At 64.4% G+C, this 56,583-nt stretch carries 54 protein-coding genes, 1 other RNA gene and 1 pseudogene (2 of these 56 only partly in view); 44 read left to right on the top strand and 12 right to left on the bottom strand.

The window, feature by feature from the left end:
• Nucleotides 1–500 carry the 3' portion of an aldo/keto reductase gene (locus EJ071_RS00795; protein ID WP_245460146.1) on the top strand. Its footprint begins 487 nt before the window's first position, so only the last 500 of its 987 coding nucleotides appear in the window; the start codon falls outside the window, past its left edge; it ends in the stop codon at nt 498–500.
• A 58-nt stretch (nt 501–558) separates the two neighbouring features.
• Here the strand turns inward: EJ071_RS00795 and EJ071_RS00790 are convergent, their stop codons facing one another.
• The 3 genes from EJ071_RS00790 to EJ071_RS00780 are packed head-to-tail and all read right to left on the bottom strand — an operon-like array spanning nt 559 to nt 2,282.
• Nucleotides 559–861 (bottom strand): Dabb family protein, encoded by a 303-nt coding sequence (locus EJ071_RS00790; RefSeq protein ID WP_126096368.1) that lies wholly within the window; start codon nt 859–861, stop codon nt 559–561.
• A 10-nt stretch (nt 862–871) separates the two neighbouring features.
• Nucleotides 872–1,813 (bottom strand): NAD(+) diphosphatase, encoded by a 942-nt coding sequence (nudC, locus tag EJ071_RS00785; protein ID WP_126096367.1) that lies wholly within the window; start codon nt 1,811–1,813, stop codon nt 872–874.
• Between the two features lie 49 nt (nt 1,814–1,862).
• Nucleotides 1,863–2,282 (bottom strand): HIT family protein, encoded by a 420-nt coding sequence (locus tag EJ071_RS00780; protein ID WP_126096366.1) that lies wholly within the window; start codon nt 2,280–2,282, stop codon nt 1,863–1,865.
• Nucleotides 2,283–2,463: 181 nt separating this feature from the next.
• Between EJ071_RS00780 and ffs the strand changes: the two genes are divergently transcribed.
• From ffs to EJ071_RS00720, 11 genes are all read left to right on the top strand, one after another.
• An RNA gene (gene ffs / locus EJ071_RS00775) (signal recognition particle sRNA small type) lies at nt 2,464–2,560 on the top strand.
• 100 nt (nt 2,561–2,660) lie between these two features.
• Nucleotides 2,661–4,472: a DNA polymerase III subunit gamma/tau gene (locus EJ071_RS00770; protein ID WP_126096365.1), complete on the top strand. Its 1,812-nt coding sequence runs from the start codon at nt 2,661–2,663 to the stop codon at nt 4,470–4,472.
• Between the two features lie 21 nt (nt 4,473–4,493).
• Nucleotides 4,494–4,817 carry a YbaB/EbfC family nucleoid-associated protein gene (locus EJ071_RS00765; protein ID WP_071101772.1) on the top strand — a complete coding sequence of 108 codons (324 nt, stop codon included), beginning with the start codon at nt 4,494–4,496 and terminating at the stop codon, nt 4,815–4,817.
• Between the two features lie 217 nt (nt 4,818–5,034).
• A complete protein-coding gene (locus EJ071_RS00760) occupies nt 5,035–6,024 on the top strand; it encodes a cell wall hydrolase (protein ID WP_126096364.1) in 990 nt (329 codons plus the stop codon).
• 101 nt (nt 6,025–6,125) lie between these two features.
• The gene (gene recR, locus EJ071_RS00755; protein ID WP_126096363.1) at nt 6,126–6,731 is read left to right on the top strand and encodes a recombination mediator RecR; all 606 of its coding nucleotides are present in this window, start codon (nt 6,126–6,128) and stop codon (nt 6,729–6,731) included.
• A 267-nt stretch (nt 6,732–6,998) separates the two neighbouring features.
• On the top strand, nt 6,999–8,198 hold the full coding sequence (locus EJ071_RS00745) for a lytic murein transglycosylase (protein WP_126102432.1): 1,200 nt from the start codon (nt 6,999–7,001) through the stop codon (nt 8,196–8,198).
• 269 nt (nt 8,199–8,467) lie between these two features.
• Nucleotides 8,468–10,099 carry an ABC transporter substrate-binding protein gene (locus tag EJ071_RS00740; RefSeq protein ID WP_126096361.1) on the top strand — a complete coding sequence of 544 codons (1,632 nt, stop codon included), beginning with the start codon at nt 8,468–8,470 and terminating at the stop codon, nt 10,097–10,099.
• Between the two features lie 18 nt (nt 10,100–10,117).
• On the top strand, nt 10,118–11,185 hold the full coding sequence (locus EJ071_RS00735) for an ABC transporter permease (RefSeq protein ID WP_126096360.1): 1,068 nt from the start codon (nt 10,118–10,120) through the stop codon (nt 11,183–11,185).
• Nucleotides 11,182–12,102 (top strand): nickel transporter permease, encoded by a 921-nt coding sequence (gene nikC / locus EJ071_RS00730; RefSeq protein ID WP_126096359.1) that lies wholly within the window; start codon nt 11,182–11,184, stop codon nt 12,100–12,102. Before EJ071_RS00735 ends, nikC begins: the two co-directional genes overlap by 4 nt.
• 10 nt (nt 12,103–12,112) lie before the next feature.
• Entirely contained in the window at nt 12,113–12,973 is an 861-nt protein-coding gene (locus EJ071_RS00725; protein WP_126096358.1) for an ABC transporter ATP-binding protein, read from the top strand.
• Nucleotides 12,970–13,716: an ABC transporter ATP-binding protein gene (locus tag EJ071_RS00720; protein WP_126096357.1), complete on the top strand. Its 747-nt coding sequence runs from the start codon at nt 12,970–12,972 to the stop codon at nt 13,714–13,716. The genes EJ071_RS00725 and EJ071_RS00720 overlap by 4 nt, the downstream gene beginning before the upstream one ends.
• A gap of 198 nt (nt 13,717–13,914) precedes the next feature.
• Here EJ071_RS00720 and EJ071_RS00710 read toward each other — a convergent pair whose 3' ends face one another.
• The 3 genes from EJ071_RS00710 to EJ071_RS00700 are packed head-to-tail and all read right to left on the bottom strand — an operon-like array spanning nt 13,915 to nt 19,066.
• Entirely contained in the window at nt 13,915–17,013 is a 3,099-nt protein-coding gene (locus EJ071_RS00710) for an efflux RND transporter permease subunit (RefSeq protein WP_126096356.1), read from the bottom strand.
• Entirely contained in the window at nt 17,013–18,086 is a 1,074-nt protein-coding gene (locus tag EJ071_RS00705) for an efflux RND transporter periplasmic adaptor subunit (RefSeq protein WP_126096355.1), read from the bottom strand. The genes EJ071_RS00710 and EJ071_RS00705 overlap by 1 nt, the downstream gene beginning before the upstream one ends.
• Complete coding sequence (locus EJ071_RS00700; RefSeq protein WP_245460398.1) at nt 18,083–19,066, bottom strand: efflux RND transporter periplasmic adaptor subunit; 984 nt, start codon at nt 19,064–19,066, stop codon at nt 18,083–18,085. The genes EJ071_RS00705 and EJ071_RS00700 overlap by 4 nt, the downstream gene beginning before the upstream one ends.
• Here EJ071_RS00700 and EJ071_RS39125 point away from each other — a divergent pair.
• Nucleotides 19,056–19,283, top strand: a complete 228-nt coding sequence (locus EJ071_RS39125) for a hypothetical protein (RefSeq protein WP_245460145.1) — start codon at nt 19,056–19,058, stop codon at nt 19,281–19,283. The genes EJ071_RS00700 and EJ071_RS39125 overlap by 11 nt on opposite strands.
• A gap of 240 nt (nt 19,284–19,523) precedes the next feature.
• The gene (locus tag EJ071_RS00695) at nt 19,524–20,801 is read left to right on the top strand and encodes a 4-aminobutyrate--2-oxoglutarate transaminase (protein WP_126096353.1); all 1,278 of its coding nucleotides are present in this window, start codon (nt 19,524–19,526) and stop codon (nt 20,799–20,801) included.
• Between the two features lie 18 nt (nt 20,802–20,819).
• Here the strand turns inward: EJ071_RS00695 and EJ071_RS00690 are convergent, their stop codons facing one another.
• Together EJ071_RS00690 and EJ071_RS00685 are read right to left on the bottom strand one after the other, a co-directional pair.
• The gene (locus tag EJ071_RS00690; RefSeq protein WP_126096352.1) at nt 20,820–22,067 is read right to left on the bottom strand and encodes an FAD/NAD(P)-binding oxidoreductase; all 1,248 of its coding nucleotides are present in this window, start codon (nt 22,065–22,067) and stop codon (nt 20,820–20,822) included.
• 165 nt (nt 22,068–22,232) lie between these two features.
• Nucleotides 22,233–22,424, bottom strand: coding sequence for a hypothetical protein (locus EJ071_RS00685; protein WP_126096351.1), 192 nt, complete (start codon nt 22,422–22,424; stop codon nt 22,233–22,235).
• A 72-nt stretch (nt 22,425–22,496) separates the two neighbouring features.
• On the opposite strand from EJ071_RS00685, the gene EJ071_RS00680 reads away from it, so the two are divergent.
• The 20 genes from EJ071_RS00680 to EJ071_RS00585 all read left to right on the top strand — a co-directional run bounded on the left by EJ071_RS00680 (nt 22,497) and on the right by EJ071_RS00585 (nt 41,070).
• Nucleotides 22,497–23,813 (top strand): imelysin family protein, encoded by a 1,317-nt coding sequence (locus EJ071_RS00680; protein WP_126096350.1) that lies wholly within the window; start codon nt 22,497–22,499, stop codon nt 23,811–23,813.
• Between the two features lie 127 nt (nt 23,814–23,940).
• On the top strand, nt 23,941–24,252 hold the full coding sequence (locus EJ071_RS00675; protein WP_126096349.1) for a (2Fe-2S)-binding protein: 312 nt from the start codon (nt 23,941–23,943) through the stop codon (nt 24,250–24,252).
• Entirely contained in the window at nt 24,218–24,703 is a 486-nt protein-coding gene (gene bfr, locus EJ071_RS00670) for a bacterioferritin (protein ID WP_059184973.1), read from the top strand. The genes EJ071_RS00675 and bfr overlap by 35 nt, the downstream gene beginning before the upstream one ends.
• Before the next feature lie 12 nt (nt 24,704–24,715).
• Nucleotides 24,716–26,317 (top strand): di-heme oxidoredictase family protein, encoded by a 1,602-nt coding sequence (locus EJ071_RS00665; RefSeq protein WP_126096348.1) that lies wholly within the window; start codon nt 24,716–24,718, stop codon nt 26,315–26,317.
• Nucleotides 26,317–27,396 (top strand): imelysin family protein, encoded by a 1,080-nt coding sequence (locus tag EJ071_RS00660; protein WP_126102431.1) that lies wholly within the window; start codon nt 26,317–26,319, stop codon nt 27,394–27,396. The genes EJ071_RS00665 and EJ071_RS00660 overlap by 1 nt, the downstream gene beginning before the upstream one ends.
• Nucleotides 27,397–27,400: 4 nt before the next feature.
• Nucleotides 27,401–28,519 carry a DUF1513 domain-containing protein gene (locus EJ071_RS00655; protein WP_126096347.1) on the top strand — a complete coding sequence of 373 codons (1,119 nt, stop codon included), beginning with the start codon at nt 27,401–27,403 and terminating at the stop codon, nt 28,517–28,519.
• A 109-nt stretch (nt 28,520–28,628) separates the two neighbouring features.
• Nucleotides 28,629–29,375 (top strand): tRNA (adenosine(37)-N6)-threonylcarbamoyltransferase complex dimerization subunit type 1 TsaB, encoded by a 747-nt coding sequence (gene tsaB, locus EJ071_RS00650; RefSeq protein WP_126096346.1) that lies wholly within the window; start codon nt 28,629–28,631, stop codon nt 29,373–29,375.
• Nucleotides 29,375–29,869 carry a ribosomal protein S18-alanine N-acetyltransferase gene (gene rimI, locus EJ071_RS00645; RefSeq protein WP_126096345.1) on the top strand — a complete coding sequence of 165 codons (495 nt, stop codon included), beginning with the start codon at nt 29,375–29,377 and terminating at the stop codon, nt 29,867–29,869. Before tsaB ends, rimI begins: the two co-directional genes overlap by 1 nt.
• A 121-nt stretch (nt 29,870–29,990) precedes the next feature.
• Nucleotides 29,991–30,791, top strand: a complete 801-nt coding sequence (locus EJ071_RS00640; RefSeq protein ID WP_126096344.1) for a 1-acyl-sn-glycerol-3-phosphate acyltransferase — start codon at nt 29,991–29,993, stop codon at nt 30,789–30,791.
• A gap of 295 nt (nt 30,792–31,086) precedes the next feature.
• Complete coding sequence (miaB, locus tag EJ071_RS00635) at nt 31,087–32,388, top strand: tRNA (N6-isopentenyl adenosine(37)-C2)-methylthiotransferase MiaB (protein ID WP_245460397.1); 1,302 nt, start codon at nt 31,087–31,089, stop codon at nt 32,386–32,388.
• A 135-nt stretch (nt 32,389–32,523) separates the two neighbouring features.
• A complete protein-coding gene (locus tag EJ071_RS00630) occupies nt 32,524–33,516 on the top strand; it encodes a PhoH family protein (protein ID WP_245460396.1) in 993 nt (330 codons plus the stop codon).
• Between the two features lie 9 nt (nt 33,517–33,525).
• Nucleotides 33,526–34,023 carry an rRNA maturation RNase YbeY gene (gene ybeY, locus EJ071_RS00625; RefSeq protein ID WP_126096341.1) on the top strand — a complete coding sequence of 166 codons (498 nt, stop codon included), beginning with the start codon at nt 33,526–33,528 and terminating at the stop codon, nt 34,021–34,023.
• 27 nt (nt 34,024–34,050) lie between these two features.
• On the top strand, nt 34,051–35,127 hold the full coding sequence (locus tag EJ071_RS00620) for a hemolysin family protein (RefSeq protein WP_126096340.1): 1,077 nt from the start codon (nt 34,051–34,053) through the stop codon (nt 35,125–35,127).
• A gap of 12 nt (nt 35,128–35,139) precedes the next feature.
• Nucleotides 35,140–35,610 carry a VOC family protein gene (locus tag EJ071_RS00615; protein WP_126096339.1) on the top strand — a complete coding sequence of 157 codons (471 nt, stop codon included), beginning with the start codon at nt 35,140–35,142 and terminating at the stop codon, nt 35,608–35,610.
• A 186-nt stretch (nt 35,611–35,796) separates the two neighbouring features.
• Nucleotides 35,797–37,386 carry an apolipoprotein N-acyltransferase gene (gene lnt / locus EJ071_RS00610; protein WP_126096338.1) on the top strand — a complete coding sequence of 530 codons (1,590 nt, stop codon included), beginning with the start codon at nt 35,797–35,799 and terminating at the stop codon, nt 37,384–37,386.
• A gap of 140 nt (nt 37,387–37,526) precedes the next feature.
• Nucleotides 37,527–37,949 carry a helix-turn-helix transcriptional regulator gene (locus EJ071_RS00605; RefSeq protein ID WP_126086026.1) on the top strand — a complete coding sequence of 141 codons (423 nt, stop codon included), beginning with the start codon at nt 37,527–37,529 and terminating at the stop codon, nt 37,947–37,949.
• Between the two features lie 169 nt (nt 37,950–38,118).
• On the top strand, nt 38,119–39,396 hold the full coding sequence (gene metK, locus EJ071_RS00600; RefSeq protein ID WP_126096337.1) for a methionine adenosyltransferase: 1,278 nt from the start codon (nt 38,119–38,121) through the stop codon (nt 39,394–39,396).
• A gap of 20 nt (nt 39,397–39,416) precedes the next feature.
• A complete protein-coding gene (locus EJ071_RS00595) occupies nt 39,417–40,118 on the top strand; it encodes a tRNA (guanosine(46)-N(7))-methyltransferase TrmB (protein WP_126096336.1) in 702 nt (233 codons plus the stop codon).
• A gap of 139 nt (nt 40,119–40,257) precedes the next feature.
• A complete protein-coding gene (locus EJ071_RS00590; RefSeq protein WP_126096335.1) occupies nt 40,258–40,557 on the top strand; it encodes a DUF1778 domain-containing protein in 300 nt (99 codons plus the stop codon).
• Between the two features lie 3 nt (nt 40,558–40,560).
• A complete protein-coding gene (locus tag EJ071_RS00585; protein ID WP_126096334.1) occupies nt 40,561–41,070 on the top strand; it encodes a GNAT family N-acetyltransferase in 510 nt (169 codons plus the stop codon).
• Nucleotides 41,071–41,141: 71 nt separating this feature from the next.
• Here EJ071_RS00585 and EJ071_RS38310 read toward each other — a convergent pair whose 3' ends face one another.
• Nucleotides 41,142–41,291, bottom strand: a complete 150-nt coding sequence (locus EJ071_RS38310; protein WP_189521391.1) for a hypothetical protein — start codon at nt 41,289–41,291, stop codon at nt 41,142–41,144.
• Between the two features lie 352 nt (nt 41,292–41,643).
• Between EJ071_RS38310 and rimP the strand changes: the two genes are divergently transcribed.
• The 10 genes from rimP (at nt 41,644) to EJ071_RS00535 (ending at nt 54,028) form a co-directional block, all read left to right on the top strand.
• Complete coding sequence (rimP, locus tag EJ071_RS00580) at nt 41,644–42,276, top strand: ribosome maturation factor RimP (RefSeq protein WP_126096333.1); 633 nt, start codon at nt 41,644–41,646, stop codon at nt 42,274–42,276.
• A 45-nt stretch (nt 42,277–42,321) separates the two neighbouring features.
• Nucleotides 42,322–43,917, top strand: a complete 1,596-nt coding sequence (gene nusA, locus EJ071_RS00575; RefSeq protein ID WP_126096332.1) for a transcription termination factor NusA — start codon at nt 42,322–42,324, stop codon at nt 43,915–43,917.
• A 32-nt stretch (nt 43,918–43,949) separates the two neighbouring features.
• Nucleotides 43,950–44,600 (top strand): RNA-binding protein, encoded by a 651-nt coding sequence (locus EJ071_RS00570; protein ID WP_126102430.1) that lies wholly within the window; start codon nt 43,950–43,952, stop codon nt 44,598–44,600.
• Nucleotides 44,597–47,161, top strand: a complete 2,565-nt coding sequence (infB, locus tag EJ071_RS00565) for a translation initiation factor IF-2 (RefSeq protein WP_126096331.1) — start codon at nt 44,597–44,599, stop codon at nt 47,159–47,161. The genes EJ071_RS00570 and infB overlap by 4 nt, the downstream gene beginning before the upstream one ends.
• 123 nt (nt 47,162–47,284) lie before the next feature.
• Nucleotides 47,285–47,707 (top strand): 30S ribosome-binding factor RbfA, encoded by a 423-nt coding sequence (gene rbfA / locus EJ071_RS00560; RefSeq protein ID WP_126096330.1) that lies wholly within the window; start codon nt 47,285–47,287, stop codon nt 47,705–47,707.
• The gene (truB, locus tag EJ071_RS00555; RefSeq protein ID WP_126096329.1) at nt 47,708–48,667 is read left to right on the top strand and encodes a tRNA pseudouridine(55) synthase TruB; all 960 of its coding nucleotides are present in this window, start codon (nt 47,708–47,710) and stop codon (nt 48,665–48,667) included.
• A 105-nt stretch (nt 48,668–48,772) separates the two neighbouring features.
• Nucleotides 48,773–49,867, top strand: a complete 1,095-nt coding sequence (gene corA, locus EJ071_RS00550; protein WP_126096328.1) for a magnesium/cobalt transporter CorA — start codon at nt 48,773–48,775, stop codon at nt 49,865–49,867.
• Between the two features lie 149 nt (nt 49,868–50,016).
• On the top strand, nt 50,017–50,328 hold the full coding sequence (gene rpsO, locus EJ071_RS00545; protein ID WP_277816125.1) for a 30S ribosomal protein S15: 312 nt from the start codon (nt 50,017–50,019) through the stop codon (nt 50,326–50,328).
• Nucleotides 50,329–50,697: 369 nt separating this feature from the next.
• A complete protein-coding gene (gene pnp / locus EJ071_RS00540) occupies nt 50,698–52,848 on the top strand; it encodes a polyribonucleotide nucleotidyltransferase (RefSeq protein ID WP_126096327.1) in 2,151 nt (716 codons plus the stop codon).
• Nucleotides 52,849–53,020: 172 nt separating this feature from the next.
• Nucleotides 53,021–54,028 (top strand): class I SAM-dependent methyltransferase, encoded by a 1,008-nt coding sequence (locus EJ071_RS00535; protein ID WP_126096326.1) that lies wholly within the window; start codon nt 53,021–53,023, stop codon nt 54,026–54,028.
• Between the two features lie 5 nt (nt 54,029–54,033).
• Here the strand turns inward: EJ071_RS00535 and EJ071_RS00530 are convergent, their stop codons facing one another.
• From EJ071_RS00530 to fabB, 3 genes and pseudogenes are all read right to left on the bottom strand, one after another.
• Nucleotides 54,034–55,587: a bifunctional diguanylate cyclase/phosphodiesterase gene (locus tag EJ071_RS00530; RefSeq protein ID WP_126096325.1), complete on the bottom strand. Its 1,554-nt coding sequence runs from the start codon at nt 55,585–55,587 to the stop codon at nt 54,034–54,036.
• 102 nt (nt 55,588–55,689) lie between these two features.
• A complete protein-coding gene (gene fabI, locus EJ071_RS00525) occupies nt 55,690–56,502 on the bottom strand; it encodes an enoyl-ACP reductase FabI (protein WP_126096324.1) in 813 nt (270 codons plus the stop codon).
• Nucleotides 56,503–56,514: 12 nt separating this feature from the next.
• Nucleotides 56,515–56,583: pseudogene (gene fabB, locus EJ071_RS00520) on the bottom strand (beta-ketoacyl-ACP synthase I); it runs 1,151 nt beyond the window's last position.

Genomic DNA, 56,583 nt, shown 5'->3' with positions numbered 1-56,583 from the left:
CATCAAGTGTCCAGGCATTCGCTGACCGGAGCGGCTTTTCAACGGTCCAGCATTCGATGAACGTCTTCTTCGATGCACCGTCGATGTGCGAAACCGCACATAACAACGGGTTGGCCCAGCTGATCCGGTCGCCGCTCGCCATGGGCGTGTTAACGGGGAAATTCTCGGACGGACGTGCGGTTCCACCGGACGATGTCAGGTCGGTTCCCGCGGATTGGCAGGTATACTTTGAAGCATCGCGCGCCCGTTCCGAACTGACCAGGCAGATCGATGCAATCCGCGATTTGCTCACCGCTGGCGGGCGGACGCTCGGTCAGGGAGCCTTGTGCTGGCTGCTGTCGAAAGGTTGCAACATTCACCCCATCCCGGGCGCGAAAACGCCCGCGCAGGCTGTTGAGAATGCTGCAGCCATGGAATTCGGGCCGCTGTCAGAGACCGTGATGGCCGAGATCGAAACCATTCTCCAAAGGCCGCCAGAAGGTGAGTTTCGCGCTCGATAGGTGCCGCCCCGTTGTGGCTTCGCAATGGCCACTTGGGCGATGCGGTTGTTTTGAGCGCCTAACCCCAACCCAAAGGCACGTAGTCGATCTCCATGAACGCCTCGACCTCCGGCACCCAGCGGTCCCGGACGAAGGCGACGTGGTCGGGGTGCTCGTTGTATCTCGTGTAGGCGGCCTGGTCGGCGAACTCCATCGAGAAGCCGAACTGGTAGTCGTTCTTGGGGCTGACCTGGCGCAGCTGCTCGAAATGCGTGACACCCTTGATCGCTGTCAGGATCTTCTTGGCATCGTGCAGGAACCGCTTCGCCTCCAGCGAATGCGGCGGATGCTTCAGCGTGAACACGACGGTATGGCGGATCATTTCCCTGCTCCTATTCGCTGTCGACCCAGGCGCGGATGAGGTGATGCGCGATCGCCCCCTTCGGCGGCGTGATCAAGCCGCTGGCATGCGTTCTGTCCAGCATCGAGCGCACCTCGTCGCGGAAAAACCAGCGGCAGTCCTCCAGCTCGTTGAGGTCGGCCTGGATGTCCTCGTTGAGCGGCTCGCCGAAGCAGCCGATCATCAGCGAGTAAGGAAACGGCCAGGGCTGGCTGGCGTGGTAGACGACGCGGCCGAGCTTTATGCCTGCCTCTTCCAGCGTCTCGCGGCGCACCGCCGCCTCGATCGTCTCGCCGGGCTCGATGAAGCCGGCAAGCGCCGAATACATGCCCGGCGCGAAATGCCGGCCGCGCCCGAGCAGGCATTTCTCGCGCGTCGCCGTCAGCATGATCGCCACCGGATCTGTGCGCGGGAAATGGTCGGTGCCGCAGGCCGGGCAATGTCGCCTGTAGCCGCCGGCGCGCATTTCCGAGCGGTTGCCGCACTTGCTGCAGAACGCATGGCTGGCGTGCCAGGCGAGCAGCGCAGCACCCTGCGCCAGCGCCCCGGCGGCCGCCTCGTCGATCAGGCCCTGCATGTAGACCGAACGGTAGTCGATCGCCTTCACCGCTTCCGGCAGATTTTCCGGCTCGATGCCGGCCGGCACCGCAAGCACCGGACCGCTGTCCGAAAGGCCGAGCAGCACGCCGTGGTCAAGCGAAGCCTCGAAGCCCTGGCTTTCCGCCGCCTCGAACCAGGGGTCGAACTGGCCGTCTTTAAGTTTGAGATAGAGCCTGCCGCCATGCATCAGCATCAGCCGTGCCGATTGTTCGGCAAGCGCCTTCTCGACGGCGTCGTCGGCGCGGTTTTCCGATTGCCGGTCGATCCGGTTTCCGGCGAAACCGACGAACTGGCTCGGCTCGCGCAATGGCGCGTCAAACAGGCGAAAGCTCATGGTGACTCGAGGTTGGGGGACTCAAGGTGCAGGATGGACACTGGTCGGCTTATAGCGCTGCCTTGATCGTTTCGGCAAACCGGCGGATCTCGGGGCGCTGATAGGGCTCGCGCATGCCGTGCCCCCAGACCGGCCCCGGCCAGCCGGGATCGCCCTCGCTACGGGCGATGACATGGACATGCAGCTGGCGCACGATGTTGCCCAAGGCACCGGTGTTGATCTTGGTGCAGCCGGTCACCCGCTTCAGCGCCTGCGCCACCATATTGGTCTCGAAGGTCAGCATCGTCTGGTCGAGCGGCGTCAGATCGTGGATTTCCTCAACGCCCGGCCGCTGCGGCACCAGGACCAGCCACGGCCAGCGGCGATCGTTCATCAGCCTGAGCTCGCACAGGCCGAGCCACATCAGCTGCTCACTGTCCGCCTCCAACCGGGCGTCCAGCGTGAATCCGGCCTTGAGGCCAGGCAGCATGGGCGTTTCCTTCGCTTTTGTAATATTTTCCAAACCGGGGAACGCTAGAGCGGCGGCAAGGTGGCTGCAAGCGAATCATTGGCCGCTATTGTCGATTTAAAGGCTTCCGCGCCTGCGTGGCCCGGCGGGTCATTCACCTCCACCCTTGCATTTCGCCGCCGAATTGCCGATATGGAGCGCGGGAGGTTGGTGGTGGACGATCCACTCGCCAACCGGGTCAGGTCCGGAAGGAAGCAGCCCTAACGAGCCCGGAACGGGTCATTGTTCCAGCCTCCCGCCTCTTCGCCTTTCTCCCGCGACATTGACGGCGCCGAGCCGTGCGGGCGAGACTATGCGCAGGAATCGGCCGCCTGCAGTCCTTGGAGCTTTTGACGGCGAATGAGCGAAGCCGGAAATTTGGGGCCAAAAAATCCGGAGACGGAAAAGGCCGGCGCCTATCGCGTGCTGGCGCGCAAATATCGCCCCTCGAATTTCTCCGAGCTGATCGGCCAGGAGCCGATGGTCCGCACGCTGACCAACGCCTTCGCCACCGGCCGCATCGCCCAGGCCTGGATGCTGACCGGCGTGCGCGGTGTCGGCAAGACGACGACCGCGCGCATTCTGGCACGGGCGCTCAACTACAAGACCGCGACCGTCGACCAGCCCTCGGTCGACCTGTCGGTCCCAGGCGAGCATTGCCAGGCGATCATGGAAGGCCGCCATGTCGACGTCATCGAGATGGACGCCGCCTCCCACACCGGCATCGATGACATCAGGGACATCATCGACCGCGTGCGCTATGCGCCGGTCTCGGCCCGCTACAAAGTCTACATCATCGACGAAGTGCACATGCTCTCCACCCAGGCCTTCAACGGCCTGTTGAAGACGCTGGAAGAGCCGCCGCCGCACGTCAAATTCATCTTCGCCACCACCGAGATCCGCAAGGTGCCGATCACGGTCCTGTCGCGTTGCCAGCGCTTCGATCTGAGGCGCATCGACGCCGGCGCGCTGGTCGCGCATCTTTCCTCGATTGCCGCCAAGGAGGGCATTTCCGTCGACGACGAGGCCCTGGCGATGATCGCTCGCGCGGCCGAAGGCTCGGCGCGCGATTCGCTCTCCATCCTCGACCAGGCGATCGCCCATGGCAGCGGCACGGTCAGTGCCGAGGCGGTGCGCGCCATGCTGGGGCTTGCCGACCGTGCCCGCATCATCGACCTGTTCGAGCATGTCATGAAGGGCGATGTCGCGGCGGCCTTGGCCGAGTTCCGCGCGCAATACGACACCGGCGCCGATCCAGCCGCCGTGCTCACCGATCTTGCCGAATTCAATCACCTCGTCACCCGGCTGCGTTTCGTGCCGGCCGCGGCAGACGACGCTTCGCTCTCCGAGGACGAACGCCGGCGCGGTGCCGAGTTCGCGAGCGCGCTGTCGGTGCGCGTGCTGTCGCGAACCTGGCAGATGCTGCTCAAGGGCATTCCCGAGGTGCAGTCCTCCAACCGTCCGGTCAGCGCCGGCGAGATGGTGCTGATCCGGCTGGCGCACGCCGCCGACCTGCCGACGCTGGACGAGGCGCTGAAATCGCTGGAAGGCGCGGCAACCGTGCCGAATGGCGCGCCGCGCGCCAACGGAGCGCCCGCCGGCAATGGCGGCGGCGCAAGTGCCGTGGCGCAGGCCCGGATGCCGACCTCCACCGGCGGCGCGCAGACGATGCGCCTGGTCGAGGCGCAGCCCGTGCCCGCGACCTTCGCTCCGGCGCCGGAGCCGGTCGTTGAAACTCCCGTCGTGCCGGTCAAATCGCTGGCCGACATTGTTGCACTTGCCGACGCCAATCGCGACATGGCCTTCAAGGTGCTCGTGAAACGTTGCGTAAGGCCCGTGCGTATCGAGCCTGGCCGCATCGACGTCACCCTGACCGACGATGCGCCGAAGATGCTGCTCAACGACCTGACCGCGAAGCTGCGCGCCTGGACCGGCCGCAACTGGCTGGTCTCGCTGTCGAAGGAGGAAGGCGGCCAGACGCTGGCCGAAATGGAGACGACGAAGCGCGAGAACGCCTTCTCCGATGCCAGGAGCGACCCGACGGTCGCCGCCATTCTCGCCCGCTTTCCCGGCGCCAAGATCATCGACGTGCGCATTCCGGATGTGCCGGACGTGGAAGAGACCGGGGCTAACCTGCCGGTCGAGCCGGCCGCCGACGACGACGAGATTTGAAGAAATAAGAGGACGTTTGCAATGAAAGATCTTCTCGGCCTGATGGGCAAGGCGAAGGAAATGCAGGCCAAGTTCCAGGCCATGCAGGACGAGATCGCCACGCTGGAAGCCACCGGACAGGCGGGTGGCGGACTGGTCAGCGTGACGCTGACCGGCAAGTTCGAAATGAAGGCGCTGAAGATCGATCCGTCGCTGCTCAAGGACGACGAGGTCGAGATCCTCGAGGACCTGCTTTTGGCCGCTCACAATGACGCCAAAAATAAGGTCGAGCAGGTTATGCAGGAAAAGACCAAGGCGCTGACGGCAGGTCTGCCTATACCACCCGGAATGAAATTGCCGTTCTGAGGCGGCTGCCGCCAGTTAATTGATTATGAACGAAAATCGAGCTCGGGCCGCTATATTAACCATTTTGCCGGCAATGCTCACAGGTTCATTTCGCGACATTCATAAAGTTTTACCCAAGTCCAGAGGTTGCTAACCATCTAGCCATCTTTTTGCCTGAAAGAGTCTCATTCTTGCCACATCTCGGGGCGGGCTGGCATCTGGAAATGAGGCTTTTTTGTTGATCGCGACGCGATGGAAGACGCCGCTGCTGCTTATCGGCATCGCCGCTTCCCCCTTGTTCCTGGCCGGCTGCAGCCAGACCGCTTCACATGGCATGTCGGTGGCGAGCCTGGCCGACGCCGTCACGCCGAGCTTCCTCAGTTCGCGTTCCTACAAATACACGATGAAGGACAAGGAGTGCCTGCAAAGGGCTATGTTCTTCGAGTCCAACCGATCGAGCCGCGACGGCATGATCGCCGTCGGCACGGTCGTGATGAACCGGCTGCGCTCGGGCCAGCACGGCAGCACCATCTGCGAGGTCGTCGGCGAGAGGGGTCAGTTCGCTCCCGGCGTGCTGACCCGGCCGATGAATTCGAGGGCGCTGCCCGACGTCGAGGAGGCCGCCGAGGCGGTGCTCAAGGGCGAGCGCAAGGCCAAGCTCAAGAACACGATGTATTTCCACACCGCCGGCCTGCGCTTCCCTTACAACAACATGCATTACACGATGGTTGCCGGCGGCAACGCCTTCTATGAGAAGCGCGGCCGCAACTGGCAGCCGCTGCCGGATGAGCCCGTGGTCGCCATGGCCTCCGGCAAGTCGCAGAAGACCGACCCTGCCGCTCCGGTGCTCGTCGCTTCCGCCGAGCCGGTGGTCAAGACGATTGTCCATGCCGATCCGGCCAAGCAGGCCGCTATGACCGCTGCTGCCGCACCGGCGCGGATGGGTGAGCCTGCAACCGCCCCCGCCGAGCAGACCTATATGACGGCTTCCGCCGCGCCGGCGCAGAAGTCCGGCCGAGTCACGGCGAAGCCGATCGTGGTGGCGATGCAGGAACCGATGGAGGAGCCGGACGCGTCGCGTTTCGGCGGCACGTTGAAGGGCCGGTACGTCACCTCCGTTCCAAGCGCGCCGCAGGAAGCGGCGATGGGTTTCCAGTCGACACCTGAGAACACCGACGCCATCGGCGCGCTGATCGTGAGCCAGAACCGGCCGCTCGAAGCCTACTGAGGCCAACGGCATCCGACACAAAGGCCCGCCATGGCAGCATGGGCGGGCCTTGTGTCATTGCGGCTGTTCCAAACCGCCCGGAAAAATCCTAGATCAAGGCGATGTCGAAACGAATCGCCGGTCCAGAGATCGAACGCCTGATCCAGCTCCTGGCCAAGGTGCCGGGGCTCGGGCCGCGTTCGGCCAGGCGCGCGGCCCTCCATCTCATCAAGAAGAAGGAGCAGTTGCTCGAACCTTTGGCCGCCGCCATGGGCGAGGCTGTCGACAAGGTGCGCATCTGCTCGACCTGCGGCAATGTCGACACCTCCGACCCTTGCATGATCTGCACCGACCCGCGCCGCGACGCCGGCACCCTGATCGTCGTCGAGGACGTCTCCGACCTCTGGGCGCTGGAGCGCGCCGCCGCCATGAACGTGCGCTACCACGTGCTCGGCGGCACGCTGTCGCCGCTCGACGGCATCGGCCCCGACCAGCTCAACATCCGCTCGCTGGTCGACCGTGTGGCCGGCGGCGAGGTGAAGGAAGTGATCCTCGCCGTCAACGCCACCGTCGAGGGCCAGACCACGGCGCACTACCTGACCGACCAGCTCTCGGGCCTCGACATCAAGGTGACCAGACTCGCGCATGGCGTGCCGGTCGGCGGCGAGCTCGACTATCTCGACGAAGGCACGCTGGCCGCCGCGCTGCGATCGAGGACGGCGTTTTGAGGGAGTGGGGAGGGGGCTTGTGATGGGTTCTTCTTCTGAAGCGATTGCACTCCGTCCCACCCCCCTCTGTCCTGCCGGACATCTCCCCCGCAAGGGGGGAGATTGGCTGTTTTGGCGCCCTGCGTCATCCTGCGGCGTTGGTGATTGGCGAAAGCCTGCGCGTCATCTGATCTCCCCCCTGGCGGGGGAGATGTCCGGCAGGACAGAGGGGGTGTGAAGGAACGCGGCTTCTATGGATTGGCCGTCACGATCTTCGTTGTAATCGCTATGGCGTTGGGCGTTTCGACCCCCTCCCGCGCCGCCCCCATCGACGACCAGTTCCAGGCCTGGCTGCAAAACGACCTCTGGCCCGAGGCGCAGGCCAAGGGCATCTCCAAAAAAACCTTCGACGCCGCCTTCATCGGCGTGAAGCCGAACCTGAAATTGCCGGACCTCGTCATGCCCGGCAAGAAGCCGACGACGCCTGAAAAACAGCATCAGGCCGAGTTCGGTCCGCCCGCCAACTATTTCGCCGAGAAGATCATTCGCCCCGTCACCGCCGGCGGACGGTCGCGCGAGAGCAGCAACGCAAGAGTGCTCGGGCTGATCGAGAAGCGTTACGGCGTGCCTGGCGAGATCGTGCTGGCGATCTGGGGTCGCGAGACCGGCTTCGGCGCGGCCAGGATGCCTTACGACGCCTTCGAGGTGCTGGGCACCAAGGCGTTCATGTCGACCAAGAAGGATTTCTTCCGCACGGAGGTGCTGGCGGCGCTCGAGCTCGTCGAGCGCGGGCTCGCCCCGGTCAACGCGATGAAGTCGTCCTGGGCCGGCGCGCTCGGCCAGCCGCAATTCATGCCGACGTCTTTCCTCAAGCATGCCGTCGATTTCGACGGCGACGGCCGGCCCGACATCTGGAATTCGACGCCGGACGTGCTCGCCTCGATCGCCAATTACCTTGTCCACTACGGCTGGGTGAGGGGGCGCGGCTGGGGGACCGAGGTGATCGCGCCGGCCAACGTCTCCTGCTCGCTCGAAGGACCCGATCAGGGCAAGAAGATTTCCGACTGGGTGGCGATGGGCGTCAGGCGCGCGGACGGCAAGGCGTTCCAGGCGAGCGAGCTGAAAGCCGAGGGCTTCCTTCTGATGCCGGCCGGGCGCAGCGGCCCGGCCTTCCTCGTTACGCCGAACTTCTATGTTCTGAAGGAGTATAACACCAGCGACCTCTATGCGCTGTTCATCGGCCACGCCGCCGACCGCATCGCCAAGGGCGACGCCACCTTTGCCGGCGACTGGGGCCCGGTCGGCGATCTCCACCGGTCCGATATCGCATCGCTCCAGCGGGCGCTGGAGGCGAAGGGCTATGATGTCGGCAGCGCCGATGGCCTGCCCGGTTTCAAGACGCGTCGCTCGATCGGCACCTGGCAGTCGAAGAACGGCAAGGCCGCGACCTGCTTTCCCGACGCGAGCCTGGTTGCGCAGGTGAAATGACGGGCGACTTCCAGGCGTCGAAAGTTAGCCAGATTTTTCCCGATTGGAGCCTTCGATTAGCCGGTGCATGGGTCGACTCGCGGCGGCCGGTTCTGGCCCAATAAGCTGTTTCGCAAAATGCGCGTTGCTGGTTCGAACGCCGCCGAATAGGGTGTTGACCAACTGGACAAAAACCACGACGGTAAGCGGTCCGAGCCGCCGTCGGCTTCGAGAAGAATAATGCAGCCCTGAGCCGGGAACTCAGGTCAACAAAACAGGGAACGATCATCATGATGCTGGAAAAGTTTGCTCTCCGTGGCTTGCTTGCGGGTGTGGCGATGTCTGCGCTGCTTGCCGCGCCCGCTTTTGCGGTCACGCCTGCCGACACGCTGGTCGAAGGCTTCGCCTTCGACGACATCATCACGATGGATCCGGGCGAGGCGTTCGAGCTGTCGACCGCCGAGGTCACCGGCAACACCTATGATCTTCTGGTCCGCCTCGACCTCAGCGACACCTCCAAGGTGAAGGGCGACCTTGCCGAGAGCTGGACCGTTTCTGACGACGGCCTGACCTACACCTTCAAGCTGAAGCCCGGCATGAAGTTCGCTTCCGGCAATCCGATCACCGCGGCCGACGTCGCCTATTCCTTCGAGCGCGCCATCAAGCTCGACAAGAGCCCGGCCTTCATCATCAACCAGTTGGGCATCAGCGGCGACAACGTCACCGAGAAGGCCAAGGCGGTCGACGACACGACTTTCCAATTCGTCGTCGACAAGGCCTACGCGCCGAGCTTCGTGCTGAACTGCCTGTCGGCCACCGTCGCTTCGGTCGTCGACGGCAAGCTGGTCAAGGAACATGTCGCCGCCGTCACGCCGAGCGCCGACTACAAATGGGACAACGACTTCGGCAACGCCTGGCTGAAGACCGGCTATGCCGGCTCGGGCCAGTACAAGCTGCGCGAATGGCGCGCCAATGAAGTCGTCGTTCTGGAACGCAACGACAATTATAACGGCGAAAAGGCGAAGCTCGCCCGCGTCATCTACCGCTACATGAAGGAAAGTTCGGCGCAGCGTCTGGCGTTGGAAGCCGGCGACATCGACGTCGCCCGCAACCTCGAGCCGAACGACCTCGACGCCATCGCCAAGAACGCCGATCTCACCACCACCAGCGCGCCGAAGGGCACGGTCTATTACATCAGCCTCAACCAGAAGAACGCCAACCTCGCCAAGCCGGAGGTCAGGCAGGCGTTCAAATACCTGGTCGACTATGACGCGCTGGGCTCGACCATCCTCAAGGGCATCGGCGAGATCCACCAGTCCTTCCTGCCCAAGGGCGACCTCGGCGCGATCGACGACAACCCGTTCAAGCTTGACGTCGCCAAGGCCAAGGAACTGCTCGCCAAGGCCGGCCTCGCGGACGGCTTCAGCGTGACCATGGACGTGCGCACCGGCCAGCCCACCACCGGCATGGCGGAATCGATCCAGCAGACGCTCGGCCAGGCCGGCATCAAGCTGGAGATCATCCCCGGCGACGGCAAGCAGACGCTGACCAAGTACCGCGCCCGCAACCACGATATCTATATCGGCAACTGGGGCCAGGACTATTTCGATCCGAACTCCAATGCCCAGACCTTTGCTTCGAACCCGGACAATTCCGATGCCGCCAAGATCAAGACCCTGGCCTGGCGCAATGCCTGGGACATTCCGGACCTGACCAAGCAGACCGAGGCGGCGCTGCTGGAAAAGGATTCGGCCAAGCGCGCCGACATGTACAAGGATCTGCAGAAGAAGATCCTCGACACCAGCCCCTTCGTCGTCATCAACCAGCAGCTCGAAGTGGCCGGCCTGCGCAAGAACCTCAAGGGCTTCGCGCTCGGACCGAGCTTCGACACCAACTTCGTCGGGCCGGTCTCGAAGGAATAGCGTTTTCGGACGCGCCGCGTGAGCATAGCTGAAAACCAGGCGGCGGCCGGGCGCGGCAGCGCCCGCGCCGTGGCCATTTTATCATCGATCGGCCGCTTCCTGGTCATCGCGGTGACGACCTATCTCGGTCTTCTCGCGGTGACCTTCTTCATCGGCCGCGTCATCCCGATCGATCCGGTGCTGGCCGTGCTTGGCGACCGGGCGCCGACCGCCGTCGTCGAGCGCACGCGCCGCGAGATGGGGCTCGACCTGCCGCTGATCGAACAGTTCTACATCTATGTGAAAAGCGCGCTTCGCGGCGATTTCGGCACCTCGGTGCTGACCACCAATCCGGTGATGTCCGACATCCGCCGCGTCTTCCCGGCGACGATCGAGCTCGCAACGCTGGGCACGATTATCGGCGCCGTCATCGGCGTGCCGCTCGGTGTGCTGGCGGCGGTGCGGCGCGGCAGCCTCATCGACCAGATCGTGCGCATCATCGGCCTGATCGGCTATTCCGTGCCGATCTTCTGGCTCGGGCTTCTCGGGCTCGTGCTGTTCTACGCCAAGCTGCAATGGGTCGCCTTCCCGGCGCGGCTCGACGTCGTCTACGAATACACTTTCACGCCGATCACCGGCTTCTATCTCCTCGACGCAGCGATGCAGGGGCAGTGGGACGTCTTCTACGACGCCTACCGCCACATCATCCTGCCGGCTTCGCTGCTCGGCTACTTCGCGCTCGCCTATATCAGCCGCATGACGCGCTCCTTCATGCTGAACGAGATGGCGCAGGAATACATCGTCGCCGCGCGCGCCAAGGGCCTGTCGGAAACGCGCATCATCTGGGGCCATGCGCTGCGCAACGCCGCGGTGCCGATGGTGACGGTGATCGCGCTGTCCTATGCCAGCCTGCTCGAAGGCTCGGTGCTGACCGAAACCGTCTTCTCCTGGCCGGGCATCGGGCTCTACATCACCAACTCGTTGCAGAATGCCGACATGAATGCGGTGCTCGGCGGCACCATCATCATCGGCTCGGTGTTCATCGGCATCAACCTTCTGTCCGATTTGCTCTACCAGCTGCTCGACCCGAGGACCAAGGCCGGATGAGCGCGGAAACAGCTTTATCCAGGCGCGAATGGCTGCTCAGCGAGCGGCCGGCATCGCGCATGCAGGCAAGGCTCGGCCGGGCCTATGTCGCGTGGCGGCGTTTTTCAGCCAACCGGCTGGCCCTTGTCGGCCTGCTGATCATACTCGCGCTGGTGGCGGTTGCCGCCTTTGCCGATGTGCTGGCGCCCTATTCGCCGACCGTGGGTGACCTGAAGAATGCCCGCTTGCTGCCGCCGGGCGCCGCGCACTGGTTCGGCACCGACGACCTTGGCCGCGACATCTATTCGCGCATCGTCTACGGCTCGCGCTGGACGCTCTACGTCGTCATCCTCGTCGCCATCATTGCGGCTCCGATAGGTTTGCTCGTCGGCACTGTCGCCGGCTATGCCGGCGGCTGGACCGACGCTATCCTGATGCGCATCACCGACATTTTTCTCGCCTTCCCGAAGCTGGTGCTGGCGCTGGCCTTCGTGGCGGCGCTTGGCCCCGGCATCGAGAACGCGGTGCTGGCGATCGCCATCACCTCCTGGCCGCCATATGCGCGCATCGCGCGGGCCGAGACGCTGACGGTGCGCAACTCCGACTACATCAAAGCCGTGCAACTGATGGGCGCCTCGCCCTTCCGTATCGTGCTGCGCCACATCATGCCGCTTTGCATCTCCTCGCTGATCATCCGGGTGACGCTCGATATGGCGGGCATCATCCTCACCGCCGCCGGCCTCGGCTTCCTCGGCCTCGGCGCGCAGCCGCCGCTGCCCGAATGGGGCGCGATGATCGCGTCCGGCCGCCGCTTCATCCTCGACCAGTGGTGGGTGGCCGCGGCACCAGGCGCCGCCATCCTCATCGTCAGTCTCGGCTTCAACCTGCTCGGCGACGGTTTGCGCGACGCGCTCGATCCCCGGAGTGGTGACCAATGAGCGACGACCGATGAGCGGCAATCCAGATAGGCAGCAAAAAGGCACGCTGCTCGACGTCGAAGATCTGCGCGTCACCTTCCCGACGCGTACCGGCGTCGTGCAAGCCGTGCGCGGCGTCTCCTTCTCGCTCGGCCGCGAGCGGCTCGGCATTGTCGGCGAGAGCGGCTCCGGCAAGTCGCAGACCGGCCGTGCCATCATGGGCCTGACCCCGCCGCAGGCTATAGTTTCGGCGAAGAAGCTCGGCTTCGACGGCATCGATCTGCTCTCCATATCGCCGGGCCAGCGCCGGGCGCTGCGGGGAAACCGCATCGCCATGATCCTGCAGGATCCGAAATACTCGCTCGATCCGGTGATGACCATCGGCCGCCAGATCGTCGAAACGCTGCGCACGCACGAAAAAGTCTCCAAGGCCGAGGCGCGCGAGCGGGCGCTGGAGATGCTGCGGGCGGTGCAGATCCGCGACCCGGGCCGGGTCTTCGACCTGCATCCGCACGAGGTCTCCGGCGGCATGGGCCAGCGCGCCATGATCGCCATGATGCTGATCGCCGGGCCGGAGCTGATGATCGCCGACGAGCCGACCTCGGCGCTGGACGTCACCGTGCAGCTCGACGTGCTCAACATCCTCGACCGGCTGGTCGCCGAGCGTGGCATGGGCCTGATCTTCATCTCGCACGATCTGCGCCTGGTCTCCTCATTCTGCGACCGCGTCGTCGTCATGTATGCCGGCAAGGTGGTCGAGCAGCTCAAGGCCTCCGAGCTGCGCGACGCCCGGCATCCTTATACGCGCGGCCTGCTCAATTGCATGCCGCGGATCGGTTTCGAGCGCCATCCGCTGCCGGTGCTCGACCGCAAGCCGGAGTGGGCGGCATGACGGCAGCGCTTTCCGTCGAAGGGCTGGAGGTAGTCTTCGACCGTTTTCGCGCGCTCAAGGGCGTGAACCTCGAAGTGCGGGAAGGCGAATCCTACGGACTGGTCGGCGAAAGCGGTTCCGGCAAATCGACGCTGCTCAAGGCCATCACCGGCCTGGCGCCGGTCGCTTCGGGCACCATCACCGTCAACGGCAAGAGCCTGGGCAAAACCCGCGACAAGGCCTTCTACCGCGAGGTGCAGATGGTCTTCCAGGATCCCTACGGCTCGCTGCATCCGCGCCAGACCGTCGACCGGCTGCTGCAGGAGCCTTTAGCCATCCACGGCATCGCCGACGGCGAGAAGCGCATCGAGCGCGCGCTGGATGAGGTCGGCCTCGGCAAGGGCTTCCGCTTCCGCTACGCGCACCAGCTCTCCGGCGGTCAGCGCCAGCGCGTGGCGATTGCCCGCGCGCTGATCCTAGAACCCTCGATCCTTTTGCTCGACGAGCCGACCTCGGCGCTCGACGCCTCGGTGCAGGCGGAGGTGCTTAACCTGCTCGAAGAGGTGCGCCGGCGGCGCAAGCTCACCTTCCTGATGGTCAGCCACGACCTCGCCATCATCACCCATATGTGCGAGCGGCTGATGGTGATGCAAAACGGCGAGGCGGTGGAGACGCTGACCGCGAGCCAGCTGATCGGGCATCGGGTGAGCGAGGATTATACGCGCAATCTGCTCAGGGCGAGCGAGGGGTTTGTGCGGGTGTAGTTTTATACGTCGCGATCCTTCACACCCCCCTCTGTCCTGCCGGACATCTCCCCCGCAAGGGGGGAGATCAGCAGTTCTTGCGCCCCGCTCTATCCTGCAACGTTGGTGATTGGCAAAACCCGCCGAGCGCTCAATCTCCCCCCTTGCGGGGGAGATGGCCGGTAGGCCAGAGGGGGGTGTGAAGGATCGCGACGCAAGTCATGTTGCCGCCTCTTCTCCCTCCGGCAGCGCTTCGTTCTGCACGCCTTCCCCGCCTTTCGGCTCCTTGATCCGGAACCACGTCACATAAAGCGCCGGCAGGAACAGCAGCGTGATCGCGGTGCCGGCGATGATGCCGCCCATCATGGCGTAGGCCATAGGCCCCCAGAACACTTCGCGCGCGATCGGGATCAGCGCCAGGCTCGCCGCCGCGGCCGTCAGCGCGATCGGCCGCATGCGATGCTCGGTCGCCTCGATCACGGCCGCCCAGCGGTCCTTGCCCTCGGCGACGAGGTCTTCGATCTGCACGATCAGGATGACCGAGTTGCGGATCAGGATGCCGATCAGCGCCAGCACGCCGAGGATGGCGACAAAACCGAGCGGCGCGCCACTTGGCACCAGTGCCGCCACCACGCCGATCAGGCCGAGCGGCGCCACCGCCACCACGAGGAACAGGCGCTGGAAGCTCTGCAACTGCACCATCAGGATGGTCGCCATGATGAACAGCATCAGCGGAACGACCGCCGCGATCGGGCCCTGGCTGTTGGCGCTTTCCTCGACCGAGCCGGCGGTTTGCACCGAATGGCCCGGCGGCAGCTTGGCGATGAAGGCGTCGACCGCCGGCTTCAGCTCGTTGACGACCGTCGCCGGCAGCACGTCGCCGACCAGGCCGGCGCGCACGGTGATCGTCGGCGTGCGGTTGCGCCGCCACACCGTCGGCTGCTCGAGGTCGTAGCGGAAGTTGGCGATTGCCGCCAACGGGATCGACTCGCCGGTGCCGGTCGGCAATTGCATGTTCTGCAGCGTCGAGATCGAGCTGCGGTCCGCCTCGCGCGAACGCGCCACCACATTGATCAGATAGGTCGCGTCGCGCACCTGGGTGATCGTCGCGCCGCCGACCGTGCTGTTCAGCGCACTGGCGATGTCGGATGAGGTGATGCCGAGCTGGCGCGCCTTGTCCTGCAACACGTCGACCCTCAGCACGCGCTGCGGCTCGTTCCAGTCGAAGGTCGGCGCGCCGAGCTTCGGATTGGCCGAGATGATGCCGGCGAATTGCTGCGCCAGCTCGCGCACGGTCTGGATGTCGGGTCCGCCGACGCGGTATTGCACCGGACGCCCCACCGGCGGCCCGAGCTCGAGCGGCTTGACGAAGGCGTCGGTGCCGACGAACTCCTCGCGCAGCAGCTTCTCCAGCGCCGGCTTGACCCGGTTGCGCGCCTCGATGCTCTTGGTGACGATTACGGTCTGGCCGAAATAGGGATTGGCCGGCTGCACGTCATAGGCAAGCAGGAAGCGCACCGCGCCCTGGCCGATATAGGACGAGAAGTGGTCGATGTCGGGATTGCCGACCAGCGCCCGCTGCTCGAAGCGCTCCATCTGGTCGCGCGTCTCGGCGATCGAGGCGTTCTGCGGCAGGTTCCAGTCGACGATCAGCTCAGGCCGGTCGGAGGGCGGGAAGAACTGCTGCTGGACGAGGCCGAAGCCGGCGATCGAGGCGGCGAACAGAAGCACCGTCGCGATAATGGTCAGCCAATGACGGCGCACCGAGAGGACGAGTACGCGCCGGAACATGGAGGTGAATCGCCCCGGCTGGTCGTGGTGCTTGGCCTTCATCGTCGCCGGCAGGATGGTGACGCCGAGCAGCGGCGCGAAGAGCACGGCGACGATCCATGACACCAACAGCGACACCGCGATGACGACGAACAGCGTGAAGGTGTATTCGCCGGCAGCGCTCGAGTTGAGGCCGATCGGGATGAAGCCCGCGACCGTCACCAGGGTGCCGGTCAGCATCGGGAAGGCGGTGGACGTGTAGACATAGGTCGCCGCCTTGCGCAGGTTGTCGCCGACCTCCAGCCGCGCCACCATCATCTCCACCGCGATCATGGCGTCGTCGACCAAAAGGCCGAGCGCGATGATCAAGGCGCCCAGCGAAATGCGCTGCAGCGAGATGCCGAGATAGGCCATGACGGTGAAGGTGATGGCCAGCACCAGCGGGATCGACAACGCCACGACGAAGCCGGCGCGCAGGCCAAGGCTGATGAAGGAAACCGCGAGCACGATGGCGACCGCCTCGAACAGCGCGCGGGTGAAGCCCGAGACGGCTTCCTCGACGATGACCGGCTGGTCGGCCACCAGATGCACGCCGACGCCGACCGGCAGATCGGCCAGCACCTTGTTCATCTCCTCGTGCAGCGCTTCGCCGAACTGCAGCAGATTGGCGTTGGGCTTCATGCCGATGGCGAGTCCGATCGCGTCCTGGCCGTTGAAGCGGAACAAGGCCGTCGGCGGGTCGACATAGCCGCGCCTGATCGTCGCCACGTCGCTCAGCCGGAAGAAACGGTCGTTGACGCGCAGGTTGATGGCGCGCAGGCTCTCTTCGGAGGTGAACTGGCCGCCGACGCGCACGCTGATCCGCTCCGGTCCGGACTGGATGACGCCCGACGGGGTGATCGCGTTCTGCGCCTGCAGGCTGGCGACGATCTGCTGCTGGTTGAGGCCGAGCGCGGCGATCTGGCGGGAAGAGAATTCGAGATAGATCGCTTCGTCCTGGGCGCCGACAAGATCGACCTTGCCGGCGTTCGGCACCGTCAGGATCTTGGTCCGGACATCCTCGACATAGTCGCGCAGCTGGCGCGGTGTCAGCCCGTCTGCGGTGAAGGCATAGATGTTGCCGTAGACGTCGCCGAAGCGGTCGTTGAAGAACGGCCCCTGCACACCTTGCGGGAACTGCGACGCGATGTCGTCGACCATGTTGCGCACCTGCAGCCAGGTCGGCACGACGTCGTGCGCCTTGGTGTTCTGCTTCAGGTTGACGAAGATGACGGTCTTGCCCGCGGTGGTGACGGATTTGGTGTAGTCGAGGCTGTCGAGCTCCTCGAGCTTCTTCTCGATGCGGTCGGTCACCTGGCGCACTGTCTCGTTGACCGAGGCGCCCGGCCAGTTGGCCTGGATCAGCATCGTCTTGATGGTGAAGGCGGGGTCTTCCTCGCGGCCGAGGTTGAGGTAGGAGAAGATGCCGGCCACCACGAAGACCAGCATGAAATACCAGACCAGCGAGCGGTGGCTGAGCGCCCAGTCGGAGAGATTGAAGCCTTTCATCAGACCCCTCCCTCCGGCACTTTGACCTTCTGGCCCTCGCTCAGGCTGTGCACACCCGCGGTGACGACGCGCATGCCGGCCTCGAGCCCCGACGCCACGGTGAAGGTGCCGCCATTCTTCGCTGCAATCCTGATCTCGCGCGCGCTCACGCTCGAGGACTGCGGATCGACGATCCAGACTTTCTCGGCGCCGTCCTTTTCGAGCAGCGCCGACATCGGCAGCGTGATGGTCGGCGCGACCTTGGTCATGCGGGTCGCGGTGATCGTCGAGCCCAGCCGGAACGCCGACGGAGGGTCGGTCAGCGTCAGCCGCACGCGGCGGGTGCGGGTCGAGCCTTCGGCCTGCGGCGCGATCTCGCGCAGCTTTGCCTCCGTCGTGATGGTGGGCAGCGACTGCAGGATGATCTGGAACGGCGTGCCGACGGTGAGCTCGCCGGTCAGTTGGTCCGGGATGTCGACCACCGCCTCACGCGGATCGGTGCGCGCCACGGTGACGACGGTTTGTCCAGGCGAAACAGTCTGGCCGACCTCGGCGCCGACCGCGGTGACGACGCCGTCGAAATCGGAAAACAGCCGGGCATAGCCGAGCTGCTCCTGTGACTTGGCCAAAGCGGCATTCGCCCGGTCGACCCCGGCCGCGGCCGCTTGTCTCGCCTGCTGCGCGGCGTCGAACACGGCCTGCGAGGTGTTGGCGGAAGCGAGCAACTGGCGCTGCCGATCTTCACTGGCTGCGGCATTGGCAAACTGCGCCTGGGCGTTCGACAAATCGGCTTTCGAGGCCTGGACGGCAAGCTCCAGCGCCGTCGGATCGAGCGCCGCGATCGTCGTCCCCTTGCTGACGATGTCGCCGACCTTGACGTCGCGCGAGACGACGCGGCCAAGCAGGCGGAAGGAAAGGTCGGCGCTGTATTGCGGTTCGACCGAGCCGGCGAAGCCGAAGGTCTCGACGGTCTTCGCTTCGACGACCATCGACAGCACCGGCCGGATGATCTCGGGCGGCTTCTCCTCCGAGCGCGAGCAGGCGGCAAGCGATGCAATGAGCAGGAGGGCGGCAGTAAGCGGTAGCCGATTCATTGGCTCACTCCTGCGATCTCGATCGTCTGGCCAGGACTGAGCAACTGCCCGCCCGCGGTGACGACGTTCTGGCCTTCTTGCAGCCCCTTCTCGACGACGACCACGCCGGAATCGAAGGCGAGCACCTCGATCGGCGTCGTCTCCACCGCCTTGCTCGACGGATCGACGACCCAGACAGCCGGCTTGCCGGCGCTGGACGTCAGCGCCTGCCACGGCAGCAGGACGGCCCTCACCGCCTTGGCGCTGACGGTGCCGATCACGGCGGCGCCGAGCGGCATGCCGGCGGGCGTGTCAGGGATGCCGACCTTGACCCGGATCGATCCCGATGCGGTGTCGACCGCCGGCGAGATTTCCCGCACCTTCCCCACCGCCTTGACCTGCGGGTCGGAGAGCAGCGTGATCGTCACCGCCGGCGACGACGGTGTTCTGGCAACGAGCGTCTCGTGCACGTTGAAGACGGCATCGCGGTCGCCGTCCTCGGCGATGGTGAAGACGGTCTGCGCCGCCTGCACCACCTGGCCGGCCTCGACCTGGCGCGCGGTGATCACCCCGGCGGCACCCGACTTGAGCTCGGTGTAGGAAAGGTTCTCCCTGGCGTTGGCCAGAGCGCTTTGCGCGGCGTCGACGCTGCCTTGCGCGACTTTCAGCGTCTGGTCGGCGGTATCGAAGTCGCGCCTGGTCGTGAAACCCTGCGAAAGCAGCGTCTTTTGCCGTTGGTAGGTGGCCGCTGCCTGGGTGAGCTGCGCCTGCGCCGCGTCGAGATCGGCCTGCGCTGAGCGCAGGTCCGATTCCTGTTCCTGCGGATCGATGCGGGCAAGCACGGCGCCCTTGTCGACATGCTGGCCGACATCGACCAGCCGTTCGGCGACGCGGCCGCCGACACGGAACGACAGATTGTTCAGCGTCCGGGCCGCGATCACGCCGGTCAGCGAGGTCCTTGGCGCGTAATCGGCAAGCGCGACCGTCTGCGTGGTCACCATCACCGGCAGTTTCTTTTCCGCCGCCTGCTGTTTCTGGCAGCCGGCGACGGAGAGGGTGGCGGCGCAGGCCAGCAGCAAAAAGACATTTGAACGAGACAGGAGGCTGGGCGGCGAAGACGGCAAGGCGGACGATGTCGCGTTCCTGCTCATGGTTCCCCTCAGCCCGCAGGGAGCCGCTCCTGATGGCGGCACGTCGCGGATAAAAGAGGATAATTGATCGGCGGGAAAAGGAAACCATTTCCGTACGTTCATCGCCGGCCTGTTTAAGATCGATTTCTATCTTTTTGTTGGACGCAATTCAGCACGGAAAACCGCTTCACACTTTTCCTGGAATTGCTTTTAGGGCAGGCCCAATCGACCGGGCCAATGTGCCGACTTGAGGAAAACCTGAAATAAGGTCAGAAGAGGCTTTGACGGCTTCAAAAACAGAACGGGCGCTTGCCCGATGAGGGATGAGATGAAGAATTCAGCCATTTCCGAACGCAAGAATCAGTCGATCTCGCGCGGCGTCGGCATGACCACGCAGATCTACGCTGACCGCGCCGAGAATTCGGAAATCTGGGATGTCGAGGGCCGCCGCTACATCGACTTCTCGTCGGGCATCGCCGTGGTCAACACCGGCCATCGCCATCCGAAGGTCATCGAGGCGGTCAAGGCGCAGCTCGACCGCTTCACCCACACCTGCCACCAGGTCGTGCCCTATGAGAGCTATGTGCGGCTGGCCGAGCGGCTGAACGGCATGCTGCCCGGCAAGTTCGACAAGAAGACGGTCTTCGTCACCACCGGCGCCGAGGCGGTCGAGAACGCCATCAAGATCGCCCGCAACGCCACCGGCCGCCAGGCAGTCATCGCCTTTTCCGGCGGCTTCCATGGCCGTACCTTCATGGGCATGGCGCTGACCGGCAAGGTCGTGCCCTACAAGATCGGCTTCGGCGCCATGCCGGCCGATGTCTTCCATGCGCCGTTCCCGGTCGCGCTGCACGGTGTCTCCGTCGCCGACTCGCTCGCCGCGCTCGACAAGCTGTTCAAGGCCGATGTCGACCCGGGCCGCGTAGCCGCCATCATCGTCGAGCCGGTGCAGGGCGAGGGCGGCTTCTACGAGGCGCCGCGCGATTTCATGACGGCGCTGCGCAAGATCTGCGACCAGCACGGCATCCTGCTTGTCGCCGACGAGGTGCAGACCGGCTTTGCCCGCACCGGCAAGATGTTCGCCATGGACCACCATGACGTGGCGCCCGATCTCACTACCATGGCCAAGAGCCTCGCCGGCGGCTTCCCGCTGTCGGCTGTCACCGGCCGCGCCGAGATCATGGACGCGCCCGGCCCCGGCGGCCTTGGCGGCACCTATGGCGGCAGCCCGATCGGCGTCGCCGCGGCCCATGCGGTGCTCGACGTCATCGAGGAGGAAAAGCTCTGCGACCGCGCCAATGCGCTGGGTGCCAGGCTGAAGCAGAGGCTGGAATCGATCCGCGACGACGTGCCGGAGATCGTCGACATCCGCGGCCCGGGCTTCATGAACGCCGTCGAGTTCAACGACGTCAAGAAAGGCCTGCCGTCGGCCGAATTCGCCAATGCGGTGAGGTTGAAGGCGCTCGACAAGGGCCTCATCCTGCTCACCTGCGGCGTCTACGGCAACGTCATCCGCTTCCTGTCGCCGATCACCATCCAGGACGGCGTCATGACCGAGGCGCTGGACATTCTGGAGGCATCGATCCGTGAGGCCCGTGCCGTGTAAGTGCGGCGCGCTTCAACCTTAGCCCGTCGCCCTGGCGGGCTCCTGGAACGCTGCGAGCGCCGCCTTCAGCGCGTCCGGTCCCGCCGCGACCGTCTGCGGCGCGGGCGAGAAGCCGGCGCCGAGCATCCTGCGGCCAAGCATGTGGTCGGCCGGGCGGTTGACGGATTCGATGCCGAGCAGCCGGTTGCCGGCATAGTGGTAGATCGAGAACTTGTTCTCGGCCGGCTCGCCCAGCACGACATGGCTGTCGCCGCCTTGCGTCAGCCCGACCATCTGCAGCTTCATGTCGCCGATATCCGACCAGAACCACGGCATGGCGGAGAAGGGCTCGGCATGGCCGAGGATGGTGCGCGCGGCAAGCCGCGCCTGGTCCGTGGCATTCTGCACCGATTCCAGCCGCACGTCGCCGCCGGTGAACCAGTGGCGGTAGGAGGCGGCATCGCCGACAGCGAGGATTTCGGCGATAGAGCTCTGCATATGCTGGTCGACGCGGATACCGTTGCCGATCGTGACGCCGGCGGCTTCCGCCAGCTCGACATTGGGCACCACGCCTATGCCGATGATGACCATCTGCGCCCGCAGGCGCTCGCCGCTCGAGGTGATCGCGGCCGAGACGCGGCCGCCGTCGCCTTCGAGGCGGGAAACCGTGGTTCCTGTCATGATGCGCACGCCCATCGCTTCCAGGCGCTGGCGCACATGGGCCGCGATAACCGGCGCGACGGCACGGCCGAGCAGCCGGTCGACGGCCTCGACGACGGTGACCTTGCGGCCGGCGGCCCGTAGCGTCGCCGCGATCTCCAGCCCGATGAAGCCGCCGCCGAGGATGACGACGTCCTCGCTCTCAGCGCTCAACTCGCGGATCAGCCGCGCGTCGGCCAGAGAGCGCAGCGACACCACACCGGCGAGTTCCGTGCCGTCGAGCTTGAGGAGGCGCGGCCGCGAGCCGGTCGCGAGCACCAGCCGGTCGAAGGAAATCGTGCCGCTGCCCGCTACGTCCAGCCTGCGGGCGCCGGCATCGATCCTGTCGATCCGCACACCCGGCCGGTAATCGATGGCGTTGCCCGAATAGAAGGCTTCGCCGCGCAACGGCTGCGGCTTGGCTTCGGCATCCTTGATGAAGGTCTTGGACAGCGGCGGCTTGTGATAGGGCAGCTCGTTTTCGTCGCCGACCAGGACGACCGGTCCGTCATAGCCTTCCTCGCGCAGGCTTGCGGCTGCCTGGACGCCGGCATGGCCCGCACCGACAATCACCACCCCGTTCTTCATCTCAGTCCTTTTTGTCCTCAAATCTAGGATCTTCCGGCAGGTGGCGATTGTCTGCCGCCGCCGCAAGAGCCTTGATCCGGGTCGCACCCAGAATGGCCGCCTGTCAATCCGGATGTTCGGCGCCTTCGCTGGGTTTAAAGTTGATAATTGCAGTTTAGAATAATTCTAAACTGTTGTTTCAATTGAATTTTCTCTGGCGAACCAGTTGACTTCCAGCCGCTCCGCCGCTTTATGGAGGGCTGCGCTCCCGGCGCATTCCTTTGATGTCTGGGCCTTGAACCCTTTCGATTGGAGGCATTTCGGTGTCTTTTGCTGATTGGCCGCGCCGTCGCGTGGCACCCTTGCCTTTTCGGCCATTCGTGCTCGCGCTGGCGCCGTTCGCCGGCGGCCGCATTTCTATGTCATTGAATTTCTGAGGAGATGGGATTGATGAAAGCGATAATTTCGCCACGGATTGTCACGCCACGTTGGGGCAGCAGGCTTGCCGCGATCGGCGCCACCGCGGCGCTGACGGCCGCCGTGTTCGTGCTGCCGGCGAAAGCCGAAACCGACGCGAAGGCGGTGATCAAGACCTATGCCGACATCGCGCTGGCCAAGTACGAGGACTCGCTGACCACCGCGCAGGCGCTCGACAAGGCCGTCGATGCGCTCATCGCCACGCCCTCGGCCGAGACGCTCAACGCCGCTCGTGAGGCCTGGAAGGCGGCGCGCATCCCCTACCAGCAGACGGAGGTCTATCGCTTCGGCAACAAGATCGTCGACGACTGGGAAGGCCGGGTGAATTCCTGGCCGCTGGACGAAGGCCTGATCGACTATGTCGCCAAGAGCTACGGCACGGAGTCGGACGAGAACGCGCTCTATACGGCCAATGTCATCGCCAACAAGGAGATCGAGATCAACGGCAAGAAGGTCGATGCCTCGAAGCTGACGCCGGAATTCCTGTCCGGCACGCTGCAGGAGGCCGGCGGCGTCGAGGCCAATGTCGCGACCGGCTATCACGCTATCGAATTCCTGCTCTGGGGCCAGGACCTGCACGGCACCGGACCCGGCGCCGGCGAGCGTCCTTATACCGACTACGATCTCAAGAACTGCACCGGCGGCAATTGCGACCGCCGCGCGCAATATCTGAAATCGGCGAGCGATCTGCTGGTCTCCGACCTGCAGGAGATGGTCAACGACTGGAAGGAAGATGGCGCTGCTCGAAAGAATCTCGTCGATGGCGAGACGAACGCCGGCATTTCGACAATCTTCACCGGCATGGGCTCGCTGTCTTACGGTGAACTTGCCGGCGAGCGCATGAAGCTCGGCCTCCTGCTGCACGACCCGGAGGAGGAGCATGACTGCTTCTCCGACAACACCTACAACTCGCATCTCTACGACGCCGTCGGCATCCGCGCCGCCTATCACGCCAGCTACACGCGGCTAGACGGCACGGTGGTTTCCGGCCCGTCAGTCTCCGACATGGTGAAGGCGGCCGATCCGGCCATCGGCAAGGAACTGTCTGACAAGCTCGACGTGACGGTCGCCAGGATGGAAGCGATCAAGGCGCGCGCGCTGGCCGGCGAGGCCTATGACCAGCAGATCGCCGAGGGCAATGCGGAAGGCAACGCCACGGTGCAGGCCGCGATCGACGCGCTGATCGACCAGACCAAGTCGATCGAGCGCGCCGTCGGTTCGCTCAAGCTCAACGCCATCGCCTTCGAGGGATCCGACAGCCTCGATGCGCCCGACAAGGTGTTCAAGTAAGCCAAGGTGTTCAAGTAGGACCGGGGCATGATCCCAAAAAGTGGAAGCCGGTTTTTGGCCAAGATCATGCCCGATTGAGAAACAAGCCAAACGGCGCCGGAGCGGCGCCGTCAGCCAGAGCAAGTAAATGCTGATCTGCCATTGCAACATCATTACCGAAAAGGAGATCGAGCAGACGATCATTGGTCTGCTGGATGAAGATCCCTGGCAGCTTATTGTGCCGGCCAAGGTCTATCATGCCATGCACAAGCGCGGCCGCTGTTGCGGCTGCTTCCCAAATGTGGTGGAAACGATCATTCGGGTCACCGAGAACTACCACGCCCGTTCAGAGCGGAGCGGCGCGGACCTCGTTTCACACCTGGACCGCGTAAGAGGCTTGCGGGTCCAATACGGGAGCAGATTCCATGAAAGGCGAACCGCAGATCATCGAGCGGCTTAACGAAGCCCTGTTTCTGGAGCTTGGGGCCGTCAATCAGTACTGGGTCCACTATCGTCTGCTCGAGGACTGGGGCTACACCAAGCTCGCAAAGAAGGAGCGGGCGGAATCGATCGAGGAGATGCACCACGCCGACCGGCTGGTGGCCCGCATCATCTTCCTCGAAGGACATCCGAACCTGCAGTCCGTCGCGCCGCTGCGCATCGGCCAGAACGTCAAGGAAGTGCTCGAATCCGATCTCGCCGGCGAATATGACGCGCGCACCTCCTACAAGCGCTCGCGCGAGATCTGCCAGGAGGCAGGAGACTATGTGTCGATGAAGTTGTTCGAGGACCTTTTGTCCGACGAGGAAGGCCATATCGACTTCCTGGAGACGCAGCTCGACCTGCTTGCCTCGATCGGCGAGGAAAAATACGGCCAGCTCAACGCCGACTCGGCCAACGAGGCGGAGTAAGGACATGCGGGAATGCGGCGCCCCGTAAACCTTTCGCGCCGCACGCGGCGGGCCGAAGTTGATGGCCTGCCGCTTCAGGAGGACCTGCGATACCGGATTTGTCGCGGGGTTTTGCTCCCGCTGGCAATCATGCTTGCTACATCGACCTCACCTGGCGAGCCGTCCGGTCTGCCGACCAGCCGCACCGATCTGACGCCGAAAGATCAGGCGCGGGTGCTGGCGGTCACCCGGCCGACCACGGATTTCTCCAAGCCCGAGCCGTTCGAGCTGATGCAGGGCGGCGCCGGCACGTCGGAGAAGGACGTCAACCGCGACGCCTTCTCGCAGTCTTCCGCCAACATCACTTTCGAGGAAGAGGCGACCTTCAAGCTTGGCAACGCGCTTTTCCGCAAGAACTGGGTGTCGTCGCCGTCGTCGACCCAGGCCTCTGATGGGCTCGGCCCGCTGTTCAACGAACGCGCCTGCCAGAACTGCCACCTGAAGGACGGGCGCGGACGGCCACCGGAAGGCGGCATCGGCTCCACGTCGATGTTCCTGCGGCTGGCGCGCGACGCAAGCAATGCCGAAGAGAGGGCAGCGCTTGCCGACCACAAGGCGCTGAACTTCCCCGATCCGGTCTACGGCTCGCAATTGCAGGATCTTGCGGTTCCAGGCCTCAAGAGCGAAGGCCGCATGCGCGTCGATTATTCGGAAGAGAAGGTCACGCTCAGCGACGGCGCCGTCGTTTCGCTGCGCAAGCCCAGCTACTCTGTCGAGGATCTGGGCTATGGCCCGCTCGATCCACGCACCACTTTGTCGCCGCGCCTGACGCCGCCGATGATCGGCCTCGGCCTGATCGAGCAGATCGCGCCCTCCGACATCCTCGCCCATGCCGATCCGGACGATCGCGACGGCGACGGCATTTCGGGCCGGCCGAACATCGTCCGCGACGCGTTGAGCGGCGAACCGACGCTTGGCCGTTTCGGCTGGAAGGCGCAGGCCGCATCGATCCGCCAGCAGGCCGCCGATGCCTTTGCCGGCGATATCGGCATCTCGACGCCGGAGGAGCCGAAGCATTGGGGCGACTGCACCAGGGCTGAGAAGGATTGCCTTGCCATGCCGGATGGCGTGCAGCAGCGTCTGGGCACCGCGGAAGCGCCGCCCCCGGTCATGGACCTCGTCACCTTCTATTCGCAGAACCTTGCGGTGCCGGCCCGGCGCGACCTCGGCACACGGCAAGTTCTTGCCGGCAAGAAGCAGTTCTATGAGATGGGCTGTATTTCCTGCCACACGCCGAAATTCGTCACCATGCGAGGCACGCCCAATAAGGCGCAGGCGTTCCAGCTGATCTGGCCCTATTCCGACTTCTTGCTGCACGACATGGGCGAGGGCCTTGCCGACGGGCAGCGTGTGGGGGAAGCGAGCGGCAGCGAATGGCGCACGCCGCCGCTATGGGGCATCGGCCTGACCGCGACTGTCAACGGCAACAGCTTCTATCTGCATGACGGGCGGGCTCGAACCCTCGCCGAGGCGATCCTGTGGCATGGCGGCGAGGGCCGGAAGGCGAGCGACCGCTTTGCTGGCGCCGCCGCCGCCGACCGTGATGCGCTGATCAAATTTTTGGAGTCGCTATGATGTCGAAACGCCTGGCAGCCGCGCTTGCTGTTCCCCTGTTTCTGGCTGCTGCATGGCCGGCCTCGGCCGCGGTCAAAGCCTCCGACGTCATCGGGCGCGCGATCGACGGCTTCGTGCGCCCGGCCTATGCCAGCCTCGACGATCATGCCGCGAGCCTGACCAAGGCGATGCAGCAGCTTTGCGATGTCCCCTCCCGGCAAAATCTGGACGCGGCGCGCGCGGATTATTCGGCTACGGTCGAAGCCTGGTCGGTGGCCGAGATCATCGCCTTCGGGCCGATCAAGGAAAACAACCGGCTGGAGCGCATGCTCTATTGGCCGGACCGCAAGAGCATCGGTTTGAGGCAGGTGCAGGCGACGCTCGCCGCGAAAGACCCTTCCGCGACGGTTCCGGCGCAGTTGGCGGGAAAGAGCGTCGCCATGCAGGGGCTCGGCGCGCTCGAATATGTGCTGTTCGGCGACGGCGCCGAAACGCTTACCGGGAAGAACGAACCCTATCGCTGCGCCTATGGCGCTGCCGTCGCCGGCAACATCGAGGCGATCGCCGGCGAGGTTCGCGACGCCTGGAGCAAGCCGGACGGCTTCGCTTCACTCTGGGCCAATCCGGGACCGAAGAACCCGCTCTATCGCGATGGCACCGAAGCGGTGACGGAACTGGTCGGCGTTTTCATCAACGAGCTGGAAATGATCCGCGACGTGCGGCTCAAGGGTTTCCTTGGCGCGAAACCTGACGCAGACAAGCCGAAGCAGGCGATTTACTGGCGCTCGCAAAACACGACGAGCTCTCTGGCCGGGAACCTGTCCGGCATCGACCAGTTGTTCCAGGCCTCGAAGCTCGGCGATGCGCTGCCTGGCGATGCGCGGTGGATGGCGGAATCCATCCACATCCAGCTCACCAATGGCGTGGCGACGGCGAAGTCCGTCACCGGTCCGATCGACAAGGCGCTTGCCGATCCGGCACTGCGCGGCAAGCTCGAGCACTTCGCGCTGATCACCTCCAGTCTTTCGACGCTGATCGGCACCAGGATGACCGCCGAGTTCGGCCTGACCGCCGGCTTTTCCTCGCTCGATGGGGATTGATGCTGTGAGGACCGCGCTCATCGATCGTCGCGATTTCCTGCGCGCTGCCGGTGCAAGCTTCGCCGCTGCCATGGCGCCGCGCGCCTGGGCGGAAACGCTTGCCGCTGACGCCGTCTTTGCTACGGCCTTCGTCAAGCGTGACGGCGGCTTTGGCGCCGCCGTGCTCTCCGAGGCCGGCAGGATCCTGCACACTGTCGATCTGCCCGACCGCGGCCACGACGTCGCCTTCGACCCGGTGTCGAAGCGCTCGGTCGTCTTCGCCCGCCAGCCCGGCACCTTCGCGGTCGTCTTCGACCATGCCGGCCGCGAGAAGCCATTGACCATCGCCAGCATCGCCGGCCGGCATTTCTTCGGTCATGGCGTGTTCTCGCCCGACGGCGCGTTGCTCTACGCCACCGAGAACGATTTTGACAACGCCGCCGGCGTCGTCGGCGTCTATGACGCGAAGGCGAAATTCAACCGCATTGGCGAGTTCCCGACCTATGGCATGGGCCCGCACGAACTGCTGCTGCTCGGCGACGGCAGGACACTCGCCATTGCCAATGGCGGCATCGAGACGCATCCGGATTTCGGCCGCGCCGAGCTGAACATCGCGACGATGAAGCCGTCCTATACGCTGGTCGACCGCGTCACCGGCGACCTGATCGAAAAGCACGAGCTGCCGCCGGCGCTGCATCAGCTCTCGATCCGCCACATGGACCGCGACCAGGCGGGCACCGTCTGGTTCGGCTGCCAGTATCGCGGGCCGGCGACCGACTGCCCGGCGCTGGTCGGTCGCGCCGCACGCGGCAAGGAGCTAGAGCTTTTGGAGATGCCGCAGGACGTGCTCTCCGGCTTTCGCAACTACATCGGCTCGGTCGCCGCCAATTCCGCCGCAGGCACGGTCGCCTTCACCTCGCCCGAGGGAAATTCGCTGGCTGTGATTGATGCCGCCAGCGGGCGCGTGGTCGCGACAAGGTCGCTTGTCGAGGTTTGCGGTCTCGCCCCGGACAGCGCCGACTTCATGGCGACGACCGGCGCCGGCGAGATCGTCGGCGGCGCCGGTGCTTCGCGCTCCGAGCCCGACTATGTCTGGGACAACCACATGCTGCGCATCGCGGCTGGCGGAAGCAAAGCCGCTTAACATTTATGCGGCCTGGCCCTTGCAGCGGCGGGCCATGCCGGGCACAGGGAAGGCGTTCGATCCAGTGCGTTAACCGGCCACATGAAGCTACCCGTATGAAGCTGCCTGCATGAAATTGCTCGCCATCGACTGTGCCGCCAATCTCTGTGCCGCCTGCGTCTATGACGCGGGCGCGGGCATCGAACTTGGCCGGCAGGCGCTCGATCTGGGCAAAGGCCATGCCGAGCATCTGATGGCCGTCATCGAGACTGCCCTGATGGCCGGCGGGATCGGTTACCGAGGCTTGGGTGCCGTCGCCGTCTCGATCGGGCCGGGTTCCTTTACCGGCCTGCGTGTCGGCGTGTCCACCGCGCGCGGCCTGGCGCTGGCGCTGAAGATCCCGGCCATCGGCGTGACGACGCTGGAAGCGCTGGCGGCGGAGGCTGCGGATGCCTTTCCCGGCCGCCCCGTGCTTGCCGCGCTCGACGCCGGCCGCGAGGAGCTCCATGCGGCTCTTTTCGACAAAGCGTTAGTTTTGACTTACGGTCCTGCCGTGGCCACGCTTTCCGAAGCCGCCGCAATGGCAGCCAAGGCGACCGCGGTTCTAGCCGGCACCGCCGCGCCGCAGATCGCCGCGGCGGCAGGACCTACCTTCGACATCGGGCCGGTCGCCGCCACGGCGGACATCGCGACCTACGCCCGGCTCGCCGCCGCCAAGGGGCCAGGCGAAAAGCCGAAGCCGCTTTATCTGCGCGGCGCCGACGCCAAGCCGCAGGCTGGTTTCATTTTGCCGAGACAGGACCGGCCGAAAGGTCATGGTCCGGAAAAACAAGGCCAGAGTCCCCGAAAGCGGGGCTCAGGAGAAAAAGAATCCTGATGCGCATACCTTTTCTTCAACCGCGCCGCAGGGACTATGCGCTTGAGCCGCTGACGGTTGCCGACAGCGGCGCCGTCTCGGTGTTGCACCGTGAGGACTTCGTCCGGCCCTGGACCGATGGTGAGTTCGCGGCGCTCCTCGAACAGGACACCGTGTTCGGCTACGCCGCGCGCGAGACCGGGCAGGGAGCAAAGCCTCCGGTCGGCTTCGTGCTGGCGCGTCTGGCGGCGGGCGAGGGCGAGATCCTGACGGTTGCCGTGGCCCGCGCGCATCGTCGCCAGGGGCTCGGCTGGCAATTGATGGACGCCGTGCTTCGCGAACTGCACGCGCAGCGCGCCGAGGCGCTCTTCCTGGAAGTCGACGAGACCAACACGCCGGCGATCGCGCTCTACCGCAGGCTCGGCTTCCGCCAGGTCGGCCAGCGTCCGAACTACTACCGGTCGACCGAGAACGGCCCGACCGGCGCGCTTGTCATGCGCCGCGATCTTCGCTAGCCAGACCGCGCATGACCGCGAACCGGAGGTTCGGAACAGGTCGTGCGCCAAATTGGGGTGTTACAGCGTCTTTCGCGCGCTTGTGAGGGCGCAGCGCTGTAATGACAGGGCCTGCGCGTTGATGATCAAGAAATTGCGGATTTTCCTGGCGTTCGGCCTCGTCGTCGTCGGCTCGCTAGTCATGGTGCCGCTTCAGATACTGTCGATGAAGACTGGGCTCTGGCCGGAGACGGTCGTTCTGAAAATCTGGCACCGCATGATCCTCAAGGCGCTCGGCATGCGCGTGCACGTGAAGGGCAAGCTGTCGAGGGAGCGTCCCTTGCTCATCGCGGCCAACCACATCTCCTGGACCGACATCATGGTGCTCGGCTCTTTTGTCGATGTGAAGTTCATTGCCCGGGCCGATATGGAAGGCTGGCCGCTGATCGGCATGCTGTCCAAGCTGCAGCGCACCGTCTTCATCGAACGCGACCGCAAGCGCACCTCCGGCGACCAGGCGAGCGAGATCGCCAGGCGCATGGCCAAGGGCGATGCGATGGTGCTGTTCGCCGAGGGCTCGACCGGCGACGGCAATCTGGTGCTGCCGTTCAAGAGCACTTTGTTCGGTGCGGCCTCGATGGCGATTTCGGAAGGGGCTGCAGACCAGGTGTTCATCCAGCCGGTGGCGATCGCCTACACGCGCCTGCACGGCGTGCCGATGGGCCGCCGTCACCGGCCGATCGCCGCCTGGATCGGCGACCAGGATCTGATGCCGCATTTGAAGGGTTTGCTTGCCGAAGGCTCGCTCGATGCCGAAGTGCATTTCGGCGACCCGGTGCCGTTCTCCAAGGGTTCGAACCGCAAGGAAACGGCAAGATTGATGGAAGCGAAGGTGCGCGAGATGATGCAAGCCACGCTCGCTGACCCACATCCCAGCCGCTAAAGCATGTCTCCCGAAAGTGGGAACCGGTTTCGGGACAAAGACATGCGTAAAATCAAAAACCTAAAGCGCACGGAGCGAACCTGAAAGATCGCGACGCGCTTTAGCGCATAAAGCGAAAACCGAACGCGCGGCGCCGTAACCCGCCAGAATCGTCTGTTTTTTGTCACGGAAAGGCGTTAGAAGCCGCCCGATGGAATTGAACACGATTGAAAGTCACGAGATCGGTGCTACGCCCGAGCACTCGGCTGGCGTCCCGGCGGCGAAAAAGGTCTTCGTCAAGACCTATGGCTGCCAGATGAATGTCTATGATTCCCAGCGCATGACCGATGCGCTGGCCGCCGACGGCTATGCCGCGACCGATGCCGTAGAAGACGCCGACCTGGTGCTCCTCAATACCTGCCATATCCGCGAGAAGGCGGCCGAAAAGGTCTATTCCGAGCTTGGCCGCATCCGCGACATAAAGGCCGAGCGGGCCGAAGCCGGCCGCGAGTTGCTGATCGGCGTCGCCGGCTGCGTGGCGCAGGCCGAAGGTGCAGAGATCATCCGACGCGCGCCAGCGGTCGATCTCGTCATCGGCCCGCAGACCTATCACCGTCTGCCCGACGTGCTGGCGAGGGTGCGCGGCGGCGCAAAGATCGTCGAGACCGACTACGCCATCGAGGACAAGTTCGAGCACCTGCCGCAGCCGAAGCGCGCCGAGGTGGCCAAGCGCGGTGTCACCGCGTTTCTCACTGTGCAGGAAGGCTGCGACAAGTTCTGCACCTTCTGCGTCGTGCCTTATACGCGCGGCTCCGAAGTCTCGCGCCCGGTGGCGCAGATCGTCGCCGAGGCCGAGCGTCTGGCCGAGGCCGGCGTGCGCGAGGTGACGCTGCTCGGCCAGAACGTCAACGCCTGGCACGGCGAGGGCGAAAACGGCGAGGAATGGGGTCTTGGCCGCCTGCTTTTCCGCCTGGCGGAAATCCCTGGCCTGGCCCGGCTGCGCTATACGACCAGCCATCCGCGCGACATGGATGACGAATTGATCGCCGCCCACCGTGACCTGCCCGCCTTGATGCCCTATCTGCATTTGCCAGTGCAGTCTGGCTCCGATCGGATACTCAAGGCGATGAACCGCAGGCACACGGCACGCGACTATCTGACCCTCATCGAGCGCATCCGCGCCGCGCGCGGCGATATCGCCATGTCCGGCGACTTCATCGTCGGCTTCCCCGGCGAGACGGAAGAGGATTTCGAGGCGACGCTCGAGCTGGTGCGAGAGGTGAATTACGCTTCGGCCTTCACGTTCAAATATTCGCCTCGTCCCGGCACGCCGGGCGCCGAGATGGACGGTCATGTGTCGGAAGCCGTGAAGGATGAGCGGCTGCAGCGCCTGCAGGCGCTGATCAACGAGCAGCAGCAGAGTTTCATCGCCGGCATGGTCGGCCGCACCGTCAGCACACTGATCGAGAAGCCGGGCCGCCGTCCCCACCAGAAAGTTGGTCGATCGCCATGGCTGCAGCCGGTTATTGTTGACGACAAGGCCGGTGGAATCGGTGACATTATTGACGTACGAATCACGAAGACAGGTCCAAACAGCCTGTTCGCCGAGTTGGCCTGATGCATGTCGCCCAAAAGTACTCGCGGTTTTGGGACACGACATGCATAGCCACAAGCCTCGGCAGATGAGGAGAGACGGTTGAGCGCTGCTGAACTGAAGAATCCGCCCCAGAGCCAGGCATCCGGGGCCTCCGACATGGCGCACATCGTACTGACCTTCGACAACAACAAGCTTGCCAGCGCCCTTTACGGCCAATTCGACGAGAACCTGGCCCGGCTCGAGCAGAAGCTCGGCGTCGATATCCGCTCGCGCGGCAACCAGCTCGCCATCAAAGGCACGGCTTCGGCCGCCGAACAGGCGCGCCGCGCGCTGGATACGCTCTACGGCATTCTGCAGAAGGGCGCCGATATCGGCCAGTCGGATGTCGACGGCGCCGTGCGCATGGCGATCGCCGCCGACGACCAGCTGACGCTGCCGACCATGGAGCGCAAGGGCAAGGTCTCCGCCGCCCAGATCGCGACGCGCAAGCGCACGATCTATGCCCGCTCGCTCAACCAGGACGCCTATATGCGCGCGCTGGAGCGCTCCGAAATGGTCTTCGGCATCGGCCCGGCCGGCACCGGCAAGACCTATCTGGCGGTGGCGCATGCGGCGATGCTGCTCGAGCGCGGCATGGTCGAGCGCATCGTGCTGTCGCGTCCGGCGGTCGAAGCCGGCGAACGCCTGGGCTTCCTGCCCGGCGACATGAAAGAGAAGGTCGATCCGTATCTCAGGCCCCTCTATGACGCGCTCTACGACATGATGCCGGCCGACAAGGTCGAGCGGGCGATCGCCGCCGAGGTCATCGAGATCGCGCCTTTGGCCTTCATGCGCGGCCGCACGCTGGCGCATGCGGCCGTGATCCTCGATGAGGCGCAGAACACCACGCCGATGCAGATGAAGATGTTTCTGACCCGTCTCGGCGAGAACTCGCGCATGATCGTCACCGGCGATCCGACCCAGATCGACCTGCCGCCCAACACCAAGTCGGGCCTGGTCGAGGCGCTGCGTATCCTCGACGGCGTGCCGGGCATCGTCACGGTCCGCTTCAACGAGGGCGACGTCGTGCGCCATCCGCTGGTTGCCGAGATCGTCAAGGCCTATGACCGCGACGGCAAGCTGGCCAGAGGCCTCGGCACCGAGAACTGATCAAGCCCCATGGCTGATAATCCGGGATCCAGCGGCGAGACGCCGGTCGACATCGATATTTTCGTCGAGGCCGGCGACTGGCCCGAGGAAGCGGAGCTGACACGCCTGGTAGATCGTGCAGTGGCGGCCGCCTTTACCGAGACCGGCGCAAGCGGCGCCTCGGAGCTCAGCATCGTTTTTTCCGACGACGCTCATATCCAGACCCTCAACGCCGCATGGCGCGGCAAGGACAAACCGACCAACGTCTTGTCTTTCCCGGCTTTTTCCTTCCCGAAAGGCGGCAAGCTGCCGCCGATGCTCGGCGACATCGTGCTGGCCTCCGAGACGGTCGCGCGTGAGGCCACTCTGGAAGACAAGCCGCTGGCGAACCATATCACCCATCTCGTCATCCATGGCCTGCTGCATCTTCTGGGCTATGATCACGAGACCGACGCCGAGGCCGAGGAGATGGAAGCGATCGAGCGCGCGGCGCTTGCGAGGCTTGCCATTCCCGATCCCTACGCGTAACAAAAAAGACCAATTGACCTGATGGCGATGAACGACAAACCAGAAACTGCCGCCCGTCCGGATGCCGGCAGTGCGGCCAAGCCTTCCGAGAAGTCGGAAGAGGGCTCCAGTCCGAGTATTCCGACCGGCAGCGTGGCCGTTGAGCCTTCGCATGCCGGTCCTTCGCTCTTCGATCGCGTGCTCGGCCTGTTCCGGCACCGCAACGGCACCAATTTGCGCGAGGAGATCGCCGACGCGCTGGCTGAGACGGCCACCGATGCCGAATCCTTCTCGCCCGGCGAACGTGCCATGCTCAACAACATCCTGCGCTTGCGCGAAGTGCGCGTCGAGGATGTGATGGTGCCGCGCGCCGACATCGAAGCGGTCGAGATCGCCACCAATCTTGGCGATCTGCTTGGCCTCTTCGAACAATCCGGCCATTCCCGCATGCCGGTCTATTCCGAGACGCTCGACGACCCGCGCGGCATGGTCCACATCCGCGATGTTCTTGCCCACATCACCAAGCTCGCCCGCGTCAAGAAGGGCCGCGCGAACAGGAAGAACCCGGCGCCGACCGTTCTCGATCTCGCCCAGGTCGATCTCGCGCGCACGATCGGCGATCTCGACCTGATCCGCCCTGTGCTGTTCGTGCCGCCTTCCATGCTTGCCTCCGACCTCATGGGACGCATGCAGACGACGCGCACCCAGATGGCGCTCGTCATCGACGAATATGGCGGCACCGACGGCCTCGCCTCGCTCGAGGATATCGTCGAGATGGTGGTCGGCGACATCGAGGACGAGCACGATGACGACGAGCCGATGGTCACCCAGACGGGCGACGGCGTGTTCGTCGTCGACGGCAAGGCCGAGATCGACGAGGTCGCCAAGATGATCGGTGAGGATTTCGCCGCCGGCGAGCATGGCGAATATGTCGACACCATCGGCGGCATGATCTTCAACACGCTTGGCCGCGTCCCGGCCAGGGGCGAGGTGGTGCAGGCCATACCTGGCTTCGAGTTCCACGTTCTCGACGCCGACCCACGCCGCGTCAAGCGGGTGCGCATCGTGCAGAGCCCGAAGGGCGAACGGCAGCGCCGCCGCGCTGCGCGCACCGAGCAGGCCTGATTTCGTCGCGTCATGCCGGTCGACGACCCGTTCAAGCATGCCGTCCTCGGTTCCGGCGTCTTCTATCGAAATCCGCGCGCGGCCCTGGCCTGGCTTCAGGCGGCGTTCGGCTTCGAGCCGAGCATGCTGGTCAGCGATACGGATGGACGGCTCGTCCATGCCGAAATGCGGTTCGGCGACGGCTACATCATCGTCGATTCCGAATGGGCCGAGCACATCGCCAGCCCAGCTTCGGTCGGCGGCAGGAATACCCAGTCGGTCTACATCCGTTTGAAGGAAGACCTCGACGCCCATTGCGAAAAAGCGCGAGCGAAGGGGGCTGAAATCATCGACCAGCCGGCCGACCATTTCTACGGCGAGCGGCAATATCGCGCCCGCGACCCGGAAGGCCATGTCTGGACCTTCACGCAGACCGTGCGCGTAGTGCCACGAGAGGACGCCGAGAGACTAAGCGGCCTGCGCATCGAGGGTTGGCATCGTTAATGCACGTCGCCCGAAAGTGTGCAGCGGTTTTGGGAAAAACGACATGCACAAAAAAATCTAAAGCGCGTCGCTCGTTTCGACGCGACGCGCTTTAGAAAGACGTTTCCTCAAATCACCGTCATTTGGAGCAGGCGGCGCGGCCTGTTAAATCTCTGGCACCCTGATTCGCGCGACTTGGGAAGCTATATGCAGCGCTTTGCCGGCCGGATAATTCTGCTGTGGGGGTGGCGGCGATCGCTGGTGGCGTTTTTCGCGGGCGCGCTCGCGGTTCTCGCTCAGGCTCCTTACGATTTCTTCGCCGTCTGCTTCGTCTCGTTTCCGGCGCTTGTCTGGCTGCTCGACGGCGCGACCGGCGAGGCCTCCGACGGGTGGCTGAAGCGCCTGAGGCCGGCCTTTGCCATCGGCTGGTGGTTCGGCTTCGGCTATTTCCTCGCCGGCCTCTGGTGGATCGGCCAGGCACTTCTGGTCGAGGCCGACACCTTCGCCTGGGCCTTGCCTTTCGCCGTGGTCGGCATCCCCCTCGCGCTTGCCTTTTTCTACGGCTTTGCGGCGGTCGTGGCGCGGCTTTTCTGGAGCAGCGATATCGGCCGCATAGCCGCACTCGCCTTCGGCTTCGGCCTTGCCGAATGGCTGCGCGATTTTCTCTTCACCGGCTTTCCGTGGAATGCCGTCGGCTACGCCGCGATGCCGGTGCCGATCCTGATGCAGAGCGTGTCGGTGACCGGCATGATCGGCATGAACGCGCTCGCGGTCTTCGTCTTTTCGTTGCCCGCTCTCATCGCCGCGCGCCGGCATCTGAGGCTGGGTCTTGCCCTGTTCGTCATCCTGGTCGCCGCCGATGTCGGCTTCGGCTATTTCAGGCTTGCCGCCCCGGCCGAGCCTGCCACCCGCTCGATCGATGTTCGCATCGTCCAGCCCGCCGTCGATCTCAGCGAGAAATGGGACGCTTCGGTGCGCGACCGCATCTTCGCCACGTTGTTGGGGATATCGGGGAAAGCGCCGGAGCAAGGCCATGCCAAGCCGCAGCTGATTCTCTGGCCGGAAACATCGGTGCCGTTCCTGTTCACCGAGCGTCCAGACGCGCTGACGGCGCTAGGCGATATGCTGGGCGACGGCCAGATGCTGATCGCCGGTGTCGTGCGCGAGGAGGGCGGCGCGGGAAATGCCGGCAGCCGTTATTACAATTCCGTGGTGGCGATCAACGACAAGGGCGAGATCACTGACGCCGTTGACAAGGTGCATCTGGTGCCATTCGGCGAATATCTGCCTTTTGCCGGTCTGTTCGAACGTTTCGGCATCGGCCAGCTCGTCGCCGGACCGATGAATTTCGCCGCCGGCAACGAACGCCATCCCATCGCGATGCCGAACGGCCTGCGAGCGGTTCCCTTCATCTGCTACGAGGTCATCTTTGCCGACCTTGTGGCGGTTGACGCGGCGTCATCCGAACTTATTGTGAACGTCACCAACGACGCCTGGTTTGGCGACACGCCAGGCCCGTACCAGCACTTCAGGCAGGCGCAGATTCGCGCGGTGGAGAACGGGTTGCCATTGTTGCGTGCGGCCAACAACGGCATCTCCGCCGTTGTCGATTCGCGCGGGCGCATCGTCGATGCCCTGGCGGTCGACGCGCGCGGCGCCATCGATGCGCATGTGCCGATTTCTGGGCGCGCCCTGCTGTCCGCCGACCAGCGGCGCATTAACGGATTGCTGATCATGTTGCTGTTTGCCCTGACGGCCTTCACATTGAATGTAAGGCAGCGGCTACGGGTGAATTGACAGTCGGCACATTAGAAACTCATACTGTAACGCCTAAAATTTTCTCGAAGTCGGCTGGAGGGGGTCTGTTGGGGCAGGTGGCTCCGGCTTCGTTTGGGCGGGAAAAATAGAAAAAGCCGGAAAAATTCGGCGAGGAAAAAATGACAGAAGAGAACAAGAAGAAGCCGAATCCGATCGACATCCATGTCGGGAGTCGTATTCGGTTGCGTCGCAATATGCTTGGAATGAGCCAGGAAAAGCTGGGTGAAAATCTCGGCATCACGTTTCAACAGATACAGAAGTACGAAAAGGGGACGAACAGGGTCGGCGCCAGCCGTCTGCAGGCGATAGCCTCCATCCTGAGTGTTCCCGTCGCCTTCTTCTTCGAGGACGCCCCCGGTCAGGAGGCCGGGGCCGGCAACCGGGGATTCGCCGAGGACGCCTCGATGGCCTTCGCCATCGAATTCTGCGGCAGCCCGGAAGGGCTTCAGCTCAATCGCGCCTTCGTCAAGATTCCGGACGTCAAGGTGCGGCGCCGGATCATCGATCTTGTGAAGTCCCTTTCGCCGGACGATGCCGAGTGATTCCAGGCTCCTGCTGCCGGCGGTGCCCTGCCGCCGGTGGCACAAGCCGATTGTGCCGATATTCATGCCAGATCCGTCGCGCCGCTTGACGAGCGGCGCCCGGCACCGCTAACACGTGGCGCGCCAAAAATCGGCAGCCCTGCCGATCTTTTTTCAAGAGGGGACACCCGTGACGCGGCAGAACTATCTCTTCACCTCGGAATCCGTCTCCGAGGGCCATCCCGACAAAGTCTGTGACCGTATCTCCGACGAGATCGTCGATCTCGTCTATCGCGAGGCCAAGAAGACGGGCATGGACCCGTGGAAGGTGCGCGTTGCCTGCGAGACGCTGGCCACGACCAACCGCGTCGTCATCGCCGGCGAGGTCAGGGTTCCCGACACGCTGCTGAAGAAGGACAAGGCCGGCAACGTCCTCAAGGATGCGTCGGGCCACCCGGTCGTCAATCCGACCAAGTTCAAGTCGGTCGCCCGCAAGGCGATCCGCGAGATCGGCTACGAACAGGCGGGCTTCCACTGGAGGACGGCCAAGATCGAGGTGCTGCTGCACGGCCAGTCGCCCGACATCGGCCAGGGCGTCGACAATGCCGCGGACCGCCAGGGCGAGGAAGGTGCCGGCGACCAGGGCATCATGTTTGGTTACGCCTGCCGCGAGACGCCGGACCTGATGCCGGCGCCGATCTATTACAGCCACAAGATCCTCGAATTGCTTGCCGCCGCGCGCCATGAAGGCAATGGCGAGGCCGGCAAGCTCGGCCCGGATGCCAAGAGCCAGGTCACCGTACGCTATGCCGACGGCAAGGCGGCGGAAGTGACGCAGATCGTGCTTTCGACCCAGCATCTCGATTCGAGCTGGGATTCCAAGAAGGTCCGCAAGGTCGTCGAGCCCTACATCATCGAGGCGCTTGGCGATCTCAAGGTCGCCGAAGACTGCAACTGGTACATCAACCCGACCGGCAAGTTTGTCATCGGCGGGCCCGACGGCGATGCCGGCCTCACCGGCCGCAAGATCATCGTCGATACCTATGGCGGCGCAGCACCCCATGGCGGCGGCGCCTTCTCCGGCAAGGACACCACCAAGGTCGACCGTTCGGCCGCCTATGCGGCGCGCTATCTCGCCAAGAACGTGGTGGCGGCCAAGCTCGCCGACCGCTGCACCATCCAGCTTTCCTACGCCATCGGCGTTGCCCAGCCGCTGTCGGTCTATGTCGACCTGCACGGCACCGGCAAGGTCGACGAGGCCAGGCTCGAGGAGGCGCTGCGCCAGGTGATGGACCTGTCGCCGTCCGGCATCCGCCGTCACCTCGACCTCAATAAGCCGATCTACGCCAAGACCTCGTCCTATGGCCATTTCGGCCGCAAGGCCGGCCGCGACGGTTCCTTCTCCTGGGAGAAGACCGATCTCGCCAAGGCACTCAAGGACGCGGTTGCCGATGCGATTGCCGCCTGACGGCGTCGCCAAGCGTATCCATGGAGCCAAACGACAGGCCGAGCCGCGCGACCGAAGCTTTCTTCGGCCGTCGGCACGGCAAGGCCATTCGCCCGCAGCAGGCCGCGGCGCTTGAAAGTGGCCTGCGCGCCTACGGGCTCGACCTGACGGCCGAGGCGCCGGCGGATCTCAAGACGCTGTTCGAGGCGAAGGTTTCCGCACTTCAGCTTGAGATCGGCTTCGGCGGCGGCGAGCATCTCTTGCATCGCGCGACGGAAGCGCCGGCGACCGGCTTCATCGGCGTCGAGCCCTTCGTCAACGGCATGGCCAAGATGATGACGGCGCTCGACAAGGGCCCGCTCGCCAATCTGAGAGTCTATGACGACGACGCCACACGCCTGCTCGACTGGCTGCCACCGGCTTCGCTCGACGGCATCGACCTGCTTTATCCCGATCCCTGGCCGAAGAAGAAGCACTGGAAGCGGCGCTTCGTCAGCCCGGCCAATCTCGACCGGTTCGCCCGGGTGCTGAAGGCGGGCGGCAGGTTCCGCTTCGCCTCCGATATCGACAGCTATGTGAACTGGACGCTGCTTAACTGCCGCGCCCACGGCGCCTTCGCCTGGCAGGCGAGCGAGTCTGCCGACTGGCACCGGCCCTATGAGGGTTGGCCCGGCACGCGCTATGAAGCCAAGGCCATCCGCGAGGGAAGGCGGCCTGCCTATCTGACCTTTGTCCGGAAATAAGCTCGAAGATATCGAAGCTTCAAAGTGCCGGTAATCAGGTCGCTCGGAAGCGGTGATCTTCGAAGGCGATGGGTCGACCTGCTGTATTGTATTGCATATAGCGCTACAAATCGCTATGTTGCCGGCCAGGAGATGCATTATGGCCGCCACGGTCGAACGTAAGGAATACCCGATCTCGATGCGCCTGCCGGAAGCGGACGTGGCGATGATTGACCGTGCCGCCACTCTCCGCGGTCGGTCCCGTACGGACTTCGTGCGCGATGCCGCCGTACGCGCGGCCGAGGATGTGCTGATGAACAACCGCCTTGTCCGCATGAGCCCGGAAGGGTTCGCGGAATTTATGGAGGTCCTGTCGGCTCCGGCCGCCCCAGTCCCCGATTTGGTGGAATTGGCAAAGCGGCCCGCACCCTGGGAAGCTGGTTACACAACGAAGCGCTAAGCCGTGGCCTTATCGGCTCCCGAACCGCTTACCGCAGCCCACGACGTTTCCGGATTTTCCTGCGGGAAACCGACACTTGATCACTGGCTGAGAACGCGCGCGCTCTCCAATCAGGAGAAGGGCTTTACGGCCGTTATCGTTGTCCATGAAGCCAGCCGCGTGGTCGGATACTATGGTTTGGCGCCCACGGCCGTCGTGCCGTCGATCTTGCCCCGGTCGATCCGCACGGGGCAACCGCCGGATCCCGTGCCTTGTCTGCTCCTCGGCCAGCTTGCGACCGATACCGGATGGGCTGGGCGCGGCATCGGCACCGGCTTGGTGAAACATGCCCTTCAGCGCTGCGTCCAGGCAGCGGGACTGATTGGAGGGCGTGCGCTCATGGTCAATGCGATCGATGAGGACGCTGTGCAATTCTGGCGGCGGCGGGGATTTCTCCCAACGAAGGACGATCCATTTGTCTTGTTTCGTCCGATCGCAACAATTGCCGCATCGCTCGTGGAAGCCCAGAAGTAAGGTGCTGCGGTGCCGTCCGGCGGGATGGCGACAGCCAGGCAGCCCACACCTTGCTGGCTCCCGTAGGCGGCTTAGAAACGGCCGAGCTTGTCGAAGGCGGTCGGGTCGATGCCGAGTTTCTTCAGGTCGCTGCGGCGCGGCTTACGGCCGGCCTCGACGGCGCGCGATGCGGCAGCCGCGCTGCCGAACGTGCCGAGAAAATCGCCAATCACGAAAAACAATCCACGGTCCATGATAAATACCTTTCGCGCGCCACCGCGCGCGACCTTTCCTTATTGCAATGCAACATAGATGGGTATGGCCGGTCAGCACTTACAGGGGCGGCGACGCATGGCCGCCATGCTCGACGTGCATTGCCCCCACGTTCAATCGCCGGATCATGGCTTGTTGCAGTGAAGGATCAAATGGCCGCGCCAGCTCTAGATGTAACGGCGGCACGGTCAGGCTTGAAACGCCGGCCGGGATCGTCTATATCAGCATCAAATTCTTGGTCGGTATGACGAAGAGTGGGTCCTCCCGGTCCCGCTCTTTTTTGTTACCTGCCGGCCGGAGCGACGAAGCGACAGGAATCTTATGACCGCAGCGGCAAGCGAAGCCGACGACCGTATCATCCGCGAAAGCGGTATCGATGCGCGCATTGCGATGATCGTGCAGCCGGTGCTCAAGGCCATCGGCTTCCGCCTTGTTCGGGTGCAACTGACGGGGCAGAACGGGCTGACGCTACAGATCATGGCCGAGCGCGAGGACGGCACCATGACCGTCGAGGATTGCGAAGAGGTCAGCCGCGCGGTGTCGCCGGCGCTCGATGTCGAAGATCCGATCGAAAAGGCGTATCATCTCGAAGTGTCGTCGCCGGGCATCGACCGGCCGCTGGTGCGCAAATCGGATTTCGCCGCCTGGACCGGCCACTTGGTCAAGATGGAGACCTCGGTCCTCATCGGCGACCGCAAGCGCTTCAAGGGCAAGATCGCCGAGGCGGATGCCGACGGCTTCCTGCTGGAGCGCGACAAGGCGGCCTATGGCGAAGAGCCGACGGTGCGCGTGCCTTATGACGCGATTGCCGAGGCGCGGCTGGTGCTGACCGACGATTTGATCCGCGAGGCCCTGTCGAAGGACAACAGGGCCCGCAAGGAAGCGAAGAAACGCCGGGGCGAAGCGGAAGATGCCGCCGCCGGCGAAGAAAACGAAACCGAACAGGAAAGTTGATTGACCTTCGGGCCGCGTGCCCGGGGCGAAGTCGGGAGAAAGACAATGGTTGTAAGCGCCAACAGGCTTGAACTGCTGCAGATCGCCGATGCGGTCGCGCGTGAAAAGTCGATCGACAAGCAGATCGTCATCGCCGCCATGGCCGATGCGATCCAGAAGGCGGCGCGTTCGCGTTACGGTCAGGAAACCAACATCCGCGCCGACATCAACCCCAACACGGGCGAGATGAAGCTGCAGCGCCTCATGGAAGTGGTCGAGAAGGTCGAGGACTACGCGACGCAGATCGCTCTTTCCACGGCGCGCGAGCGCAACCCCGACGCCCAGCTTGGCGATTTCATCGCCGAACAGCTGCCGCCGATGGATTTCGGCCGCATCGCCGCCCAGTCGGCCAAGCAGGTCATCGTCCAGAAGGTGCGCGAGGCCGAGCGCGATCGTCAGTATGACGAGTACAAGGACCGTATCGGCGAGATCGTCAACGGCACCGTCAAGCGCGTCGAATACGGCAACGTCATCGTCGATCTCGGCCGCGGCGAGGCGATCATCCGCCGCGACGAGCTGATCCCGCGCGAGAACTACAAGTATGGCGACCGCGTCCGCGCCTATGTCTATGACGTGCGCCGCGAGCAGCGCGGTCCGCAGATATTCCTGTCGCGCACGCATCCGCAGTTCATGGCCAAGCTCTTCACCATGGAAGTGCCGGAAATCTACGACGGCATCATCGAGATCAAGTCGGTCGCCCGCGATCCGGGCTCGCGCGCCAAGATCGCGGTCATCTCGCGCGACTCCTCGATCGATCCGGTCGGCGCCTGCGTCGGCATGCGCGGCAGCCGCGTCCAGGCGGTGGTCGGCGAATTGCAGGGCGAGAAGATCGATATCATTCCGTGGTCGCCTTCGGCCGCCTCCTTCATCGTCAATGCGCTGCAGCCGGCGGAAGTCGCCAAGGTGGTGCTCGACGAGGATGCCGAGCGCATCGAGGTGGTGGTGCCGGACGACCAGCTGTCGCTGGCCATCGGCCGCCGCGGCCAGAATGTGCGCCTTGCCTCGCAGCTCACCGGCTGGGACATCGACATCCTGACCGAGCAGGAAGAGAGCGAGCGTCGCCAGAAGGAATTCGTCGAGCGCTCGGCCCTCTTCATGGAGGCCCTCGACGTCGACGAGATGGTCGGCCAGGTGCTTGCCTCCGAAGGCTTCACCAGCGTCGAGGAAGTTGCCTATGTCGATTCGGGCGAAATCTCCTCGATCGACGGCTTCGATGAGGACACCGCCTCGGAAATCCAGTCGCGCGCCCGCGAATATCTGGAGAAGATCGAGGCCGAGCATGACGAGAAGCGCAAGGCGCTCGGCGTCAAGGACGAGCTGCGCGAGATCCCCGGCATCACCACGGCCATGATGGTGACGCTTGGAGAGGACGGCGTGAAGACGATCGAGGACTTCGCCGGCTATGCCGCCGATGACCTGATCGGCTGGAAGGAGCGCAAGGACGGCGAGACCAAGGTTTATCCCGGCGTGCTCGCCGATCACGGCGTCTCGCGCGCCGATGCCGAAGAGATGGTGCTGGCCGCTCGCAGGAAGGCCGGTTGGATTTCCGAGGAAGAACTGGCCGCTGAAGAACCCGCGGCCGGCGAAACCGTCGGTGCGTGAGGTGACTACCAATCGCAGGGTCCGTGGACGAGATGAACGATCGTACCTGCATCGTCACGCGCAGGCAGGCCGAAGCGGATGAACTGATCCGCTTCGTCGTCGGCCCGGATTCGGCCGTCGTCCCGGACATCAAGAGAAATCTGCCCGGCCGCGGTTGCTGGGTCACCGCTGATCGCCTACATATCGACAAGGCAGCGGCTAAGAACCTGTTTGCCCGTGCCTTCAAGGCGCAGGTCGCGGTTCCCGCCAATCTCGGCGATATGGTCGACGGGCTGCTTTCCAGATCCGCTCTGGGCATGCTGGGTCTTGCTCGCAAGGCCGGAGCGGTCGTTCTCGGCGCCGCCAAGGTAGAGGCTGCCGTGCGCGACGGGCAGGCGCTGTTTGTGCTGCACGCGACCGAAGCCTCGGACGATGGCGTCCGCAAGATCACTCAGGCGCGGCGGGCAACCGTCCACCTCGGCGGCCCCGCCATCCTTGCCTACAAACTTTTCCCCGAGGCCGAGTTGAGCTTGGCATTGGGGGGTACAAATGTGATACATGCTGCCGTCCTCGCGCAGGACGCGGGTAAGGCGGTTGAGAAGCGCATGGTTGCGCTCGACCGGTATCGGGGCGGAACCCCGGACGATTTGGCAATGCTTGCGGCCGTTGCTGACGAAGATGATGCCGCAGAGGATATGGAATGAGCGATACGAAATCGGGCGACGACAAGACGTTGAGCGTTACGCCGAAGAAGACCTTGACGCTGAAGCGCCCCGGCCTTGAGCAGGGCACCGTGCGCCAGAATTTCTCGCACGGCCGCACCAAGTCGGTCGTGGTCGAGACCAAGAAGCGCAAGTTCTCGCTGCCCGGCGACAAGCCGGAGCCTGTGGCGCCGTCCGTCTTCACGCCGAAGCCCGCAGCCGCGGCACCTGCGCCAGCCGTGCAGGAAGCGCCGAAGGCGCCGCCGCCGGAACGCTCCGGCATGGTGCTGAACGAATTGTCGCGCGGCGAGATGGAAGCGCGCCGCAGGGCGCTCGAAGGCTCCAAGGCCCGAGAGGTCGAGGATCGCCAGCGCGCCCAGGAAGAGAGCAAGCGCCGCGCCGAGGAAGAAGAGCGCCGCAAGCGCGAGCGTGAGGAATCCGCCCGCCGTCAGGCCGAAGAAGAGGCCCGTCTGCAGACCGAGGCCGAGTCCCGCCGCCGCGCCGAGGAAGAAGCCCGCCGCCGCGCCCCGCAAGCCGCCGAGCTGGCGACGGTCGACGAGGAGGAGGAGGTCAAGCCGCGGCGCCCTGGTGGCGCCGGCGCCGGAACGCCTGTGCGCCGTCCGGCCACGCCGGAAGTCGCGCGGCCGGCCAAGCCCACCAAGGGCGAGGAAGACCGCCGCCGCGGCAAGCTGACGCTGAACACCGCGCTGTCGGATGAAGATGCACGCGGGCGTTCGCTGTCGTCGATGCGCCGCCGCCAGGAAAAATTCAAGCGCGCGATGCACAACGAGCCGCGCGAGAAAGTCATGCGCGAAGTGATCCTGCCCGAAACCATCACCATCCAGGAATTGGCGCAGCGCATGTCCGAGCGCGCCGTCGACGTGGTCAAGTTCTTCATGAAGCAGGGCCAGATCCTGAAGCCGGGCGACGTCATCGACGCCGATACGGCCGAGCTGGTCGCCTCCGAATTCGGCCACACGGTTCGCCGCGTCGCCGAGTCCGACATCGAGGAAGGCCTGTTCAACATCGCCGACCGTACCGAGGATCTGGTGTCGCGTCCGCCCGTGGTGACGATCATGGGCCATGTCGACCACGGCAAGACCTCGCTGCTCGACGCCATCCGCAACGCCAATGTCGTCTCCGGCGAGGCCGGCGGCATTACCCAGCACATCGGCGCCTACCAGGTCGAGAAGAACGGTCAGAAGATCACCTTCATCGACACGCCCGGCCACGCCGCCTTCACGGCGATGCGCGCCCGCGGCGCCCAGGTGACCGACATCGCCGTGCTGGTGGTGGCGGCCGACGACAGCGTGATGCCGCAGACGATCGAATCGATCAATCACGCCAAGGCGGCCGGCGTGCCGATCATCGTGGCGATCAACAAGATCGACAAGCGCGACGCCGACCCCCAGAAGGTGCGCGCGGAACTCTTGCGCCACGAGGTGTTCGTCGAATCGATGGGCGGCGAGGTGTTGGACGTCGAAGTGTCGGCGACCAAGGGCACCAACATCGACAGGCTGCTCGAGGCGATCCTGCTGCAGGCCGAAATCCTCGACCTGAAGGCCAATCCGGACCGCACCGCCGAAGGCGCCGTCATCGAAGCCAAGCTGGACAAGGGCCGCGGTCCCGTCGCCACCGTGCTGGTGCAGACCGGCACCCTGATGCCCGGCGACATCCTGGTCGCCGGCAACGAGTGGGGCCGTGTTCGCGCGCTCGTCAACGACCGCGGCGAGCATGTGCCGGAAGCGCCGCCGGCAATGCCGGTCGAGGTGCTCGGCCTCCAGGGCACGCCGCAGGCGGGCGACCGCTTCGCCGTCGTCAACAACGAGGCGCGGGCGCGTGAGATCACCGAATACCGTCAGCGCCTGGCGCGCGAGAAGGCCGTGGCCAAGCACGCCGGCCAGCGCGGCTCGCTCGAGCAGATGATGTCGCAGTTGCAGACGAGCGGGCTCAAGGAATTCCCGCTGGTCATCAAGGGCGACGTGCAGGGCTCGATCGAGGCGATCAACGCCGCGCTCGAAAAGCTCGGCAACGACGAGGTGCGGGCGCGGATCGTCCATTCGGGCGCCGGCGGCATTACCGAAAGCGACGTCTCGCTCGCCGAGACCTCGGGTGCGGCGATCATCGGCTTCAACGTCCGCGCCAATGCGCAGGCGCGTACGGCCGCAGCCGCTGCCGGTATAGAGATCCGCTACTACTCGATCATCTACAACCTCGTCGACGACGTGAAGGCGGCGCTTTCCGGCATGCTTTCGCCGGAGCGGCGCGAGACCTTCATCGGCAATGCCGAGATCCTCGAGATCTTCGACATCTCGAAGGTCGGCAAGATCGCCGGCTGCCGCGTCACCGAAGGCAAGGTCGAGCGTGGCGCCGGTGTCCGCCTGATCCGCGACAACGTCGTCATCCACGAGGGCACGCTGAAGACGCTCAAGCGCTTCAAGGACGAGGTTTCGGAAGTGCCGGGCGGCCAGGAATGCGGCATGGCCTTCCAGAACTACGAGGACATGCGCGTCGGCGACACCATCGAGTGCTTCCGCGTCGAGATGGTGAGCAGGACGCTCTAAATTCGGATATACTTGCCGAAATGACCCGGGCGGCGGCCGAAAGGCTGCCGCCCAGCCCCTCATGCACATTGAGACATGCGGCGCGGTCCCATCCCGCGCTTCACGATTTCAGGACCGAAGAAAATGTCCCGTTCGACACCATCAGGCCCCTCCCAGCGCATGCTGCGCGTTGGCGAGCAGGTGCGCCATGCGCTCTCCGAAACCTTGCAGCGCGGCGAGATCATCGACCCGGTGATCGAGAACACCGTCGTCTCGGTCTCCGAGGTGCGCATGTCGCCCGACCTCAAGATCGCCACCGCTTTCGTCTCGCCACTCGGCGTCGGCGAGGCCGGTGCCGTGGTCGAGGCGCTCAACAAGCACGCGAAATTCATCCGTGGCCGCGTCTCCGGTGCGCTGAGGCAGATGAAGTACATGCCGGAGTTTCGCTTCCGGCTCGATACGTCCTTCGACAATTTCGCCAGGATCAACGAGTTGCTGAAGTCGCCGGAGGTCGCGCGCGATCTCGGCCCTGATGACCGCGACAACAACGACAAGGACGAGGAATAAGTGGCGCGGCGCGGCAAGAAAAAGGGCAGGCCGGTTTCCGGCTGGGTGGTGCTGGACAAGCCGGTCGGCATGGGTTCGACCGAGGCGGTCTCAAAGATCAAATGGCTGTTCCAGGCGGAGAAGGCCGGCCATGCCGGCACGCTCGATCCGCTGGCCTCCGGCATGCTGCCGATCGCGCTCGGCGAGGCAACCAAGACCGTGCCTTATGTGCAGGATGGCGCCAAGGTCTACCGTTTCACCGTCGCCTGGGGCGAGGAACGCTCGACCGACGACCTCGAAGGCCCGGTGACGAACAACTCCGACCGGCGCCCGGCCGAGGCCGAGGTGAGAGCGCTGCTGCCGAAATACACCGGCGTCATCATGCAGACGCCGCCGCAATTCTCGGCCATCAAGATCGCCGGCGAGCGCGCCTACGACCTCGCCCGCGACGGTGAGACGGTCGACATCCCCGCCCGCGAGATCGAGATCGGACGTCTCGACCTCGTGGAACACAGTGGCGAGCGCAGCGTCTTCGAGGTCGAATGCGGCAAGGGCACCTATGTGCGCTCGCTGGCGCGCGACATGGGCCGCGATCTGGGCTGCTTCGGCCACATCGCCGAACTCCGGCGCGTCGAGGTCGAGCCGTTCACAGCCGACGATTTTGTCACCGTCGCCGAGCTCGAAGCGGCGCGCTTCGGCGGCAAGACCGATGAAGGTGGTGGCGAAGCCGAGGCGCCGGTCGATTTCAGCGCCATCGACGCGCTGCTGGTCGACACCGCTGTTGCGCTCGATTGCCTGCCGCAGGTCGCGGTCAGCGACGACGCGGCGACGAAGATCCGCCTTGGCAATCCCGTCATCATTCGCGGCCGCGACGCGCCGGTCGAGGCGGAGGAGGCATGCGCCACCGCGCGCGGCAAGCTCGTCGCCATCGGCGCCATCGAGCAGGGCATGTTCAAGCCCAAGCGGGTCTTTGTCGGTTGACGGTGCTCGGCTACAGCAATTCCAGGAAAAGTGCGTAGCGGCTATCCGCCCGGAATTGCTAAGAAACAAAGACCAGTTCGGTTCGAGTTTGCGCCCGAGGATCCCATGGCAAAGGCTGATACCGTCAGGACACGGGCGCCGCTGAAAACCCGCCGCCCGCCGGTCGGCGCTTCGCCGGGCACGCTGATCGCCGATCCGGCGGCGCGGCGCAGCGAGCTTCGGCTGACGCTGATCTCGCCCGAAAAATTCAAGACCATCGACAATGCCAGCATTGACGATCTCAACACCCACTGCGACCGCTGGCCGGTCGTCTGGCTGGATTGTACGGGACTTGCGAACATCCCGCTGATCGAGGAGATCGGGCGGATCTTCAACCTGCATCCGCTGGCCCTGGAGGATGTCGTCAACGCCGGTCAGCGGCCGAAGGTGGATTTCTTCGAGGATCATGCCTTCGTCGCCATGCGCATGATCGACGACGTCACGGCCCATCGCTACGAGCAGATCGCGGTGTTTTTCGGCAAGAACTTCGTCGTCACCTTCCAGGAGCGTGAGGGCGACCCGTTCGATCCGGTGCGCAAGCGCATCGCGGCGGCCATGCCCAACCGGCTGCGCTCACGCGGCGCCGACTATCTGGCCTACGCGCTGATCGATGCCATCGTCGACAGCTATTTCCCGCCGATCGAGGCGGCGAGCGAACAGGTCGACGGCATCGAGGACCAGATGCTGAACACGCCGCACAAGCATCAGATGCGGCAGTTGCATGAGTTGCGGCGCGACGCCAACGTGCTGAAGGGCGTGCTGTGGCCGATGCGCGATGCGCTGGCGACGCTGATCCGCAACGACGTGCCCTTCGTAACGGCCGAGACCAAGATATTCTTCAACGACACGCTCGACCATTCGCTGCGCCTGATCGAGCTGGTCGAGAACCAGCGCGATATGCTGACCGGCCTGATCGAGATGCACCTGTCGCTGACCCAGGCGCGCACCAATGACGTGATTTCCTATCTGACGATCGTTTCGGTGATCTTCATGCCGCTTACTTTCCTCGTCGGTGTCTGGGGCATGAACTTCGAGCCGGAGAGTTCGCCCTGGAACATGCCGGAGCTGAAGTCTTACTACGGCTATCCGGCGGCTCTGTTGTTCATGCTGGTCGTCGCTGTCGGGCTCGTCGCCTTCTTCAAATGGAAGAAGTGGCTGTAGCTCAAAGCAACCCTCTGTTTTTGCGACAAGACCTGCGACAAGCCGGCTTGACAATTGGGCTGGTGTTTTGCCGGAAATTGCACTATATGCGCCGCAGCTTCGCGCCCTGACGCGTTGCTTGCACCGGCCCCTGCTGGACGACATCCCGGCTGAGGGCGTCCCGTTTCCTCGAACAGATAAGGAAAAACACGATGTCGATTACTGCCGATCGCAAGAAGGAATTGATGACCGAATTCGCAACCGCCAAGGGCGATACCGGGTCTCCGGAAGTCCAGGTTGCCATCCTTTCCGAGCGCATCAAGAACCTGACGGAGCACTTCAAGGACCACAAGAAGGATAACCATTCCCGCCGTGGCCTGCTTGCTCTCGTCTCCCAGCGCCGCAGCCTGCTTGATTACCTCAAGCGCAAGGACGACGCGCGCTATCAGACGCTGATCGACAAGCTCGGTCTGCGCCGTTGACGAATTGACCGGCGGGCTCTCTGCGGAGGGCCCGCCGGTCGCGCATTGGCGCATCGGATGGTCCGGTGTTCCGATGCTGAAAATCGAAATTTGCATTTCGCGCATGGCGCGTTCCGGAAACAAGGGTTTTCGGCGTCATGCGCAAGGCCTGCCCAACCGGTCGGCCAGACCCGGTTCCGGGAGTGCAGAGGGCAACTCGGAACCGCCCGTGGACGGTCATGGGGCAGGATTGCAGGATGCTCGCTCGGCTGTTGCCGGACCTATCGAGCTTCCCGTTGTCTTGCCCGTGGCTGCCCGAAGGAAGCCAGGGAAGGGATGATCCGCGACCGTTGAGACGGCGTGGCCCTTTCCGCATATGAAGGACAAGATATGTTCAATCATCACAAAGTGGAAATCGAATGGGGCGGCCGTCCGCTCATCCTGGAAACCGGCAAGATCGCCCGCCAGGCCGACGGCGCGGTGCTCGCCACCTATGGCGAGACCGTGGTTCTCGCCACCGTCGTTTCGATGAAGGAGCCGAAGCCCGGCCTCGACTTCTTCCCGCTCACCGTCAACTACCAGGAAAAGACCTACGCCGCCGGCAAGATCCCGGGCGGCTATTTCAAGCGCGAGGGCCGTCCGAGCGAGAAGGAAACGCTGGTTTCCCGCCTGATCGACCGCCCGATCCGCCCGCTCTTCGCCGACGGCTACAAGAACGACACCCAGATCGTCGTCACCGTAGTCCAGCACGATCTTGAAAACGATCCGGACATCCTGTCGATCGTCGCCACCTCGGCCGCGCTCACGCTCTCCGGCGTGCCCTTCATGGGCCCGATCGGCGGCGCCCGCGTCGGCTACATCAACGGCGAGTATGTTCTCAACCCGCATATCGACGAGATGGAGGAATCGAAGCTCGACCTCGTCGTCGCCGGCACTGCCGACGCCGTTCTGATGGTCGAATCCGAGGCCAAGGAGCTCAGCGAGGACGTGATGCTCGGCGCCGTCGTGTTCGGCCACAAGGGTTTCCAGCCGGTGATCGACGCGATCATCAAGCTGGCCGAGGTCGCCGCCAAGGAGCCGCGCGACTTCACTGCGCCGGACTATTCCGAGCTCGAAGGCGAGATGCTGAAAATCGTCGGCGACGAGCTGCGCGAGGCCTACAAGATCACCGACAAGCAGTCGCGCTACGCCGCCGTCGACGCCGTCAAGGCGAAGGTCAAGGCAGCCTTCGCGCCGGCCGAAGGCGAGGAAGCCAAGTACGCTTCCGAGCAGATCGGCACCGTCTTCAAGGAGCTCCAGGCCAAGGTCGTGCGCTGGAACATCCTCGATACCGGCTCGCGCATCGACGGCCGCGACCTGAAGACCGTTCGCAAGATCGTCTCCGAGGTCGGCGTGCTGCCGCGCACCCATGGTTCTGCGCTGTTCACCCGCGGCGAGACCCAGGCGCTGGTCGTCGCCACGCTCGGCACCGGCGAGGACGAGCAGTATGTCGATTCGCTGACCGGCATGTACAAGGAGAAGTTCCTCCTTCACTACAACTTCCCGCCCTATTCGGTTGGTGAAACCGGCCGCATGGGCTCGCCGGGCCGTCGCGAGATCGGCCACGGCAAGCTTGCCTGGCGCGCGATCCGCCCGATGCTGCCGTCGGCCGATCAGTTCCCCTACACGCTGCGCGTCGTCTCGGAGATCACCGAGTCCAACGGCTCGTCCTCGATGGCGACCGTCTGCGGCACCTCGCTGGCGCTGATGGATGCCGGCGTGCCGATCGCCAAGCCGGTGGCCGGCATCGCCATGGGCCTGATCAAGGAAGGCGAGCGCTTCGCTGTGCTCTCCGACATCCTCGGCGACGAAGACCATCTCGGCGACATGGACTTCAAGGTCGCCGGCACCGCCAACGGCGTCACCTCGCTGCAGATGGACATCAAGATCGATGGCATCACCGAGGAGATCATGGGGATCGCGCTCGGCCAGGCCAAGGACGGCCGCCTGCATATCCTCGGCGAGATGGCGCATGCGATCTCCGGCGCGCGCGCCGAGCTCGGCGAGTTCGCGCCGCGCATCGAGGTCATGCACATCCCGACCGACAAGATCCGCGACGTCATCGGCTCCGGCGGCAAGGTGATCCGCGAGATCGTCGAGAAGACCGGCGCCAAGATCAACATCGAGGACGACGGCACGGTCAAGATCGCCTCGGCCAACGCCAAGGAGATCGAGGCGGCGAAGAAGTGGATTCACACCATCGTCGCCGAGCCGGAAGTCGGCGAGATCTACGAGGGCACCGTCGTCAAGACGGCCGACTTCGGCGCCTTCGTCAACTTCTTCGGCCCGCGCGACGGCCTCGTCCACATCTCGCAGCTCGCCAATGAGCGCGTCGCCAAGACCTCCGACGTCGTCAAGGAAGGCGACAAGGTTTGGGTCAAGCTGATGGGCTTCGACGAGCGCGGCAAGGTCCGCCTGTCGATGAAGGTCGTCGACCAGGCGACCGGCAAGGAAATCGTCCAGGAGAAGAAGAAGCCGGAAGGCGAGGAAGACGCCGCCTGATCGGCGCTACCAGAGCATGATCCCGAAAAGTGGAATCCGGTTTTCGGAAAAGATCATGCTCAAACAAACAGATAGAGCCCCATCCCGGTTTCACCGGGATGGAACAGGCTCGGGATAATCGAGACGGGCGCGCCGCAAGGTCGCGCCCGTTTTTGTTTGAAGAGTTGTGTGAATGGCCTCAGAGCCGCTGAAGACGCTGTTTTTTCCCTTCGAGGCCGAGGCACTCCCTTTGCCGCGAAAAGGTGCTCACGTGCTGTTCCTGGGTGCCGAGCCCGGCTTTCGTTTGCCTGCCGGCTTCGACGCCGCGCTGTATCTCGTGCAGGGCTTCCGGCCGCATTTTCGAACCCTGCAGGCGGCCGGCTACACGGTCGCGCCGCGGGCGGAAGGTTCCGGCTTCGACGCGGCGCTGGTGCTGGCCGGCCGGCATCGCGGCCAGAACGAGCTGCGGATCGCGGAAGCCATCGAGCGTGTGGTGCCGGGAGGGCTGATCGTGGTCGCCGGTGGCAAGGACGATGGCATCGACAGCCTGCGCAAGCGCATCGATGCGCTGGTGTCGCTTGAGGCGCATCTGCCGAAACATCACGGCGTCGCCTTCTGGTTCCGCCGGGCCGGCATGGACGCGGCCCGGGCGCTTCGCGCCGCCAACCCCGACCTCGTCGTCGAAGGACGCTTCCGCACCGCGCCTGGCATGTTTTCGTTTGATCGGATCGACGCCGGCTCCAAGTTGCTCGCCGCGCACCTGCCCGACAATCTCGGCGGCAACATCGCCGATTTCTGCGCCGGCTGGGGTTATCTGGCGGCAGAGGTGGCGGAACGCTCGAAGGGCCTCTCCGGTCTCGACCTCTACGAAGCGGATTTCGAAGCCCTGGAAGCGGCCAGGATCAATGTCCGCGCCGATCCAGGACCACGTTTCTTCTGGACCGATCTGCTGACCGAAGCCGTCGAACGACGCTATGACGCAATCATCATGAACCCGCCGTTTCACAGCGGCCGGGCGGCGGAACCGGGCATCGGCGCCGACATGATCCATGCGGCGTCGAAGTCGCTGAAGCCAGCAGGGCGGCTGGTCATGGTCGCCAATCGCCAGCTTCCTTACGAGCAGGTGCTGGCGGCCACGTTCTCCAGCCACGTCGAGGTCGCGCGCGACGGCATGTTCAAGGTGTTTTGGGCGCGCCGCTGAGGCGGTTACTGCAGGCTGACGAGGCGTGCTGGCTCGCGCGTAGTATGTGCGGGTCGCGCCTGGCCGAACTCGACTTTGAGGGGCGCAGGACGGCCGAACAGATAGCCCTGCACCACCTCGCAGCCGGCGGCTCTCAGCAGCGTTGCCTGGTTCTCGGTTTCGACGCCTTCGGCGATGATGCCGACGCCCAGCGCCCGCGACAGCCCGACGATGGTCGAGACCACGGCGCCCGAGCTGGAGTCGGTGTCGATGCGGCTGACGAAGGAGCGGTCGATCTTCAGCTTGCCGAACGAGAAGTCGATCAGGTAGCTGAGATTGGAGTAGCCGGTGCCGAAATCGTCGACGGCCACTGAGATGCCCATATCGGCGAGCTGCCGCAGGATGACGGCCGCGCGGTCGCGGTCCTGCATCATCGCCGTTTCGGTGACTTCGAGCTCCAGCCGCGACGGCTTTATGCCGGTCGATGCCATGGTCTCGCGCACGATGCCGACGAAGTCCTTGGTCATGAACTGGACCGGCGAGATGTTGACGGCGACGAAGCAATCCTGCGGCAGATACTGGGCGTCGCTGCAGGCCTTGCGCAGCACCCATTCGCCGATCGGGTTGATCATGCCGGTCTCCTCGGCGATCGGAATGAACTCCATCGGCGGGATCATGCCGCGTTCTGGGTGCTTCCAGCGGATCAGCGCCTCGTAACCGACCACGCGGCCGGTCGGCATGTCGAATTGCGGCTGGTAGTGGAGGCTGAAGTCGCCGCGGTCGAAAGCGGTTTTCAGCTCGGATTCGATCCATTGCCGGTAGTCCGCCACCCGCCCCATATCGGCATGGAAGACCGACCAGTTGCCGATGCCGCTTGCGCGCGCATTCTGCAGTGCCAGATTCGAGCGGCGAAGGACGAGCACCGGATCGTTTCCGTCCTTCGGCATCGCCACGATGCCGACGGACATGCTGACGGACTGCAGGTGCGTCTGGAGTTGGTAGGGCTCCATCATGTCGTTGATGAGCTTTTCGAGGAACCGTTCGAGCGATCCCCGGATCTCGCGGTCCGGCAAGAGCACGGCGAATTCGCCCGCGCCGATGCGACCGATCACCGCGTCCTTAGGCATGTTCTGCTTCAGCCTGCCGGTGAAGGCGCGGATCAGCTCGTCGCCGTGGCTGTAGCCGATGGCGTCGTTGATCTGCTTGAAGCGGTCGATGTCGATATCGATCAAATAGACCGGTTCGCCGGTCTCTATCGTTTCCGCTGCCGCCGCAGCCACCTTTCCGACGATAGCCTGGCGCGTCAGCAGGCCCGTCATCTTGTCGAAATGCGTTTCCTTGAAGACATATTCGGCCGATTCATCGACGCCTGCGAAGAAGGACAATGCGGCGCCACCGGCGGAAAGGGCGCAGAGCGCGGCGATGATGCCCGCCATCGTCTCCGCCGGCATGCCGGCCAGGCCGTCGCCGAAACCGAACCGCAGCCCCCAGAGCCCGAGGATAAAACTGCACATGCCCGAGCTGGCGATGGTGATCAGCCGGAACAGCGGTGTTCGCTTCGGGTTGCTGACTGGTGGCATGCAAAGTCCCTGAACTACAGGACCTTCTAGCGGATACCTCCTTAAAATGAGTTTCCGCCGATGCCTCCAATTTTACTGGAAAGTACTTTTTGCGTTAGCGAATTATTCGCGGTCGCCGCCGTTCTGCTTCAGTTCCTCGAGCGCCGGCATGGAGACGATGTGATAGCCGGAATCGACATAGTGGATTTCGCCGGTGACCCCGGAAGACAGGTCGGACAGCAAGTAGAGCGCCGAGCCGCCGACCTCGTCGATGGTCACCGTGCGTCGCAGCGGCGAATTGCGCTGCTGATAGGAGAACATGTGGCGCGCGTCGGACACGCCGGATCCGGCGAGCGTCCGCACCGGTCCCGCCGAGATGCCGTTCACCCGGATGCCGCGCGGGCCGTAGTCATTGGCGAGATAGCGCACGCTTGCCTCGAGGCCGGCCTTGGCGACGCCCATGACGTTGTAGTTGGGCATGACCCGCACCGATCCGGCATAGGTCAGCGTGATCATCGAGCCGCCCCTGGTCATCAGCGCGGCGGCGTTGCGGGCGACCTCGGTGAAGGAATAGCAGGAGATCACCATGGTGCGGACGAAGTTGTCGCGGCTGGTGTCGGCGTAAAGGCCCTTGAGCTCGTTCTTGTCGGAAAAGCCGATCGCATGGACGACGAAATCCAGCCCGTCCCAGGCCTTGCCGAGCGTCTCGAAAGTGGCGGTGACCGAGGCGCTGTCCTCGACGTCGCAAGGCACGACCAGCGAGGCGCCGAGCTTTTCGGCAAGCGGCTTGACGCGCCGCCCGAACGCATCGCCCTGGTAGGTGAAGGCAAGTTCCGCACCGTGTTCGGACAATTTCTTGGCGATGCCCCAGGCGATCGAATGATCGTTGGCGACCCCCATGACAAGCCCGCGCTTGCCCTTCATCAACCCTTCCATAAAAGGCAATCCTTATGCGGAATAGCGCTGGAAAATCAGCGTTGCGTTGGTGCCACCGAAACCGAAGGAATTGGACAAGAC

Source organism: Mesorhizobium sp. M1B.F.Ca.ET.045.04.1.1, assembly GCF_003952465.1.
Taxonomy (GTDB): Bacteria; Pseudomonadota; Alphaproteobacteria; order Rhizobiales; family Rhizobiaceae; genus Mesorhizobium; species Mesorhizobium shonense.
Note: the sequence above shows the minus strand (reverse complement) of the source record. Positions and strands in the feature narration are given on the sequence as shown.

What these genes read in the sequence shown, in the direction of transcription:
- tsaB (WP_126096346.1), top strand. Translation starts at nt 28,629, where the DNA reads ATGAAATTGCTCGCCATCGACTGTGCCGCCAATCTCTGTGCCGCCTGC.
- EJ071_RS00690 (WP_126096352.1), bottom strand. Translation starts at nt 22,067, where the DNA reads ATGAAGAACGGGGTGGTGATTGTCGGTGCGGGCCATGCCGGCGTCCAG.
- EJ071_RS00535 (WP_126096326.1), top strand. Translation starts at nt 53,021, where the DNA reads ATGGCCTCAGAGCCGCTGAAGACGCTGTTTTTTCCCTTCGAGGCCGAG.
- EJ071_RS00765 (WP_071101772.1), top strand. Translation starts at nt 4,494, where the DNA reads ATGAAAGATCTTCTCGGCCTGATGGGCAAGGCGAAGGAAATGCAGGCC.
- EJ071_RS00700 (WP_245460398.1), bottom strand. Translation starts at nt 19,066, where the DNA reads ATGGTGACCACGCAGACGGTCGCGCTTGCCGATTACGCGCCAAGGACC.
- nudC (WP_126096367.1), bottom strand. Translation starts at nt 1,813, where the DNA reads ATGAGCTTTCGCCTGTTTGACGCGCCATTGCGCGAGCCGAGCCAGTTC.
- bfr (WP_059184973.1), top strand. Translation starts at nt 24,218, where the DNA reads ATGAAAGGCGAACCGCAGATCATCGAGCGGCTTAACGAAGCCCTGTTT.
- rimI (WP_126096345.1), top strand. Translation starts at nt 29,375, where the DNA reads ATGCGCATACCTTTTCTTCAACCGCGCCGCAGGGACTATGCGCTTGAG.
- EJ071_RS00745 (WP_126102432.1), top strand. Translation starts at nt 6,999, where the DNA reads ATGGCGTTGGGCGTTTCGACCCCCTCCCGCGCCGCCCCCATCGACGAC.
- EJ071_RS00680 (WP_126096350.1), top strand. Translation starts at nt 22,497, where the DNA reads ATGAAAGCGATAATTTCGCCACGGATTGTCACGCCACGTTGGGGCAGC.
- EJ071_RS00615 (WP_126096339.1), top strand. Translation starts at nt 35,140, where the DNA reads ATGCCGGTCGACGACCCGTTCAAGCATGCCGTCCTCGGTTCCGGCGTC.
- EJ071_RS00790 (WP_126096368.1), bottom strand. Translation starts at nt 861, where the DNA reads ATGATCCGCCATACCGTCGTGTTCACGCTGAAGCATCCGCCGCATTCG.
- EJ071_RS00620 (WP_126096340.1), top strand. Translation starts at nt 34,051, where the DNA reads ATGAACGACAAACCAGAAACTGCCGCCCGTCCGGATGCCGGCAGTGCG.
- infB (WP_126096331.1), top strand. Translation starts at nt 44,597, where the DNA reads ATGAGCGATACGAAATCGGGCGACGACAAGACGTTGAGCGTTACGCCG.
- EJ071_RS00770 (WP_126096365.1), top strand. Translation starts at nt 2,661, where the DNA reads ATGAGCGAAGCCGGAAATTTGGGGCCAAAAAATCCGGAGACGGAAAAG.
- EJ071_RS00570 (WP_126102430.1), top strand. Translation starts at nt 43,950, where the DNA reads ATGAACGATCGTACCTGCATCGTCACGCGCAGGCAGGCCGAAGCGGAT.
- EJ071_RS00605 (WP_126086026.1), top strand. Translation starts at nt 37,527, where the DNA reads ATGACAGAAGAGAACAAGAAGAAGCCGAATCCGATCGACATCCATGTC.
- ybeY (WP_126096341.1), top strand. Translation starts at nt 33,526, where the DNA reads ATGGCTGATAATCCGGGATCCAGCGGCGAGACGCCGGTCGACATCGAT.
- EJ071_RS00725 (WP_126096358.1), top strand. Translation starts at nt 12,113, where the DNA reads ATGAGCGGCAATCCAGATAGGCAGCAAAAAGGCACGCTGCTCGACGTC.
- miaB (WP_245460397.1), top strand. Translation starts at nt 31,087, where the DNA reads ATGAATGTCTATGATTCCCAGCGCATGACCGATGCGCTGGCCGCCGAC.
- EJ071_RS00675 (WP_126096349.1), top strand. Translation starts at nt 23,941, where the DNA reads ATGCTGATCTGCCATTGCAACATCATTACCGAAAAGGAGATCGAGCAG.
- lnt (WP_126096338.1), top strand. Translation starts at nt 35,797, where the DNA reads ATGCAGCGCTTTGCCGGCCGGATAATTCTGCTGTGGGGGTGGCGGCGA.
- EJ071_RS00705 (WP_126096355.1), bottom strand. Translation starts at nt 18,086, where the DNA reads ATGAATCGGCTACCGCTTACTGCCGCCCTCCTGCTCATTGCATCGCTT.
- nusA (WP_126096332.1), top strand. Translation starts at nt 42,322, where the DNA reads ATGGTTGTAAGCGCCAACAGGCTTGAACTGCTGCAGATCGCCGATGCG.
- corA (WP_126096328.1), top strand. Translation starts at nt 48,773, where the DNA reads ATGGCAAAGGCTGATACCGTCAGGACACGGGCGCCGCTGAAAACCCGC.
- EJ071_RS00740 (WP_126096361.1), top strand. Translation starts at nt 8,468, where the DNA reads ATGATGCTGGAAAAGTTTGCTCTCCGTGGCTTGCTTGCGGGTGTGGCG.
- EJ071_RS00595 (WP_126096336.1), top strand. Translation starts at nt 39,417, where the DNA reads ATGGAGCCAAACGACAGGCCGAGCCGCGCGACCGAAGCTTTCTTCGGC.
- EJ071_RS00590 (WP_126096335.1), top strand. Translation starts at nt 40,258, where the DNA reads ATGGCCGCCACGGTCGAACGTAAGGAATACCCGATCTCGATGCGCCTG.
- EJ071_RS00720 (WP_126096357.1), top strand. Translation starts at nt 12,970, where the DNA reads ATGACGGCAGCGCTTTCCGTCGAAGGGCTGGAGGTAGTCTTCGACCGT.
- nikC (WP_126096359.1), top strand. Translation starts at nt 11,182, where the DNA reads ATGAGCGCGGAAACAGCTTTATCCAGGCGCGAATGGCTGCTCAGCGAG.
- EJ071_RS00630 (WP_245460396.1), top strand. Translation starts at nt 32,524, where the DNA reads ATGGCGCACATCGTACTGACCTTCGACAACAACAAGCTTGCCAGCGCC.
- rbfA (WP_126096330.1), top strand. Translation starts at nt 47,285, where the DNA reads ATGTCCCGTTCGACACCATCAGGCCCCTCCCAGCGCATGCTGCGCGTT.
- EJ071_RS00530 (WP_126096325.1), bottom strand. Translation starts at nt 55,587, where the DNA reads ATGCCACCAGTCAGCAACCCGAAGCGAACACCGCTGTTCCGGCTGATC.
- recR (WP_126096363.1), top strand. Translation starts at nt 6,126, where the DNA reads ATGTCGAAACGAATCGCCGGTCCAGAGATCGAACGCCTGATCCAGCTC.
- EJ071_RS00780 (WP_126096366.1), bottom strand. Translation starts at nt 2,282, where the DNA reads ATGCTGCCTGGCCTCAAGGCCGGATTCACGCTGGACGCCCGGTTGGAG.
- EJ071_RS00665 (WP_126096348.1), top strand. Translation starts at nt 24,716, where the DNA reads ATGCGGCGCCCCGTAAACCTTTCGCGCCGCACGCGGCGGGCCGAAGTT.
- pnp (WP_126096327.1), top strand. Translation starts at nt 50,698, where the DNA reads ATGTTCAATCATCACAAAGTGGAAATCGAATGGGGCGGCCGTCCGCTC.
- EJ071_RS00660 (WP_126102431.1), top strand. Translation starts at nt 26,317, where the DNA reads ATGTCGAAACGCCTGGCAGCCGCGCTTGCTGTTCCCCTGTTTCTGGCT.
- EJ071_RS00640 (WP_126096344.1), top strand. Translation starts at nt 29,991, where the DNA reads ATGATCAAGAAATTGCGGATTTTCCTGGCGTTCGGCCTCGTCGTCGTC.
- fabI (WP_126096324.1), bottom strand. Translation starts at nt 56,502, where the DNA reads ATGGAAGGGTTGATGAAGGGCAAGCGCGGGCTTGTCATGGGGGTCGCC.
- EJ071_RS00685 (WP_126096351.1), bottom strand. Translation starts at nt 22,424, where the DNA reads ATGGCCGAAAAGGCAAGGGTGCCACGCGACGGCGCGGCCAATCAGCAA.
- EJ071_RS00695 (WP_126096353.1), top strand. Translation starts at nt 19,524, where the DNA reads ATGAAGAATTCAGCCATTTCCGAACGCAAGAATCAGTCGATCTCGCGC.
- rimP (WP_126096333.1), top strand. Translation starts at nt 41,644, where the DNA reads ATGACCGCAGCGGCAAGCGAAGCCGACGACCGTATCATCCGCGAAAGC.
- EJ071_RS00710 (WP_126096356.1), bottom strand. Translation starts at nt 17,013, where the DNA reads ATGAAAGGCTTCAATCTCTCCGACTGGGCGCTCAGCCACCGCTCGCTG.